The following is a 57671-nucleotide window of genomic DNA, read 5'->3' on the forward strand; positions in this document are numbered from 1 at the left end:
AAGATTCGGACCGTAGTTCGATCCGAAGGAGCTTCAGGGTATTGTATGTGGTTTGTGAGGCTGAAGCAATCCTGCCACCCCGACTGAAAAAGCGCTAACGAAAGTTAGGGCTTTTTTTATGCGCCAGTGTAAGATTCGGACCGTAGTTCGATCCGAAGGAGCTTCAGGGTATTGTATGTGGTTTGTGAGGCTGAAGCAATCCTGCCAGCCCGACTGAAAAAGCGCTAACGAAAGTTAGGGCTTTTTTGCTTGTTCACTTTTGCGTCCTAAAGTTCAGATTGATTTTGTTAAGAACCTTGCCTTAGGACCCTTTAAACGGCATTGAAAGGCTGGTCTTTTTCCGGCCAGCCCAACAAAAAAACAGGTTATTCTATTGAACTATTAATTAACGATTTAGGTTGATAAGCTTTTACTAATTGAACATTCAATTCCAATACAGATATCCATTCAGGTTCCTGAATTACTTCATATATTATTTATTAGCTCATTGAATTTGATGAGCCTTAGGTAACATCTTAAAAATCATCAAATCATTATTAATATATTGATTTGCGATTCCTTTAACCTTATCTATTGTCAGTTGGTCTAACAATTTTTCAAAGCCAATAATATCTACCAAGGGTTCTTCATTTTGCAGTTTACTAGCCAATGCCTGAATCCAAAACATATTTTGTTTCATGCTTTGTTCCCTAGCTAATTTTTGCGATACCACAAACTTATGCAACTCTTCAGCTGTAGGTCCTAAAATTTTCAACCTTTCCACCTCTTCTTCCGCAGCTTTAATTAACTCTTCAGTCCGATTACTAGCAGAGCCAAACACTATTTTTAAATTAAATTGGGAAGGATATTTTGATAGAGTTGCTTTAACATTAGGGGAATACACCCCACTTTCAATGAACCTAAGCCTTGCTGTAATTCGCATTTGAAGGACCTCAGCCAAAGCACTCATCGCTATAGCATCCAGTCTATTATAATCGAAGGATCCAGTATATGCCATTAATACCGAAGCTTTATCTTCTGTGCCTTCAAAAATGGTTTTATTAATTCTTCCTTTTGCTGGGCGAATTCCACGATCCACAAAATTTTCTAACATTCCATTAGAAGGAAGGGAGCCTAAGTATTTTTCTATTAAAACCTTCAAATTAGGTTCATCAAAATTGCCTACAAATATAAAAGTGAAATCAGCAGCATTTGCAAAACGCTCCTTATAGATGGCTAATATACGATCTACATCCAGCTCGTTCAGCAATTTTAGATCAGGAACACTGAATCGAGGGTTGTAGTTTGAAAGTACCCTATTTATGGTATCGCTAAATACGGTATTCGGATTGTTATATCTTGATTCTATAGTAGGACGACTTTGAGCCAATAGGTTGTCAAATAAAGACTTTTCCTTTCTGGGGTCGGTGAAATACAGGTGTGCCAATTGCAATGCAGATTCCAAATCCACTTGACGCGTTATTCCACTTAAGGTCTCAAAATTATTTGTAATAGCAACATTTACTTGTACAGATTTCCCACTTAGCAACGTGTTTAAAGCTGTAGGACTATGTTTTCCTAGTCCCATTGCTTTTATGAAATTTACGGCATTTTCCGCTTGTCGAACAGCTTGATTATCGTATAAAGAGCTTCCGCCACGACTAAATCCTGTAAATAGTATTTCGTCATTTTTGAAATCCGATTGCTTAATTAGCACCCTAAGACCATTGTTTAATGTCAATTCGGTTAATCCCAAATCTTCCACTTTCTTTTCCGATTGTATCCATCCAGGGGAAGGTAATTGATCTAATAATCCGGTGGACTCGAGGATATCTTGATAAGGAGGTAGGGGAGAAGATTCCGCATTACGCATCCATGAAAGCACATCAGATTCCTGAGGTAAATTTGCTTTTTCGGAGCTAGGGGCAGTTACGATGATATCCCTATTTTTATTAGATATCAAGTCATTAAGTGCGTTTTTTACTTCAGTCTGTGTAATCGAAGGCAAAAATTCCTGCAGCATTTGGTACTCCAAAGTGATGCCAGGTACAGCCATTCCATTTAAGAAATGCGAGCTGTATTCTTTCACTAAATTGATTGAGTTATTCTTATCCCTTTCTTTATAAGCATTTTCTACACCCATTAAAATTCGTTTTTTTGAACGATTGAATTCTACTTCCGTAAATCCAAAGCGCTTTACTCGATCCAATTCTCGCCATACTTCTTGAAATGCATTTTCCAATTTGCCCGGATGAGGAATAACAGTTACCGAAAACCCTGAAATAGATGCTATAAATGTTGTAATTTCTGCAGACCCTTGTAAAAAGGAAATACCAGTTCCTTGTGCAGCCTCATTATACCGATTCAGCAGCAAATTTTCCAGTATACGTTTAACAATAGCTTTTCTATAGTCAGCACCTGTTCTTATAGGAGACTCTTTAAATTTCATCGTCACTTGCATTTGTGTCTGTTCAAGTTCTGGATCAGTAAACGTGAAAAATTGATTCTTACCATTAAGTACAATAGGGTATTCTATTCGTTTTGGAGCTTTATCAGGATTTTTTAAATCACTAAACAATAATTTTATTTGATTTTCAACTTGTTCAACATTAATGTCTCCAACAACAATCAAGGCTTGTAGATTAGGTCTATACCAATCCCTATGAAATTTTCTTAAAACTTCTGGCTCAAATCCACTGATGATTTCTTCAGTTCCTATTGGCAATCGTTTTGAATACCGACTATGATTTGTCAATATGTTAAACACTTCATTATTCACTCGATTCCTCACGCCCGCTATCGCTCTTTTTTCTTCTAATATTACCCATCGTTCTTTGTCCATTTCACTGCTTTCAAGTAGTGCATCCTGGGCCCAATCACGCATAATTTGCATAGCATTTGCAAACACTTCGGAATCCGAGGTAGAAATTGGTAATTGATAAACGGTTTCATTTAAAGAAGTATAGGCATTCAAATCGGCGCCAAATTTAACCCCTTGCTTTTCTAAGTAATCCACTAGTTTATACCTGGGAAAGTTTTTGGTTCCTTTGAAATTCATATGTTCCATAAAGTGGGCTAATCCCAATTGATTCTCTTCTTCCAAAATAGATCCCACTTTATTTACCAGGTACAGATCAGCTTTTTTTTGAGGGCTTGTATTTTTTTGAATATAATAGGTAAATCCATTAGCTAGTTTTCCAAATGTAACTTCAGGATTTAAAGGAAGTACATCTTGAACTTGCTGCGCGCTGAGCAAAAAAGGAAATAAGCAAGCAATAATAAAAATGATTTTTTGAAACATACGATTATTTGATTTACAGGTGATAAGCAGATGCTTTAGAAGCAATAGTTTGGCTAATACGATGGCCTACCATGCTTTTGCAACTGATTAATTGTAATTAAACTGAAGTAAGGAAAGGACAAATGAAAGCTGTATCAATAATTTTCTATCGCTGTTTAATTAAGCCAGCCTCAGTTGCCCTGAAAGTTTATTGAATTAAAATTTCGCTGATTTTCTTTTCTAGCTCTGCCCCTCTAAGATTGATAGCAATTATTTTACCCTGAGGATCAATCAAGAAACATGAAGGTATGCTGCTTACCCCGTAAAGTTTTGCCACTTCATTGTTTTGGCCTGATAAATCAGAAACATTGGTCCAAATTAATCCATCCTTTTCAATGGCGTTCAACCAAGCTTCTTTAGCTTTTTCATTATCAATAGATAAACTTAAAATGGTGAAATTTTTGTCTTTATAGGTGTCATATACCTTTCGTAAGGTTGGATTTTCCATTCGACAAGGAGCACACCAGGAAGCCCAGAAATCGAGTAATACATATTTACCTTTAAAGTCTGATAATTTTATTGGTTTTCCATACACATCATTTTGAGTGAATTCGGGCGCCATCATGCCTGAACGAATCATTCCAGATTTAGTAATATCGTTTAACATTTTTTGCCCTAAAGCAGTCGATAACACTTCTTTGGAGAATTTTTTAAGTTCATTTTCAGAAAAAGTAAAGTTATTTCTAACATCAAAAAGTTTGGATTGCTGAAAAACCCACAAACCAATGTAAGAGTCGTAGTGTTTCAAGTAAAAATTTTTATTTATGGAGTCTATCTCATACCTAATTTTTACTTCCCAGTCCTTCATTTTTTGTATTTGAGCCGGATTGTTTCTATCCGCTTCAGAAAGACTAGTACTTGCAGCATTGAGCGTAGAAAAATCTTTCAGTTGAGGTGCAAGTGCTAATAAATAGGCTGCTAAATGTTCATTGAGTTTTGAATTTTCAACTTTGGCATCTGCTAAGCTTCCAGTTTCAGAACGGAGGTTTACTATCCCAGGTTCTAAAAACAAGGGGTATATAACTTGTTGACTTTTATTTTTTTCTTTTGCATAGAGGCTTGCATCCGAGGGTCCATCAATAGTTCCAGAGAACGTGAATTTCCCATCTTTTACAAGGGCTGTCTCCCGTTTCATTCCAGTGGTAGATGTATATACCAATGTGACGGTATCTCCAGAAATACGATGATTCAAATCAGCAATTAGTTTAAAAGTATCGGTTTGATTTTGAAGCTTAAGCAAAATTGACTGAACATCTAGCCCTAGCTTCGTCTTATTTTGAATTACATTTAGTTGTTCTGTTTTTTTGTTTCCAACACATGAGCTCAAACGAGTTTGGGAATCATAATTATCACTAGCTATGGCATTGTTTAGGAAAAAGCAAATCGCTATGGAAATCTGACTGCTAATTATTTTTTTAATTTTTACGTCCATATTATTGATGTATTGACTGTTTTTTGCGTTTTTAAAAGGATGTTTAAGGATTTATGGAAATTCCACCGATGATAATCATCTCATATAGATTCAGATACTTTACAGATTGTAGTACGGTGAACCGTAGCATTCTTGCCGTAGATTCCCCAATTTCCAAAGTCTGCATAGGTTGTTGAATATTGCTGTCAAATGTTCCTTTGTCGGTCCAAGATTGTCCATCTGAACTAACCTCTATTTTTACTTTTGTTGGGTATCCACCATCCGTAGGGAAATTGATTAGCTTGGGTAAGTAATAGGTCAATGATGAGAATCGTAGCTCTTTATTAAAGTTGATAAGGACCCATTGGGGCATTTTCTCACTAATATTCGTAGACCACATGGTCGTTTCATTATTCGCATCTAGTAAATTTGTTGGACTTAAACCGGGATTATACGAGGAATATTGTTCAATCGTCCAAGCCGATTTGTTTATAGTCAAAGGTTTTCCAGTTTTAAATACATAGTAGATAACCCTTTCATTTTCTAACTCTAGAGCTTTGCCATCAATTGATTTGATAACAATGGGTAAGACATAGGTGCTATATTCTAGCAATTTAGTTTGCTGGAATAGATTTAATTGAGCGGCTTCAGAAGTTTTATTGCCAGTTGCTAATTTCACCACATCCTTAAAAAAATAATAATTACTATTCGGCAACAACATAGCAGTTGGTAAAGCATATTTCGTTTTAAAATCGGCTAACTTATTTGGGTCTACAGCAAAGCTGATATAATGATCATTTATGCCTGCATTTCCAATGATTGAAGCCTTTAATTCCACCGTTTTTAATTCGTCTTTCCAATTCGTAATTCCGAATTCTATGGAATCTGTTTTTGAATTATGATCGAAAGAAACAGAAACAGGTGCTAAGTCTATACGCTTATTATCTTTTTCACAAGCGACTGCCATTAGTAAGCAACTGCTGTATAGGAAAACTTGTTTTAGTATATTCATGAATTCTAAATGGGGTTTTGCTGGATTTTCGGATTTAAACTGATGACTTGGAAAGGAATCTGTAGCGTATAAGTATTACTGCCTGGAGCCAATGTCGCAATCACTTTTCCGGCAACATCATACCTATGCACAGGATTCATTTTGTTTTCCATACTTAACCGACGCATATCAAACCAACGCAATCCATTAAATGGAAGTTCATGTATTCGTTCCTTGAGTATTTCTTCTAAAACAAGTTGTTGATCTGTTGATTCAAATTTTATATAACTGTCTGCGGAGAACCGATTCTTTCGAATTTCATCTAATTGCATTAAGGCTATGCCGAGGTCATTATTGCGTGCGGCACACTCTGCTACGATTAATTTCATTTCTTGAACAGATGTACCGGTGTTTGTATAAGTTAGGGATGGAGTTATTGCTCCGGGGGAGAAAAAATTACTGTTTCTTTTTTCAAATTGGTATCCATCCATAGAGTAGTATAATGCTCGGACCCTTTTATCATTACTGGCAAAAGATCTTAAAAAATCAAGGGTAGGATAAGTGGCTGTTAGCAATTGCCTGGCATAGATAACATCTGGATGGATGTATAAGAAATTGCTATTTGGAAATGGTCCATTGAAGTTTATCAATGAGGCATTTGAACTTTCTAAAGCTAATTCTGCATTTTTTCGAGCTTCATCGTAATTTCTAGCGTAAAAATGAAGTCTAGACAATACGCTATATCCAGCTGCAATTGATCCTCGGAATCGATTCAGACTATTGTTCTTGGGGAGGTCTGCTATGGCCATCTTCAAGTCCCGAATTAATTGTTGGTATAATTCTTCCAGCGTACCTCGAAGGGGGACTTCTTGGTTTACATCATTGGAGGTAACATATGGGATGCCTGGTACTTGGGAAGATGTTTTTGAATCATAAGGTTGACAATACTCATTCATCAAATAAAAATATTCTAATGAGCGTCCTAATAAAGCTTCTGCTTTGATATTTCTTTTCTGCAGATTGGTTCCACCAGTCGCTTTGTCAATGCCGATCAATACCGTATTAAATAAGTTTATTTTCGCATAATGATTTCCCCAAAAAATAGGTTCTTCTTCCAGTTTTACTGAATATTGATTACTCCATAAATAGATTAAATCTTGAGGTTGAATAGCGGGAATCGTAATGTCTGCTAAATCAATATTATCACCTAAGTAATTCCAATATTGGATGCCATAATAAAGTTTTTCATCATCATTAAGCCATTGATCATAATCTGTGACTGTGGTTAATAGGGTTTTACCTTTAGGGCTTATGTCTAGGTACTTATCACAACCAGAAAATAACAGACTAATTAGTGGTAGTACCCGACACAGGGTTTTTATATTTTTCATTTTCATTCCTGCTAAAGAGTTAGAAATAAGGCAAGGGTATAAGTGGGCGATAAATAAGGTTTTGCAAAATCTCCTGTGGCCATACTAAAATTGTATCGATTAAAACCAATGGTATAAATATTTGAAGCCTGTGCTTTAATCTCCAGTTGCCGAAAACCAGCAGATTTTAGCACCTGTTGCTTGTTTACACGGTAGGATACCGTCAGATCACCTAAGCTTAGGTAATCGCCATGAACAATGTATTTGGAAGCATAGTTGTAAGCTCGGTTTGCCTGGATATGGTTAAAGGCTGGGAGAGCCATCATATCAGAATTCAGTTCATCACCTGGGTTTTGCCAATAATTTCCTATCCCTACTAATGGCCTGGTTGTCGCAAAGTTTGGTCTTGGAACCCTGACTTTAAATCCGGCATAATAATTGATCATAGCGAAGAAATAAAATGATCCTACATCTATTCTATTACTAAAACCGGCATTGATAGTCGGTAATCCAGTACCTACATAATGGCTGAGTCCAAACTCTTCGGAGGTCATCGCTTTTTCCAAGGCAGCATATTCATTTTGACCAGAGGTATTGGTTTTTATGATTTCACCGTTTGGTCCAGCCAGGTTTGGATATCCAGCATCGTTTATTCCAACCGTATGATAGGCAAACATTGCCCCAACCGGAAAACCAGCGATATATCCCAAAGCATTCAACGTTTGTGGGTCATAATTTCCTCTACGATGTACTTTCAATACTTTGCTGGTATTATGGGCTAAGACAATTCCAGAGTTCCAATTAAAGTCTTGTCTTGCGATCCAATCCGCTCGTAGGCCAAATTCAATACCATTGTTTAGAATGGTCCCTTGGTTGATTAGGGTGGGGCTTGTTCCAATAGTAGGGTCGATTAATGCATTACTTAATAAATCTGTACTTTTCTTCGAATAGTAGTCCAAGTTTCCTTGGATATTTTTGAAGATCCTAAAATCTAACCCTCCATTGATACTTCTCGTTTGTTCCCATCGCAAACTCGAGTTGGCATAGGAGAGCAACCGCAATGCAGGTAATTTTGGATTCGTTAACGCAGATAATTTTTTGGTAGCGATTACTTCTGGCAGAGAAAGTTTCGCAACATTCCCATTGAAACCATAAGAAAAACGAAACTTCATTTGATCCACCCAAGTCAAATTTTTGATGAATGACTCATGGTGGGCATTCCAAGCCATTCCAAAAGACCAAAGGGGCTTATATTTATATTTGGGATTTGTTCCAAACAAATTAGATTGATCCACGCGTACACTCCCTGTCATGGAGTAATTATTCTTATAACTATATACGATATTAGAATATCCAGAAAAAAATCTATCCTCTGTGTTTTCTTGTAGAAAAAATGATTCATAAGGAATAGGTGCATTCGATATGCGCACATTGCCTCTTGTTGCTATGGCATTGGAGGTAATGGAGTTAAAATCTACGGGTTGTTGAATTAAAGAATTGTCATTATACCCAAAAGAAGTACTGAGACTTCCCTGCTGAACCATATTTCTTATTTCGGTTCCAAGAATGGCATTTACAGCATGGTCGCCAATAGTTCTATCATAATTTAGCTGTGCTCTTGCTGTATAATTATTGAAATTTATATTTTGCTGTTTAAGCTTACCCCCTTTTGGGATGTTGAAACTTAATTGCCCATCGGGTTGAATGAACGTAAAATCATTAATAAATTTTCTCATTTCTGAGGAGCGTTCAGAAGCAATGTACTTAATCGCTGAATTGGAAGTCTCATAGATTCCACCGAATATTAACCGAAAGCCTTTACCAATCTGATAATTGAAGTTTGCGGTGATTTTATTGCTGATTGTACGGGTAGTTTCTTTTACCTCCTTCATTTCTATCAATGGATATAAGGCATCATCTTCTAAACCTTTGGATATAAGTTGCGCTGTGTATGTAGGAGAATAACTTCTCCACAGCACAGATGCAGGATTTCCTGATTCATCACGAAATCGCTCAAAGGGCATATAAGTAGTGGCGTTTGGCGTAGGGGCAAAATTTATTCTTTGCTCACTAAAGTCTGTACTCAGTTCTAAATTAAATTTTTTGGAAAGATTTATTGACGTTCGACCTGATAGCAATAGCCGATCATTGTCGTTGAAAACTTTTGATAATCTATTTTTACTATAGTTTCCAGTTAAATAGTATAAGGCGTGCTCGTTGCCTCCAGATACGTTTAAATGATGTTGTTGCGTTAAGCTGTTGCGTTCAAAAAGCTCACTATAGTCCGCTAGATTATCGTAGCTTCCTAAAGCCGCATAAGCATTTTCTGCCTGCTCGGGACTGATAACACCTGCAGCCAATTGTGCTCCAATATAAAAGGTTGGATGCCTATTCACGGCACCACCTGGAATGGAAGAAATTCGATTCCAGGTCGCTGAGTTAATGCTAGGCTCTTGAATTTCACGTAAATAGTTCACCAGTAATGCAGCTGCATTTGGATCCCATCGATAGCGCTCATAATTTTCCTTTGGCCTTAGACTGAAGGATGGTCTATAGTTAACAATTGCTTTTCCAGCTTTCGCTTGTTTACGTTCGATAACGATGACCCCATTTGAGGCGCTAACCCCATATACCGTTGCTGCAGCAGCATCTTTCAGAATATTTACGGAATGAATCTCATTGGGATCTATCATGTCGAGACTTAATGTAGTCGGATAACCATCCAGCACAATTAAGGGATTTTGATTGGCAGACATCGTCGAAATACCTCGAACATTAAATAGTGGACGAGCACTCGAACCGCTAGTTCCTGGGACTAAACTGGTGAAATTAATATCATTATTAATCATTAGACCTGGAAGCCTATTGGTTAGCCCATCTAGAAAATTAGAGCTTATGCTAGATTCATACTCTTTTGAACTTATCTGTGCCACGGCTCCCGTACTTTGTTCGGGACTGATTTTTTGGTATCCTGTATTCAAAACCATCACAACCTCTTCTACTTCTTTAATTTGGTTTACCAGGCGAATTTCCATTGGCATACTAAATTTATCAATGGCAATTTCAATCGTTTTGTACCCTATATGCGATACGATAAGAACTGTGAATTTTGGGAGTTCTCCCAAATAGAATTCACCATTCTTGCCTGTTTTTACCTGATAAAAGGTTCCTTTTACGTATACTGTAGCACCCTCAAGGCCTATACCTTTGTCATTCAAAACGTTTCCTGAAACGATGATGGAATTATCCTTTTCATCAGTACGATTAATCGGAATAGGCGATTCTTTTTTTGTGATCGTAATAAGCTTGTCCATAATGGCATAGGACAAGTTTTTGTCCGCTAATAATTTTCGCAATGCATCCTGCACTGTTGCGTTTTTGACCTGAATACTTGCCTTTAAATTCAAATCAATTATTTGCGCATCAAAGTAAAAATTGTAACCAGATTGCTTCCTGATTTCTCGAAAGATGGACTCTAGTGGAGCGTTTTTTTTGCTTATAGTAATTTGTTGACCAAATAATGGGGTACTGACCTGAAAAAGAATTACTAGGAATAAGATCGTGGTAAATCGCAGGTTAGGCCATACTGTAGTCTGCAAGCAAGTTTTTACAGCTTGCTTTATGGAAAAATTTAAATACATTTACGTTTAGTTTGGTTAAATCCAGAGCGCCTTTGCCCGTCGAAAAGTAATGGCGTCCTGTGGTAAATAGCAACCATTTATTGTTTGTTGCCAAACATGGACCAAAGGTTTATGCCTTTGGTTTTTTAGGCTCCTCTAGTTTAGTAATTAGTTTCGCCTATTGAACTCTTGTTTTTATACCCCGTTTACTTTAGAGTTAATGGCAATATTCTTAATAGTTTAACACATAGAGTTTCCTCCCTTCTAATTTAAATTTGACTTGTTTTGTTTGTTCAATACCTTCCAAGATTGTCTTTAAACTGGCATCCCTAGAAATCCATCCGCCTGATATTAATTTTTCAGCGTTAGTTGTTTGGTAAATAACTTCCACATCATACCATCTAGCGAGTTTGCTCATTGCGGCTTTAAACGGGATTCTATGGAGATTGAACTCCCCGTTTTTCCAGTCTACAACTTGATCTAGGTCTGCTTTTCTTACGTTAATTTTATTCCCATCAGTACTTGATTGCTCTCCGGGCCGTAATATTTGAAGTTGATTCGCTGTTTTAACTTTTACACTGCCTTCTAGCAGCGTAGTCGTTACGTTTGGTTCATCTTCATAACTATTGATATTGAACGCTGTTCCGAGCACTTCTACTTCTTGGTTTAAAGTTTCCACGATAAATGGATGGCTTTTGTCCTTACTTACTTGAAAATAGGCTTCACCTTGCAATTTTACCCTGCGCTTTCCGTTTTGTTTTAACCCTGTAGTATAGGTCAAACTAGATGCTGCATTTAACCATACCTTAGATTGGTCAGGTAAAATCAACCTATACGTTTCCCCTTTTTGCGTACTTAACGTATTCATACTATTGGCGCCTAGGCTAGGATCACTGATGCGGTAAACTAATTCTCCATCTGCAGTCTGTACAACGGAAATTCCAGCTTCATTCGCTATTTCTCCTTTATGAGCTTCAGTGAGGTAAATTTTTCGGCCATCGGCCAAGGTCAACGTGGCGTTCATTTTACCCGGTGCCACATTGACCGAAAGGTCCGATTCAGCTTGTTTAGAATTGCTTAGTCTAGAGGATTTATAATAGTACAGTATAGTTCCAACAAATAGGAGGGCAACAGCTGCTGCGACCAATCTTGGCCAATAAGTCATGCGAACAGATTTTTTGCCATATTGTAAGGGTAGGTAAGTGCGTATGCGGTTTGAAATATCATTTACTTCCGCTTCCGTCAATTTTGGCTTCTCTTCCCTAGCTTCTTTAAGATACCAGCTTTCGAGCATAGAAATTTTAGGCTCCCTAAGTTTGCCCTTGGTATATTGATCTAATAGCTTAGCCAGTTGTTCCTTATTCATTTCTTAAATGGAGTTTTTAAACCCTTATCTAATTACATGACAGGTTCAGTTATCAAACGTTATAGCTAGCATGAAAAAAAAATAGTTATTTTGACTACAGTAGCCAAAGGACATGGAGATAGGACTTGATTTTTATTTTGAGAATTTTCAAGGCATTATGCATTTGAAGTTTTGCCGTTTGCTTAGTAATGTTTAGTTGCTCTCCAATTTGTTGGTAACTGAGTTCCTCTTGGCTACGCAATAGAAATACTTCACGCATTTTAGTTGGAAGTGCGTCAATTTCTTTTTCAATAATACGGGCAAGCTCTTTTTCTCGTAAGGTAACATCGGTCATACTATGGCCTTCTTCCATAAAATTGGCAATAGATTCTGCATAGCGGGATGCAACTTTTTGATGCGAAAGGAGATTAAATACTTTATTGCGAGTAGCTGTGTACAGATAGGATGAAAGGGAATTCGTCACAGAAATCGTCTCCCGTTTCTGCCAAAGGGTCAAAAAAACATCTTGCACCAAATCTCCTGCAGCTTCTTTTTCCTGTAAAAGTTGAAACGCATGCTTAATTAACAACTTATGATATCGTTCAAAAATTTCGGTATATGCCCGCTGATCGCCCTGTAATAATAAAGTAGCCAAATGACGATCTGTAGAGTTTTGATATGTAGTCATTTTAAAGAAAAAAGCATCATAACTTTTAAATGGTTTAGAAATAATTTATCCAAACAATTAACAAGTTTAATGTAAAATGAGCAAAATCACAAATTCAACCGCGCTATTTTCTTGATGTTTATTTATTTTTAAAATTTGAACAGGAATGTAAGATGCTGTTAAATATGTTTCAGTGCTTTAGTTTTAACAGGGATTAACCTGATGTGCATCTTTAGCATTTCAAGGTTTGCTTCGAATTTATTTTGATTGGGATATCAAAAAAATAAGCCTGATTCGTATCAGGCTTATTTTCATATGTTATGGATAAGATTTTCAAAATAGGTAGGAAAACTATCGAGCTTAGTGCGCTCCATATGGAAGATAAATAAATATTAAAGCGGAAATAGCCTACTTTCTATATGTTCCTCATCCATGATCTTTATTAATCTACGTTGAATTTTGTTGTTTTGGATTGGATTTTTTTCCTGAGGATCTTTTTCGATATTATATAATTCATAATACGTTTTTTGAGCATCCTTTACATTAAAGCGGAGCAGTTTGTATTGATTTTGCTGGACGGCTTGTCTACCTCCATCCTCATGAAACTCCCAATACAAATGTTTGTGTTTTTGCTGTTTTCCTTTATTAAGTAAGGTAGGAACTAATGATACTCCATCGGTGGATTCATTTTTCTTGTCCCCAATTAATTCTTGTACGGTCGGTAAGATATCCCAAAATGCGCCTACCTGATTGTTGGTTTTGTTTGGAGCGATATGCTTGTCCCAGCGAACGATCAGTGGTGTTCTAATTCCACCTTCATACAAATCTCTTTTGAAACCCCTTAATCCGGCAGTGCTATTGAAAAAAATTGGATCAGCTCCACCTTCCCGATGAGCACCATTATCACTACTAAATAAGATGATGGTATTTTCCGTGAGACCCAATTCATCCAGCTTAGCGATAATCTCTCCTACATAGTGATCTAAGCGACTTACCATAGCTGCAAAAGTAGCTCTAGGTTTGCTTACAGAGGCGTATCCAGCAATTGTACCTTGAGGTCCATAATCATTGCCTTTGTGCGGTTTTTCTTCAAAAGCATTTTCATATTTCTTATAAAATTGATCCTCAGGACCCGTCAATTCAGCATGGGGTAAAACAGATGGTACGAATAGAAAAAAGGGTTGGTTTTTATTGTTTTCTATAAAAGCCAGCGTTTGCTCTTGGATTAATGTCGGGGCATAAGTCACCATGTTCCTTAGATCATTGCCTGCTAATGATATTTTTTGATCATTATGCCATAAGTGGGTCGGAAAATACCGATGCGATTGCCTTTGACAGTTATAGCCAAAAAATTCGTCAAAACCTTTTTTATTCGGATCCCCAGATGTTCCGACCATGCCTAATCCCCATTTACCAAAGGCACCTGTGCGGTATCCCTGTTCTTGAAGAATCATCGCAAAAGTACGGATAGAGTCCGCTAAAGGTTCTTGGCCTTCAGGTTCTATTTCTTTATTCCCTCGAATGTAGGTATGCCCTGTATGACGGCCTGTCATTAAGGAAGAGCGTGAAGGTGCACAGACTGATGTTCCTGCATAAAAATTGGTAAATCTCATGCCTTGCTCTGCTAGTTTATCAAGATTAGGCGTACTTATTTTCTGCTGGCCATAACTTCCTAAATCTCCAAGCCCTAGATCATCTGCTAAAATAAATACAATATTAGGACGTTGCTGTTGTGCATGGAGTTGAAGTCCCGCAGATAGAATTAAATATAAGAGTAGTTTTTTCATTTCATTTAGTAGCGTATAGCGTAATTGTTTTTTTCAAAATCAGTACCCTAAATAGCTTTTCCTGTTAAATAAATAAAGAATAAGTTTTGTTTAGGAAAAGCTGAGCATTAAGCATGCGAATTAATGGTAAAATAAAAAAATAGGTTTACTTCTTTTCAAAAAAAAGATAATTACCAGCGAAAAATTACTTTTCGCTGGTAAGTTTATTTTAATCATTCCAACCTGGATTTTGATTAATCTTAGGATTTAAAACAATCTCTGCTGAAGGAATAGGGTATAGGTAATAGTAATCTGGGAAAGCAGGTGGGCTACTTTCGTAGGCAATATAACCTGCTGTAGCTCCATTTAAAACTGGTATAGGAGCCGTGGCTGGCACATCAACCCCTTTTACAATATATCTACCCAATTTTCTACTGGCAGCATAATTCATTTTTTTCCATCTTCTTAAATCATCAAAACGAAACCCTTCACCCATTAACTCCACCGCTCGTTCTCTGCGAATTTCCCATAATACAGCAGAAACAGCACTGTCTCTTGTTGGATCAGTAGGTATGGAAGCTAAATTTAAATTTGCGACCTGTCCACGTTGTCTTAATTTATTGATAGTTTGATTAATGATATCTTGGGTAAGTTCTCCTAATTCATAGCTGGCCTCAGCATGATTCAATAATACTTCGCCCATTCTGAATATTGGGGCATCATTGATGTCTTCATTCTGCAACATCTTTATTTTATTACTGAATTTATAAAAACGATAGCCTGTAAAAGTCACATTAAAAGGTTGTCCATTGGTAAAGTCTGCATAATGAGGCTCTTGTCTAAGAACTAATCCTTGCCAATTTAAAGTAGGTAAGGTTTTACGACTTGATACAGACAAGGTATTCATTAAATTAATATACTCCCGGTCACCTTCATTAGCTGTAAAAGCAAAGGTATAACTTGGGTGATTGACCTCTACTTTAAAGGGTGGGGGTACCGTATAATATAACCTAATGTCCCGATTTCTAAATTCTTTGTAGGGGTCTTGATCTCCAGCGAATTGGGTACTAGTCCATCGGGTTTGGCCATCCTTCATCAGGTAAAGATCTACAGCAGATTTCGTTAAATCCCATCTTCCGGCAGAATTTCTAGCTAAGGAAGCAAGAGAATGCGTAATCTGATTAACCTCATATTGTTTATACAACAAGACTTCCGTATTGTTGGCTAAGGATTCACTATTAAATAGTTCATCATAATCCGGATGTATGTTTGGGAAATTGCTTATTAATTTACTCGATGCAGCGACGGAGGCGCGTAAATATTTTTCACCATTGCCTAAACCATGATACTTACGCCAAGTACCTTCTCTAAGACCGAATCGCGAAAGTAATGCACGCACGGTATGGACATTAATGGTATTCTTTCCATCACCAGAAGCTTTAATATTTGCCTCGGCATAAGTAAGCATTTCCACTATTTTATCAGCGATTTCATCTCTTGTACCTGGTGTACCGTATAAAAATTCCTGATCACCATCATTTATTGCCTTTTCAATCCAAATGGTTCCACCAAATTTATTTAGTAAATCCATATAATTATAAGCTTTAAAGAAATAGCCTAAACTACGCACATGTTTCTTATCCACTTCACTTAGTTGACTAGCACCATCTATGCGGTCTAAGAGTATATTTATTGCGCGGATTTGCACATAAGGATTACTATAATCTGCGGATGAACCAGGAATAACTATTCTATTCCAAAGCCAATCGGAGGTAGCATTGTTGTTGGCTAAAGCAAATAAATCACCATTTACTTCTGAATTAGGTACGGAATTCGAATATCCAGGAAATACCCCGTAGAATTGCCAAGCATAAGTGATGAAATTATCGTAAGAAGTAAACGTAGTACCTTCTGTCAAGGTTCCTTCTGGAGAAAGATCTAAAAGTTTGGTACAGCTTGTATTGCTGGTGCTTAAGCCAGCTGCAATAGCGATATATAAAAAATATTTTAAAATTTTCATGATTTCAGAAACTGGTTAGAAATTAATGTTGACACCAAAACTGTATTTTTTCAAATACGGGTAAATTCCCCCTGAACCAAGGTCTGCAGCATCGGCTTCAAATCCTGTAGGCAACTTGTCAAATAAGAAAAGGTTCTCCCCAGTCACGTAAAGTCGTATACTTTCTAAGAATTTAGATTTCAAGACTTCCTTCCCGAAATTATAACTCAAGCTGATGTTTCTCACTCGAAGGTATGAACCATCTTGTAGGTATTTCGTTTGAACTCTGCGGTTGGCTCCTGTATTTAAACCTGCGTTGGAATACACTCTACCGTAGTATGCATCTTGATTTTCGGGAGTCCAATAATCTAAACTGTGTTTAAAGAATGTGCCAAATTCATTTGAATATGGCCAAAACAAATGGTTACTCATCCATAAATCTCTTTTAGCAACACCCTGAATGAAAATAGATAAATCAAAATTTTTGTATCCAAAATTTCCGGTGATTCCGTATTGGTAACGACGTCTATTATTTCCTATGCGTTGCATGTCCCCTGGATCAGCCAATGTTCCGTTCCCGGAAAATATTTTCCCATCTTGATTTAAATCTTGAAATAAAATATCTCCGGGATTTTGAGCAACACCTGTGAAGGCTGGAATTCCATCTTTTAATGTCCCATTTTGAAGTTTATCATTCAAAGTTCCATCCACAAAATCATTTGCTGTATAATATCGATCGGTCACATAACCCCAAATTTCTCCCAATTCTTTACCTTCATAATAACCGTTGATTAGACCAGCACTGTTATCTATTTTGGTAATATAACCTCGATTGTCTGAAAGGTTAAAGCCTATAGCGTAATTAAAATCTTTTACTTTATCTTTCCAAGTTAATTCCCATTCCCAACCTTTCGATTCTAAATTGGTCGTATTTTGAAAAGGTGGTGTAGATCCTAATACAGCTGGAAGATCAGCTCCTTGATAGAGCATGCCTATGGTTTGTCTACGGAACCAATCAAAACTTGTGTTCAATTTACTGTTGAACAAAGCCAAATCAACACCTAGATTTAAGGTTCTAACTTTTTCCCAAGTAAAGGATGAAGAAACCAAACTCGGTGGTGTAATGGTTAAATAGCGAATGCCTGTTGTAGGATTGATCCATGAAGAGTTCGTGGCAGACATAGCCGGTGTTACTGGAAAATAGACCTGTCCTCCCGAAGAGTTTAAAACTACTTGATTCCCAATCTCTCCAAATGAGCCTCTAAATTTAAGTAATGGAATATGATTTCTAAGGGAACTCATAAATCCTTCCTCTGTCACATTCCATCCAGCAGATACCGATGGGAAGAACCCAAACTTGGAGCCTTCTTGAAATCTAGAAGAACCATCTATACGTCCATTCAATTCTAATAAATACTTATTTTTATAGTCATAATTTATACGACCGAAATAGCCTAATACAGCATACTGTCCAAAATTATCATCCACAAATTGATTTCCACTACTCGTACCTAGGGAAGGAGACTCTGGACTTAAGATATCGTAGCGCGTTGCGGAGTAAAACTCATAATGACTCTTTTCGTAGTTCGTTCCTAATAGGTATTTGAAATGATGTTCATCCAATTGATGGCTATAACTAGCATAAAAATTTAATGCGTTATAATTGGTAATACTGCTTCCACGCTGGTAGTACTGGTTATTGAATAAATACTCTTCACTAAAATTGTTAGGGTTCATGTATTTATTGCGTATTTGGTAATACCTACTATTTGTATTGGACTTATCAAAGGTATATTCAGCTATCACATTTAATCCTTTAAGGATATTATAATCTAATTTTCCGAATAACCTTAGATTATCATTATAGTTGGTGCTTGGATCCTCATACTTTAAGTAATTATTTGGTGTACCGTATGGAATTTCCGTACCATCCATTGCGATATCATATCCTGTATTGATATAGGAACTGTGTGTAATAGCTCGGTAAAACATCTCACCCATATTCATAGGTGTTTTACGCTTATCGTTTTTGTAAAGGATATTTGCACTTGCGTTTAAATTTTTTGCAATTTCAGCTGTTAAAAACGCATTCACATTGTACCGATTATAGCTGTCTTTATCGGTAGCCATAATGCCATCTTCATCAGCATACATTCCCGATAGGCGGTAAGCTATTTTTTCTGCCCCTCCAGAAAAAGATAGGTTATGCAATTGTTCAAGGCCAGTCGAAAAGACCTCCTTATACATGTCATATTCTTTTAGTGGGTAGATGTTATTGTTGACTTCTGCATTACCCTCAGGATATTTATTCGGGTCAGCCTGATACTCTTTTAATAATTCTAACCAAGTTTCGACATTCTGGCCTGTCCAATTTGTTGCTTGACCGAAATCTTTTAAACCTTGAACAAATTCTATTGGACTTGCTTTTTCAGGTAAACTTGTCGCATTAGACCAGGTAAAGTTGGAGGAATAATTAATTTTATTGGGTTGATTTTTACCTGCTTTTTTGGTGGTCACCAATATCACGCCAAATGCCGCCCTTGCACCATAAATGGACGATGCCGCAGCATCTTTCAAAACGGTGATGTTTTGAATATCTTTAGGGTTAACATCATCCAAATTCATGGGTACGTTATCGACCAACACTAATGGAGAACCTCCATTGATGGAAGTAATGCCTCGAATATTTAAATCTGAACCTTGCCCTGGTCTACCGCCACCAAAAGTGACTTGCATACCCGGAATAGCACCTTGCAAGGCTTGAGAAGAACTACTTACTGGTCGATCGCCCAAGACTTTATCCATATCCACAGACGATACAGCGCCGGTTAAATTGGCCTTTTTCTGCGTGCCAAATCCAACCACTACCACTTCGTCCAATGAGGTCAAATCTTCCAGTAGGGTGATCAGTATCTCCGAAGAACTGACCGGTACTTCTTGGCTTGAATAGCCTATATAACTAACTTGTAGGCTTGCTTGATCATCGGTTACGACCAATTCAAATCGGCCGTTCTCATCCGTGCTTGTTGCTTTATCTGCATTCTTTTCCGTTATGCTGACACCGATGAGTGGATTTCCTGATTTGTCTTTTACCACACCTTTTATTGGGAAACCATTTTGTTTGGCCGAATTTGGGCCTATAATTATACGATTACCATCCAAGGATTTCATACTAAGCCCCGCTTCATTTAACAAGGGAAGCAAAACTTGAGTCCATGGAAGGTCATTAACCTGAATTTTACCTAATGAGGCATTATTTATTAAATTATCTGAATAAATAAAAGTGACCTTAGTTTGCTTTTCGATGGATTTAATAACCGTTTTTAAATCACTGTCGAATAAGTGAAGGGATACTTTTTCTTGAGCAGAACTGGGGTTAGCAGTGACTCGAATGGAAAATATGCATATCAGGCAAACAATAATTTTAAGCATCAAAAACACTTTAAATAGATAGGGAATTTTCACATGATCCCAAATGGCATGTAAATTAATTTTCATAAATTAGTTGAATTGATTAAAGCGCCTTACTTTCTCAGGGCTAGGTGCTTAGTTAATAAATAAAATTCGAAGGATACATCATGGATGTGTCCTTTTTTTTCGTTTAAAATAAAGGGTTATAGCATAGTTTTTTTAGGTTTAATAAATGTCTATTTGGTTATTTACTCGTTTATAGTTAAAGTCTATTCCTGTCAATTTAATCACCTCTAAGGCCTCTTCGATTTGGGATTCTTTGAATTTTCCAGATATCTCCATCTTTTTTAAATCCTCATTTGTAATCGTAATTTGCACGTCGTACCATTTCTCTAATTTGGAAGCAACCACTTCAAAGGGCTCGGAATCAAATGCCATAATATTTTCTTTCCAAGCTATTTCTGTAGCAGACGTCTTTAAAGGATTCAGCACAATCATACTTCTACTAACAGTTAATGCTTTATTACTTGCCGTATTGTTGCTAGGCTGCAGGGCATCTAAGGGTTTAACGTGCTGGTCTATTTTTATTTTTTCTCCCGGTTTTAACTGTAAAAATTGCGCATGAGGCTGGTCTTTTTGAATATACAATTGAATGTTACCTTCGACCAAGTAGGTTTCTGCAATTTCTTCATCAGGGTACGATCGAACATTGAAACTTGTACCAACTACTTTGATTAGAAGTTCATTGGCTGTAATCAGCATGGGCAGTTCTTTGTTGGAAGCAACATCAAAATAAGCTTCCCCAACCAACATAAGATCCCTGTTTTCCTTTCCAAATCCGTTGTTATAGGTTATCGAACTCGCATTGTTTAACCAAATACTACTCCCATCCGGAAGCGTTATGTTTTTACGTTCCCCTTTTTTTGTTTCTACGCAATGTACCAAGGCTTCGTTTAATTCTACGTTGGACATTTTCTTCCAGATCACTGGAAGCATAAACAAGCCCAATAAGAGTACCGCTGCATAAGGGAGGATTCGTTTGATGAAATCTGATTTTTTAGAACGAACAGGTAGAATTGCGGTGTCTACTGCTTTTTTTGAGAATACAGCATCTATTTGAGCGTCTATCCTAGCATTTACAATTTCTTGCTGCTTAGGTTGCGCAATTTCCTCAAATATTTTACGGTATTTCGGGTTTACTTTCGTCATTGTTTCCAGCTCTTTCTGATCTTCGATAGATAGGTTCTTCGATAGAAATTGATGGAGCAATTCAAAAAATCGTTCTTCGTGCATGGTTTATAATTTTCTGCTAATTACGTAAAGGACAATTGAAAAGATAATTCTCCCCAATAAAAATGTAATTATTTTTAATAATGATGGTAAACTGTTGATTTACAGCAGGTAATTTTTGATGCTATCCCTTAATTTCTTAAGTGCAATCTGCAAATGACGATCAACTGTTTTTGGGCTTATCGAAAGAATTTCTGCGACTTCTGCATAGCTGCAGTCGTTATCTCGCAAAAGTATATAAACCATTTTTGTTTTTGGACTGAGTTGCTGAATGGCATGTTGAATATTGTGGGATAATTCTTTGACCTGATATTCATCTTCTGGTGAAATGGAATTTAAGGGGTAGGTTTGGAGGTTATTGAGGTAATTCGTATGACGCTTATTTCGCTCAAGCTCATTGAGACATCTGTTTTTTACACTGACGTAAAGGAATGTTTTTAGATTTTGAACATTTTTTAAATTCTCCGGTTGTATCCATACCTTCAGCATTAAATCTGATACTAAGTCTTCTGACAATTCGTTATTGGCAGTCACCGAAGTTGCAAAGGATACGAGTGCCCCGTAAAAATGCTTAAATATCAATCTAAAAGATGATTCATCTTGAAATTGAATAATTTTACTTATTTCATCCGACCAATCTTTTTCAGCACTCAACATTTTCATTCCTTACACTAAATCAGGAGATATTAATTTTTAATAAATATAATAATACCATATCAATTTTATTCCTAAATGGATATTTATTTAATAATGGATAACTATTTAAATTAGCTTTTATGGTCTATCGGGTTTATATTCAATCAGCTATGGGTAGGTCAAGGCAACTGTCCCCATCACCTGTTGTTTGGATCTCCTTCAGCTATTCCTTGCTTCTTCTTCGCAGTTGTTCAACGAAGATCCTTTGAATATGCGATGATGATCCAAAGAAGATCCGAAGGAGATCAATTGAAAATCCAAGGGAATGAAAATTTTTTTTACTATTTGGAAGTTCCTTTCCTTTTGGAGCTTCCATTAATAATATTGCTTTTTTTAGAGCTAAGACAATCTTTTATTCTTTTTTATTGTCTGCGTACTGCTCCAAATGAGTATACAATTGTTCGTGTTTTGGATTTGTTCGCTAGCTTGTATTCTCGTATAGCTTGATCTACAACGGAATTGAAAAAGCTGTTTTTCTGAATGTTTAGCATTTATAAATGCCTTTAGATCATCTTCTTTGTTGTTGATCGCGTTTATTATTAATGCTTTGTCTATGCTTTCGCCATTTTGTCCCTCTTTGACAGCCTTTCACACGTATTTAGTCAGTACTAAAGGAAATTCTAGAAATTCCGTTTTTATTTTCTGTTAGACGAACATCAATAGCCTATTTTGAGCGTGAAACGTAAAGTGTGTGAATAGAGAAAATAATAAAATTAGGTGATTCTCTAGTAAAATAGCTAGTAATTAGTAAGATTTCTGAGTAATTTTAGGAAAAATGACCATTTACAAGAATTGATCCATGAAGCACTTTAGGGACAAATTCTAACATATTTTATTCAATTTACATATACATGAAAAAGAACACCATTCTCAGCGCTCAGGTATTCAGTTGTCTAATGCTTGTATCCTTTATATCTTTTGCTCAACCGCAAGGTTGGCATTTGAAAGATTACCAGGAAGACAGTTATTATGGCATAAGTTTAAATAAGGCATACACGTTTTTAAAACAAGCTGGAAGAAGCCCTAAAAAAGTAGTCGTTGCAGTGATTGATTCAGGTATCGATACGGCACATGTCGATTTGAAAAATAATTTATGGCGAAATCCTAAAGAATGGTGGGGTAATGGTAAAGATGATGATAAGAATGGATACGTAGACGATGTTTTCGGCTGGAACTTTATAGGAGCATCGGAGAAGGATAAAAATGTGGAAAAAGATTCGTATGAGTCTGAGCGTGTTTATTGGAAATTTAAAGACCGCTATGAGGGAGTTCCATTAGCAAAAATTAAAAAAAGAGATCGATATCAGTATCAGAGTTGGCTAAGAGCTGAGCTAGATATGCATATGAAAAGTTTGGGTTTGCAAAAAAGTATAGAAGGGGCACAAACAGGTTTAAATGATGCACTATATGCCGATTCAATTTTGATGGGAAATTTGAATAAAGCAGCGTATACTTTTCAGGATGTCAAAGAGTATAATACCCAAGATCCAAAGGTTTTAAATTTTATGGCTAGCTTAAAAAGAAGGTCTACGGATACGCTAAATAAGGCCATAAAAAATACCGACGAGATTGCATTCAGAAAGAATAATTTAGTTTCCAAAAAGGAGCTAAAAATTAATCCCCCAACTGATTACCGATCAATTGTTGGGGATAATTATGCCAATATAAAGGACCGGTATTATGGAAATAATAATATTACAGTGAGTAATGGTTCTGCTTTTCACGGAACTCACGTTGCAGGTATCATTGCTGCAGAACGAAGCAATGAACTAGGGATGGATGGTATTGTAGATGCTGAAATTATGTCGCTTCGAGTGGTTCCGAATGGCGATGAGCATGATAAAGACATAGCGCTTGCGATACGATATGCAGCAGACAATGGGGCTAAAGTAATCAATATGAGCTTTGGTAAAGGCTATTCGCCTGAGAAAAAATGGGTGGATGATGCCGTGAAATATGCTCAAAAGAAAGGGGTGCTATTGGTTCATGCCGCTGGTAATGATATGAAGAATGTGGATACGACGTTTACCTATCCGACGCATACGTTTTTAAATGGCAAACCTGCTGAAAACTGGATTACCGTTGGCGCGAGTGGAGACCCAAAAATCGGAGGATTGGTAGCTTCTTTTTCTAATTATGGAAAAGAAGGGGTAGATGTTTTTGCACCTGGTGTTCAGATTTATTCGACGATTCCTGGGGCTAATAAGTATGGACTTGCGAGTGGTACGAGTATGGCTGCTCCGGTGGTAGCTGGTGTGGCGGCTTTGTTATTTACCTATTTTCCGGAATTAAACTACAGGCAAGTTAAATACATTATTGAAGCTAGTGCGGTGAAACCTCCTCTAGAGGTGATCACGCCGAAGACGAGAGTAAAAGTTAAATTGTCGGATATCTCCAAAACAGGTGGAATCGTGAATGCTTATGAAGCCGTAAAATTAGCTGATCAATTAACTTCTCGAAAATAACCTGATTAGGGCAATTAGGAAATAATTACTTCATGAGGTTTTTATGCACATTAAATATTTATTAAATGTGCATTTCCTGTTTGATGCTATTCGAGTTAAAAGGCTATCTTTATTCTGAATCTAATACCTAATCTATTACCTATGAAAATTTTCAAATCTCGGTTAATACAGTCCATTAAATTTTTTAGCATCGCCTCTTGTGCTCTACTGTCTCTGATGAACAGCCAAAGTGCTTATGCGCAACAGGCAGAAGTGAAGTTGTTTGCGCATCGCGCTGGAGCACATGAATATGATGAAAACACCATGCCCGCATTTAAAGCTTGCTATGATCAAGGAATGCGAGGCTTTGAAACAGATGTGCGAATTTCTAAGGATGGACAGTTGGTTATTTTTCATGATGATAATTTAGAACGTATTGTTGGAACGAATGGGGCAATCGAGGAAATGACCCTAGCAGATATCCGAAAATTAAAAACGAAAAAAGGAAATCAAATACCTACGCTGGACGAGGTGGTCGCATTTTTTAAAGATAAACCAGGAGTTTACATCGAGTTTGAAATGAAGACCAGCAAAACGACTGTTTATCCCGATGAATCGCTTAAGAATTACTGTGATCTGCTCTATAAAAAAACCTATAGCAATAGGCCTGCAAATTCAGATTACCTCTTAACTTCCTTTGATAAACGGCCATTGAAATATTTGAAATCCACCTATCCTGAAGTGGATATGCTCTTTATAAAATCGGAGGGCTTGACTCAACAAGTGTTGGATGAAGCTAAGGAACTGGGGATTAAACGCATTGGAGCCAGAGTGGAAATGACCACTAGAAATATGGTTTTGGAAGCAAAAAAACAGGGTATGACTGTGAGTTTATGGCCAGGAAGGTCGGTTTCGGATTTTTTATTGGGTGTTTCTTTAGGTAGTGATTACCTATGTACTGATGTTCCTATGGAAGTGACTAAATGGGTGAAAGCAAACGCACCTGAAATAAAATTAAAATAAGGATGAATTTAGTAGGAGGTCTAACCTAATATTAAATTAAAAATGATAGGCTGTTTCGCTTTTGGTTTCTGACAATACAAAGTAAGTTTGTACGGTATTCACCTGAGGCAAAACAGCTAATTTATGCCTTAAAAACATATGGTATGCCTCCATATCTTTGGTGGCAATGCGTAGCATAAAATCATAGGACCCCGCCATTTGGTAACATTCCATTACTTCTGGAAATTTGGCTACTTCTTGTTCAAATTCATTTAATACCTCGAAGGTATGTGCTTTTAAAAATACTTGGGAAAATGATATGAGACCAATACCTATTTTCTGACGATCTAATAGTGCGACAGTTTTCCGAATATAGCCTGCCTGTTTGAGTTTTTTTACACGCTCGTGTATGGCAGCAATTGATTTGTGCAATTTACTAGATAATTCTTTATTGCTTAAAGTTGCATCCTCTTGAAGTAGTTTTAATAACTTCACATCGGTCTGATCTAGTTCCATAGATAAATATTTTTCTGTCTGCCTGTGTTTATTCTGTAAATTTCCGAATATTTTTTTAAATAGTTTATTGATTTCAGTAAAATTTATTGAATATATACTATATCATTGAATATTATCTTGTTTGTGTTCAATTTTGTAACCATAGTTAGCTGTATTATGAACCAATTGAATTACAGCTTTTAAAGAATATAAAGAAGTATGGAAGCAGTAGCAACATGGAGTAAATGTTTATCCCCAGAGTTAGATAGTAGATTTCAGCATTTATGGTGCCTTATCGGAAACACACCTATGTTGGAGCTGCAATACACTTACCAAGGAAGGCCTGGGAAAATTTACGTAAAATGTGAAAACTACAATTTGACAGGTAGTATTAAAGATCGGATGGCCTTGTATATTTTATATAAAGCCTATGCGAATTGTCAGATTCGCCCAGATGATGTGATTGTAGAAGCTACTAGCGGAAATACTGGAATTGCTTTTTCAGCTATTGGAAAAGCCTTAGGCCATCAAGTAAAAATTATAATGCCGAATTGGTTGAGTAAAGAACGTATCGATATTATAAAAAGTATGGGTGCTGATATTCAATTGATCAGTAAAGAAGAAGGTGGTTTTTTAGGGAGTATTCAATTAAGTGAAACATTAGCCGCAAAGGGAGGTGTTTTCTTGCCACGTCAATTTGAAAATTTATTCAATGCAGAAGCGCATGAGTTGACTACTGGAAAGGAAATCGCGTTACAATTGGCGGCCAAGGGTTTAACTCCGGATGCTTTTGTCGCTGGCGTAGGTACAGGAGGAACAGTAATGGGGGTAGGAAAGGCCTTGAAAAGCTTCAATCCTGAAGTAAAAATTCATCCTTTAGAACCTCAGGAAAGTCCGACCTTAACCACGGGTTATAAAGTAGGTGCTCACCGTATTCAAGGTATTTCAGATGAATTTATTCCAGCAATTGTTAAGTTGGATGAATTGGATCGGGTTATTTGTGCTTCTGATGCTGATTCGATCATCATGGCGCAGAAACTAGCGCAACAATTGGGTTTGGCTGTTGGCATATCTTCGGGGGCAAATGTCATTGGGGCTATAAAAATTAAAGAAGAACTAGGTGAAGATGCGGTAGTGGTTACTTTGTTATGCGATGATAATAAAAAATACTTAACTACAGACCTAGTGAAAGAACAACCCGTGAAAGAGGGATATATTTCCACTGAATTAGAATTTACAGGTTTTCATCCCATGGCAAGGCTAGAGAAATCCTTAATTGGGAATTATAAATCCTAAGTGTTTTTTTGTCGAGTTAGTTAGTTGTTTAGTTTATATATAGTCGACCGGACTCCCCAAGTTCGGTTGGCTAAACTTAAAAGGTTTAAAATATTGATAACCAAATTATGAAAAGAATTCTGTTATTACTTTGTTTTCTGCTGACTTTCTTTGCCGTTCAAGTAAATGGGCAAGCAGGAGACAGTCTAATCAATTTTGATGATGTTGAATTTGTAGATGGCTCTGATGCGGTTGCTGAAGTGTCTGCTGATTCCCTGCAACCGAAGGATATTGCGAGTTCAAGCAATAGGGATTCGGTTTCTGCGGATACAACAGCGAATGATTTGGCAAAAGTTGAAAACACATCCGAATCCAGTAGTGATTCGATAACCCTTTGGGCGGTGTTTTTAAAAGGTTTGATAGGTGGTTTTTTGGCTTTTTTAATGCCTTGTATTTTTCCTATGGTACCGCTAACGGTTAGTTTTTTTACTAAAAAAGCTGGAAGTGCTACGGAAGGGGTGAAACATGCGTTATTGTATGGTCTGTTTATTATTGTGATTTACGTGGCACTGGGTATGTTGATTACAATCTTATTTGGTGCTGATGCCTTGAATGCCTTATCTACAAATGGGATATTCAATTTCTTATTTTTCTTGCTATTGCTGGTATTTGCAGCTTCCTTTTTCGGGGCTTTTGAAATTACTTTGCCTAGTTCTTTTGTCAATAAGATAGATGCCAAATCGGATAAAGGCGGATTATTAGGATTATTTTTTATGTCTGCGAGTTTAGCAGTGGTGTCTTTTTCTTGTACAGGTCCGATTATCGGAACCTTATTGGTGGATGCGGCTACAAAGGGCGATCGATTAGCGCCCGCTATAGGCATGTTTGGATTCTCCTTTGCATTGGCCATTCCTTTTGTCATATTTGCCATGTTTCCTTCTTTATTAAAATCTTTACCGAAGTCAGGAGGCTGGTTAAATAGTGTGAAGGTGGTATTGGGCTTCTTGGAATTAGCTTTAGCATTGAAATTTTTATCGAATGTAGATTTAGCATACAATTGGCAGTTTTTAGATCGAGAGGTGTTTTTAGCCTTATGGATAGTAATTTTCGGATTGCTTGGTCTGTATTTGATTGGTAAGATTAAATTTTCGCACGATAGTGAGTTGAAGTTTATGTCTGTGCCGAGAACCATGTTTGCGATTCTGGTCTTCTCGTTTGTAATGTATATGATTCCTGGAATGTGGGGTGCTCCATTGAAATCTATTGCGGCATTTTTACCGCCTATAGGTACGCAAGATTTTGATATTTCGTCTGGGGTATCGGTGCATAGCAGTTCTGGCGCAGAGGTCAATAATAGAAAATATTATAAGCATTTTCACGATCGTGCAACTCTTAAAGGTGTAGAGCCATACTATGATTATGCAGAAGCTTTAGAGGCTTCAGAACGCGCTAAAAAACCCTTATTGGTGGATTTTACAGGTTGGAATTGTGTAAACTGCCGCCTGATGGAAGCTGATGTCTTATCGGATCCTGGCATTCATAAGATGATTAATGAGGATTTTATCTTAGTGGAGCTTTATGTGGATGATAGTGTTTTGAAATTACCAGAGGACGAGCAATACAAATCTTCTGTTTCAGGGAAAATCATTAAGACGGTGGGTAAAATGAATTCTGATCTTCAGATCAGTAAATTTAATAGCAATTCCCAACCATTGTATGCATTGATGGACGAAAAACAAAATTTATTAGTTCCTACCAGTGGGGCTAATTATAATATACCAGCATTTAAAGCTTATTTGCAAAAAGCTTTAGATGCATATCATAAAAGATAGTTTCTAGTTTGAGTTTGTAATAAGTCCATCAGAGTCCCAGCTCTTGATGGGCTTTTTTTATAGGAATAGTTTTGCTATTGAGTGAGATAATACCTATAAGAGATGAAATCTTGCCACTTTTTGATAATGGCGCACATTTCATAATGTTCTTGTTCAATGAATTGGTGAATAAGGCAATTTAACGTGTCGAATACCTCATGTAAATGGATGAAATTGCCTTGCTCATCGCGATAGTCAGTTAAAATTTCTAATAGGAAACAATGGGTTTCGAATTCTTTGAACTTTACTTGATAATTTTGATCTGCTTTTAACCATAGATTTTCAAATTGAAATCCTGATTTAATATGCTTGTTACAGGCTTCTTCATAGTTTGTTCGATGGGTGCATAGCTCTTCTTTGAGTTTCTTGACGTTGATTTCTAGTTTATCGTACATCGATGATAAATGCATCTGTACTTCTTTGTCGGTGGAAATAAGGGGCATAATGATCGTATTTTGTTTTTTGCTAAAAGAAATAACAATTAAAATTAGCGAATTGTTTTAATAAGTGTTTGATTTCTTGTTCTTTATATTTAAGGCATTAACGAGATGTTCAAAAATCATATCTTTGAAGTAATGAGCGAGAAAGTTATTAATGGTTATAAATTAGAGATTTGTGCTAATTCTTTGTATTCGGCTAAAGAAGCAGAGAAAGGTGGCGCAAGCCGTGTGGAATTGTGCCAGAATCTAGAGAATGGAGGCACAACGCCTTCCTATGGTTTGATTAAATTAACTCGACAACACTTATCTATTGGTATCCATGTTTTAATTAGACCAAGAGGGGGTGATTTCCTGTATTCTAACGAAGAATTTGAAGAGATGATGGAAGATGTCAGGTTCTGTAAAGAAATCGGTTGTGATGGCGTAGTAATCGGTGTGTTGGATAAAGATGGCAATATTGATGAGCCCCGCATGTCTAAACTAATCGAAATCGCAAGACCTTTGACTGTTGTTTTTCACCGAGCTTTCGATTTGTGCCCTAATCCTTTGAAAAGTTTAGATACCTTGATCGCACTAGGTTGTGATCGAGTTTTGACTTCAGGTCAAGAACATGATGCATTTAAAGGTAAAGAAAAGCTTAAAGAATGGATAACTAAGGCTGCAGGACAAATCGAGGTAATGCCAGGCTCTGGTGTGAATGCTGAAAATATCACTGCTATTTTATCGTATACTGGAGCAAGCGCTATACATAGTTCAGCAAAAGTGATTATTCCATCAGGAATATCAAATCCAGAGCAGGAAGATTTTGGAATGGGAGGGGAGCTAATGTATAGTTCTTCTGAACGAGTAGAAGAAATGGTAAACAAAATAAAAAGCCTCTAGGAATCCTAAAGGCTTTTATATATACTTTTTTACGTATTATTTTGCTTCTGTAGCAAGACTATTTAAGATATTGTCATTTTTAGTAATTTGACTATCTTTTGCCATTTTGCTTCTTGAACCTGGTTCAATATTGCGGCCAAGTTTTAAAAACTGTACTTCAACACGTGCAACAGTTTTGTTTCTTCTATCTTTTCTTTTTAAACGTGTAACTCCCATTATTGTCAATATTTTTAATGTTCAAACGAGGTCGGAAGCGGATTCGAACCGCTGTAGGAGGTTTTGCAGACCTCAGCCTAGCCACTCGGCCATCCGACCCTTTACCTTTACAGGCATGCAAAAATAGGATTTACTTTTGATATTTTAAAACCTTTTTTAATAAATCTATTTATTCTTATAAAAGATTTTAACGTAATAGTGCTATAAAATTCATTTATTCGATAAATAGGCTGTTTGATTAATTATCATTAGTTGTTTTATTGTTTTTAATTGACTGTATTTTAGCGTTTTATGTTGTTGTTTTTGTCCTGTTATTAATTTTGGTCTAAACTTTGTATGAACTGTACTATCGAATAATCGTGTAATTAATTTGAAAATTAAATATTATGAAAAAACTATTACTATCATTAGGCGCTGCATTTTTATTAGCAGCAGGAGCACAAGCTCAAACAAGCTATGGATTAAAGGCTGGTGTTAACTTAGGTAAATTTAGTAACCAAAGTGAAGCGGCTAAGGATTATCAAAAAAACAATGTTTCATTTTATGTAACTGGTTTTGCGGATATTCCTGTAGCACCTCAATTCTCAATTCAACCAGGAGTCTCCTTACAAGGTAAAGGTAATAAGGCGGAATATACAGGTGATGGATTGGATGGAAGCTCATCTATTAATACCATGTCGATTGAAATCCCTGTGAATGCTGTATATTATATTCCTGCAGGTTCTGGTAATGTATTTTTAGGTGCTGGACCTTATGTAGGTTTTAATATTTCTGGAAAATCTAAGTTAGAAGGTAATTTAGGAGAGATTGGTGCAGCAGGTGAATCAGATTTAAAATTCTCGGGTGATGATAAGAACATGAACCTGATTGATGCAGGTGTGAACTTCTTAGGTGGATATAAATTTGGTAATGGATTTCTTATTAATGCGGGATATGGATTAGGTTTATCGAACTTAAACCCAAGTGATAATGCGGATAATAAATTCTCTAACCGTGTGCTATCTTTTGGCCTAGGTTTTCAATTCTAAGCGTATCGTTAGAAGCATTAAATTTTAAAATATTTAGGGAAAGGGTGCAAATCGTATTGCACCCTTTTTTGTGTTTTGAATGGGATTAATTCCTAGGTCAAAATAGGCCTATTGCTTGCTTTTAAAGCTTTTTCTTTTGCCTGGTTAAGCTAATGTAGTTCTTTGTCTGTGTAAAGCAAGGACTGTCCTGAAAGTATTGTAAAGGGTTTATGCCTTCGTCGAGTAGGAGTGGTTTAGCAGTGCTTTCGCTATTACTGGTTTAGTTATGCTTGTTTTAGCTACGCAATGTCTTCTACCGAATTGCGCAATGTAATTACTAGCTGTATGATTCTTCGGCTGTGCATGTCAATTTGAAATATAGATGGTTCCATTACAGAAAATGCTGCCTCATAGAGCAGCATTTATAGCATATCGGATTATACTCCTTAAGGATTTGTAGACCATAAAGATGCTGTTTTTAAGAGTGCTCTTCTTGGTAATTTAAGGTTAGCAACAATCAATTCTGCAAAATCTTCGGGTTGTAAAACTTTGTCAGGATCGCCGTCGGTTAAATTCAATTCCTTTGACATATCTGAGGCAATGGTACTTGGCATCAAAGTGCATACCCGAATATTGTGTTTTCTGACTTCTCGCATTAAAGAATCTGCAAAGCCTACGACGCCAAATTTGCTTGCACTGTAAGCGGAAGTAGTGGCTGCACCATTTAGACCAGCTGTAGAAGCAACCATAATGATGTCTCCAGCATTTTTTTCAATCAATTGAGGTAAGACTGCTTTTGTCACATTGTATGTGCCAAATAAATTGATGTCTACAATATTTTTCCAAGCTTCTGGATCCATGTCCAAGACTGATCCGAAAGCGGCTACACCGGCATTATTCACCAGGATATCGAATGTTCCAAAAGATTGGCTTAGCTGCTTTACAGCTGAATTTACCGACGCTAAATCACTGACATCAAAAACCGTGTAGGTTGATTGAACACCTAGTGCTTGAATTTCTTCACAAGTAGCTTTTAAAAGTTCTTCATTTCTACCTGTAATAGCTACATGTATTCCTTCTTTTGCAAAAGCTAGAGCTGTAGCTTTTCCTAATCCTCTTCCTGCTCCTGTAATGAGCGCATATTTTCCAGCTAAATTTTCCATAATCAAAGGTAACTATTTAACCGCAATGGCTGTGAACGTAAATCCCTAAATAGTGCATGGATGATCATGGGAGGTAAGCTGAGTTCTCAAGACTATTTAAAACAACAAAAGCCAGTTCTAATGAACTGGCTTTGTTTTCAATTTGAAATCGGTTCTATCACACTTTGATTTCAACTTCAACACCTGAAGGTAATTCTAATTTCATTAACGCATCAACTGTTTTCGAGTTTGATGAATAAATGTCTAACAATCTCTTGTAAGAACACAATTGGAATTGCTCACGTGCTTTTTTGTTAACGTGTGGTGAACGTAAAACCGTATAGATTTTTTTCTCAGTAGGTAATGGAATAGGACCACTAACAACTGCACCTGTAGGTTTTACTGTTTTTACGATTTTCTCAGCTGATTTATCAACTAAATTGTAATCGTAAGATTTCAATTTGATTCTGATTCTTTGGCTCATCTTTATTTGATTTTAATTTTGACCGCTAATTAGAGCTATTTACAACTAGCGGTCGGTTTATTTTAATGAGGTTTGTAGATTATTCTACAGAACCTTTAACTCTACCTTTAGATTTAGCGATTACATCTTCAGACACGTTACGAGGTGCTTCAGAATAGTGATCGAATTCCATAGTGGATGTTGCACGACCTGAAGTAATAGTACGTAATTGTGTTACATAACCAAACATTTCAGAAAGTGGAACTAATGCTTTAATAACTTGAGCACCATTACGTGAATCTAATCCTTGCATTTGACCACGACGACGGTTTAAGTCACCCATTACATCACCCATGTTTTCTTCTGGAGTTAATACTTCTACCTTCATGATAGGCTCCATAAGAACGGGTTGACATTTAGGAAGTGCTTCACGGTATGCCATCTTAGCTGCCAATTCGAAAGATAATGAATCTGAATCGACTGCGTGGAATGAACCATCAATCAAACGAACTTTCATTCCTGATAGAGGGTAACCCGCTAATATACCATTGTTCAATGATGCTTCAAATCCTTTTTGAACGGAAGGAATATATTCTTTTGGAATAGATCCACCAACGATTTCATTTACAAATTGAAGTGCTGATTTTGAAGTATCGTAATCTTCGTCGATAGGAGAGATAACCACTTTAATATCTGCGAATTTACCGCGACCACCTGATTGTTTCTTGTAAACTTCACGGTGTTCAGTAGTTCCATTGATAGACTCTTTATAAGCTACTTGTGGAGCACCTTGGTTTACTTCAACTTTAAATTCACGTCTCAAACGGTCAATCAAGATCTCTAAGTGAAGCTCACCCATTCCTGAAATAACTGTTTGTCCTGTTTCTTCATCAGATTTTACTACGAAAGTAGGATCCTCTTCAGCAAGTTTACTTAATCCCATACCTAATCTATCTACATCAGCCTGAGTTTTAGGCTCAATAGCTAATCCGATAACTGGCTCAGGGAAAGTCATAGATTCCAAAACGATTGGGTGTTTCTCATCACATAGTGTGTCACCCGTTTTGATGTCTTTGAAACCTACTACAGCACCGATATCACCTGCTTCAATTCTAGGGATTGGGTTTTGTTTGTTAGCGTGCATTTGGAAGATACGAGAAATACGCTCTTTGTTACCAGAACGAGTATTTAACACGTAAGATCCCGCTTCTAAAACTCCTGAATAAGCACGAACAAAACATAAACGACCAACAAATGGGTCAGTTGCAATTTTGAATCCTAATGCAGCGAAAGGCTCAGTAACCGAAGGTTTACGAGAGATCTCTTCACCTGTGTTCGGGTTAGTACCAGATACTGCTTCTTGATCTAATGGAGAAGGTAATAATTCCATCACTAGGTCAAGCATAGTTTGTACACCTTTGTTTTTGAAAGATGAACCACAAACCATAGGAACGATTGCGTTATCTAAAACCGCTTTACGTAAAGCGTCTAAGATTTCACGTTCTGTTAATGAATTAGGATCATCAAAGAATTTCTCCATTAATGACTCATCATATCCAGCAACAGCTTCTAATAATTTTTCACGGTATTCAGCAACTTCTTCAACCATATCCTCTGGAATAGGAACTTCGGTAAAAGTCATCCCTTTATCTTGTTCATTCCATACGATACCACGGTTGTTGATTAAGTCAACTACACCTTTGAAAGTATCTTCAGCTCCGATAGGCAATTGCAAAGCAACAGCATCAGAACCTAACATATCTTTTACTTGTTTAACAACTTTTAAGAAGTCAGCTCCGGAACGGTCCATTTTATTAACGAAACCTATACGAGGCACTTTATAGTTGTCAGCTAAACGCCAGTTCGTTTCAGATTGAGGCTCAACACCATCAACAGCTGAAAACAAAAATACTAAACCATCAAGTACACGCAAAGAACGGTTTACCTCTACGGTAAAATCCACGTGTCCAGGAGTATCAATAACGTTTACTTGGTATTTATTATCACGGTAGTTCCAATAAACCGTAGTTGCAGCAGAAGTAATCGTGATACCACGCTCAGCCTCTTGCTCCATCCAGTCCATGGTAGAAGCACCTTCGTGAACTTCTCCAAGTTTATGGTTTACCCCTGAGTAGTATAAAATACGCTCAGTTGTGGTAGTTTTACCAGCATCGATGTGGGCAGCGATACCAATATTTCTAACTAATCTTAAATCTCTTGCCATATTAATTTTATGCAGTTTGCTTGAAAAGCTTTGTTTGTTCCTGTTAAATAAAATACACCGACTTTCTTCTTGAATATTCAATCAGTAAAGTCGGTGTAATCATATTTAATTCGTTAAAGTCAAAATTAGAATCTGAAGTGTGAGAACGCTTTGTTAGCCTCAGCCATTTTGTGCGTATCTTCTTTCTTCTTCACTGCAGCACCTTCACCTTTCGACGCGGAAATGATTTCTCCTGCTAGTTTCTCAAACATAGTTTTTTCACCACGTTTGCGAGCATAAGAAATTAACCATTTCATACCTAAAGCGATTTTACGCTCAGGACGTACTTCCATAGGAACTTGGAAGTTGGCACCACCCACACGACGAGATTTAACCTCTACAGCTGGCATTACGTTGTTCAACGCTTTTTTCCAAGTCTCTAGACCGTTCTCTTGTGTTTTTTGCTCTACTAATTCTACTGCATTGTAGAAAATTGAATATGCAATAGATTTTTTTCCGTCAAACATCATGTTGTTTACGAAACGTGTTACCTGAACATCATTAAACTTTGGGTCAGGTAAAATGATCCTCTTTTTTGGTTTTGATTTTCTCATTTTCTTTTCCTCCGTTTAATTATTTCTTACCTTTTCCTTTTGTAGGCGCAGCCGCAACTTGACCTGGTTTAGGACGTTTTGTTCCGTATTTTGAACGACGTTGATTACGACCAGCAACACCTGAAGTATCTAATGCACCACGGATGATGTGGTAACGTACTCCTGGTAAGTCTTTCACACGACCGCCACGGATTAATACGATGGAGTGCTCTTGTAAGTTGTGTCCTTCTCCTGGAATGTAAGCATTTACTTCTTTTCCATTTGTTAAACGAACACGAGCTACTTTACGCATTGCTGAGTTTGGTTTTTTAGGGGTAGTAGTGTATACACGTGTACACACACCTCTTCGCTGTGGACATGAATCCAACGCTGGTGATTTACTCTTGTCAACCAGAGCTACTCTACCTTTTCTAACTAATTGTTGAATAGTAGGCATTTACCTGTTTCTAAATTATTTGTTTAAAATTAATTTTTAAGTCCGCAAAGATATAAATTATTCTTTGAACTGTAAAGACTTGGTTGATAAGTTTTTTAAAATAGTTTCTGAATATCAAAATCAGTGCTATTCTACCTATCTTCCTGTCAGTTGTGTTTCCTTCAAAAAGCCCTTAGATCCCGCAGCTAAGGGCTTTTAATTTCTATTTGGATTAGCTGTTGCCAATATCGAATGATAATCGCCTTAGCTTATCAGTGAAAAGTCTATTTGTCGTTTATCTAAATCAACTTTTTTGACTATAATTTGCACTTCATCACCCAATTGATATGTTTTCTTCTTGCGTTGTCCAATGATGGCAAAGTTTTTCTCGTCCAAGGTATAGAAATCATCTGTAATATCTCGTAATCGAACCATACCTTCGCACTTGTTTTCCTCAATCTCTACATACATTCCCCATTCCGTAACACCAGAAATGATACCCAAATATTCTCTACCGATTTGATCTTGCAAAAATTCAGCTTGTTTATATTTCACAGAGGCGCGTTCTGCTTCAGCCGCTTTTTTCTCTTTTTGCGAGGAATGCTCCGCCATTTTTTCATAATGCTCCGCATTGACATGTTTACCACCGTCTAGATAATATTGAAGCAAGCGATGAACCATTACATCCGGATATCGACGAATAGGAGAGGTGAAGTGTGTATAATAATCAAACGCTAATCCGTAATGTGATGCCTTTTTGGTCGTGTATATGGCTTTTGCCATAGATCGTATTGCCAAAGAGGTTAAAAGATTTTGTTCCTTTGAACCTTCTATCTTGCTCATCATGCTGTTTAGCGATTTTGCAGTTTCTTTATCCGATTTCAAGCTCAGACGATGTCCAAAGCGAGAGGCAAACTGTGAAAAGCTAGTTAACGTTTCTGTATTAGGGACATCGTGAAAACGATAAACAAAAGGAAGTTTGTTTTTACCCTTTCCTTGCTTTCCAATAAATTCCGCTACCTTTTTATTCGCCAGTAGCATAAAATCTTCGATTAATTTATGCGCATCTTTCCTGATTTTGGTAAAAACACCTAAGGGTTTACCATTTTCATCCAGCTGAAACTTAACCTCCTCGGTTTCGAAACTAATCGCGCCAGATTTAAAGCGACGTTCCCGAAGAATATACGCGAGTTCATTTAATTTGAGTATTTCATTGGAAAATTGATCTTCCTTACCTTCGATAATTTCTTGTGCTTCTTCGTAGGTAAATCGCCTATCCGAATGGATGATTGTTCTTCCAAACCATTCATTTATGACGTTTGCTTTTTCATCGATTTCAAAAACGGAAGAGAAACAAAGTTTATCCTCATTTGGACGAAGCGAACATAAATTATTAGAAAGGCGCTCTGGAAGCATGGGGATAACGCGATCCACTAAATAAACAGAGGTGCCACGTTCAAACGCTTCTTTATCTAAAGCAGTATCAGGAATCACGTAATGAGAAACATCGGCAATATGAACGGCGATTTCGTAATTGCCATTCTCTAAAGTTTTAAAAGAAATCGCATCATCAAAATCTTTAGCATCTAAAGGGTCGATGGTGAACGTAGTTGTCGCACGGAAATCAGCGCGTTTCGCTATTTCTTCAGGACTTATGGTTTCCGGGATTTCATTTGCTTCCTCTTCTACCGCTTTTGGAAATTCCAAAGGAAATCCATAATCAGCTAAGATGGCATTCATTTCGGTATTATTCTCACCCTTCTTACCGAGCACAGATTTAACTTTTCCAATCGGATTTTTTGCTTTAGCTGGCCAGTCGATAATGGAAACCACGACTTTCTCTCCGTTCTTCGCTCCGTTCAAATTGTCGAGTGGAATAAAGATGTCGTGTAGCATTTTTCTGTCGTCAGCTAAGAAGAACGCATAGCTTGTAGATACGTCCATCGTTCCAGTGAAATCGGTCTTTGCACGTTGCACAATTTCCACAACTTCACCCTCGCGTTTTTTACCTTTCTTACGGTCGTAAATATGGACTTTAACGATGTCTCCATGTAAGGCTTGGCGTAGCTTTCTAGGGGCGACAAATATATCAGTTTCGAGCTCGTCTTCAGGGACAATATAAGCTGATCCATCAGCCGTCATATCGACCTTTCCTGTGAGGTATACTTGCAGTTGTTTAAGCTTAAATTTTCCACGCTCAGGTTGTTGGAATAAGCCATGTTTTGAAGCGTCTGATAAAATGTCTGCAACCGCGATTTTAGAATCGGTGTCTGTCAAATTTAATTTAGATGCGACTTGTTTATAATTCAATAATGGGTTGCCGGATTTTTCGAAAACATCAACGATAAGTTGAGTTAGCACTTCTTTGTAAGGGTTGTCTTTTTTTGACTTCATAAACTTTTATTCTTACCAAAACCTCCAAGGGTAAAATCCGAAAAGCGGATAGGGGAGGTCTTCGCTATTTTATTTTTGTTCGCATTATTTCGAATGCTATACTTCAATAAAGATACACAAAAATGATGGTTTTAGTTTTTTTGATTTCGAACTTGATCATGCTACTTTTTAAATAGATAGACTTGAAAAGTGATTATTTATTTTAGCTGTACTATCTAATTGAAAACTATATTATTAAATAGTCAATTGCTAAACATATTTAAAAGTATAATTAGATAACACGTTGATATTCAGCGCTTGTTATCATTTGTTTGGTAAATCTTGTTATTTGCTAAAATAATTTTATTAATGTAATCAGTCTTATAATTGACATTAAAGTACTGTAAATTAATACAGTATATTTTCAAATGCTAAAGATTAGCAATCGAATAATTTTATATATTAGCCATTAAAATTGAAAAATTGAGTTGTCAGCCTCCTACATAAAATTTTATTAAAATTAAATTTTATGAGAGAAATAGGACCTGAAATGGAGGCTAAGATTTACAATGATCGCACAAACCTACGGCATTAATTGCGATGGAGTGCAGGGTAAAATCTTTTGGCAAATTGATCTGAGGAATGGAAATTTCATCTAAACAAAATACACTGTTACACACGGAGCAGATGAAATGAACATGTTGATCATGGTGATGATCGGCAGAACATTTGTGGGAACAAAAGGCATAAGTTGCCGTACCTTGAAGATCAAAAACTTTATGTAAAATTCCCTTTTCTTCGAAGCTTGAAAGAATCCGATATAGGGTTACACGGTCTATATCATTCCCTAAAATACGTTCTAATTCTGGTTGAGATATCGCCGTGCTCTTGGTTGAAATTACCTCCAAAACTCGTAGTCTTGGTTGGGTAACTTTGAGCTGATTGGCCTTTAAAATTTGATTGAATTCTTCGGTTTTTATAAGATGATCTTCCATACCCTTATCACATTGAAAGATGTAAAAATACGCATTTTTTACTACATAAAAAACCTCCTTAACTGAAGCTAAGGAGGTCCCTATTTTGCATGATTTTTTTCAATTATTTTCCTGAAGCTTTCGCGTGATCAGCAAGAAATTGTGCCAAACCACTATCCGTTAGTGGGTGCTTTAATAAAGCTGTAATAGCAGATAAAGGACCCGTCATTACGTCTGCTCCAATCTTAGCACAACCTAAAATGTGCGCACTGTGGCGTACAGATGCCGCTAAGATTTGTGTTTGAAATCCATAGTTGTCATAGATTTCACGAATTTCTTCGATCAAGCCCAAACCGTCTACAGAAATATCATCCAAACGACCGATGAATGGTGATACATAGGTTGCTCCTGCTTTTGCAGCTAACAAAGCTTGGCCAGCTGAAAATACCAAAGTACAATTGGTTTTGATACCTTTTTTACTGAAATATTTAATTGCTTTTACACCATCTTTAATCATAGGAACTTTAACCACAATCTTACTGTCTAATGCAGCTAAAATTTCACCTTCTTTGATCATGCCTTCATAATCTGTAGAAATAACTTCTGCACTTACATCACCTTCTACGATAGCGCATATAGCTTTGTAATGATTGATTACGTTTTCTTCTCCAGATATGCCTTCTTTGGCCATTAAACTAGGATTAGTAGTTACTCCATCTAAAACACCTAAGTCTTGTGCTTCTTTAATTTGCGCTAGATTGGCCGTGTCAATAAAAAACTTCATGGTATAAAATGTTGATTTAAAATATAAGCCCTTTTATATTATTTTGGGGATTTGTTATGCAAAGGTAAGATATTGTTTCAAGAATGAAAACAATGTTGAATAACAAGCTTTTAATTCCAGTATTTTAGAACTTTATCCCGCAGATTTTGTTGTAGCATTGACAGCCTAATCCGAATTAACAATTTCATTACTTGTTGAAGCTGAGGGAAAACTGTACATTTAGCAATAGCAGATGGATTGTAAACGTAGATTCTAAAATCGCTTCCGATACATGCAAATATTTAGATCATTAGCATATCCCAATTATCGATTACATGCCATAGGTCAATCCATATCTATCTTGGGGACATGGATGCAGCGTATAGCCATTAGTTGGTTAGTTTATCAGTTAACTGATTCTGTATTTTGGCTAGGTTTTGTTTCCTTCATTTCTTTATTGCCTTCCTTAGTATTATCTCCATTTATAGGTGCATTTGTTGATAGACATCCCAAATATAAATTGGTGTTTATCACGCAAATTGGCTTAATGATTCAAGCAGGTTTATTAGCATTATTACTGTATTTAGAATTAGAATCGGTTCTTTATTTATCGGTATTGGGTTTTGTACAAGGGCTTATCAATGCTTTTGACGTGCTTGGGAGGCAAGCTTTATTGGTATCATTGGTAGATGATCGAAAAGATTTGTCCAATGCAATCGCCTTAAATTCTTCTATTTTTAATGCAGCCCGAATGGTTGGGCCTGCGATAGGAGGAATATTGCTCACGATGTATGGTGAGTTTGTGTGTTTTACAATCAATTTCTTGAGTTTTATTCCAGTCATTATCTGTCTATTACTCATGAATGTCAAGGAAAAGGTCATCATTGTTCCCAATGAAAATGCTTTTCAGGGTTTAGTTCAAGGTTTTAAATATTTAAAAAGATCTCCCCATATTATCTCATTGATTATTGTACTCACATTTTCAAGCCTGTTGGTTATGCCGTATACCTTCTTACTTCCGGCAGTTGCAAAGGAGTTATTCCAGGGAAATGAACAGACCTTTTCCTGGTTCGAGAGTGCTGCCGGTTTTGGGGCTATGCTTGGTGCAATCCGAATGGCGACCCTTCGCTCAGGAGAAAATCTTCGATACCGAGTACTATTTGCGGCATTGGCTATGGCAATTTCCTTGGTATTATTGGCCTTTGCAAAGTTCTTGCCTGCTGCATTATGCTTTACCTGCGCGGTGTCATTTGCTATGATGATGCAAACTTCTTCGATCAATACCTATATACAAACCCATGCTATGCCAGCTTATCGGGCTCGCGTGATGTCTTATTATGTGATGGCTTTTCAAGGAATATTACCTATTGGAAGTTTACTAACTGGAGCATTTGCGGAATGGTTTGGTCTTAAAACCGCTTTGTATATCATGGGCGGATGCGGCATATTTATATCCGTAGGTTTCTATATTTACTTGAGATTGCATATTCAACGACGATTATTCAAAGTGAATTTCCGTTGATTGAGTTGAATAATGTTCCGTTTATAATCGATAATGGCTCCATATTTCTTCAAAATATCACCCCCTAAAACCCCAATTACAGGACTCAGTCCTATCTGTTGATAGGCATAATTTATCGAACTTAGATCGAGTACCGCTACATGAATATTTTTGCCATGCCATGCCGCGAGTTTTAAATCTGGGATGGTTAAAAAGAAACTTTCCATCGTATTGGTTCCGAGTCCTGTACTCAAAACATCGGTTATTTCAAGAGTTTCTTCTGAAATCCCTGCCTGCAATAAGGTTTCTTTATCTAAAACTGTTTTGGAGGCACCCGTGTCAATCACCATTTTAAATTTCTTTCCGAGTAGTTCGGCTTCTGTTATAATATGAAAGCCATCAGCTTGTAGGCTGATGACTTCAAATGGTATTTTTTGCATGTTTATTTAATCGTAATTTTATTCATTTTATTTGCTGAGCACGCCCTCATCGTACAATACTTGATTCATCTTTCTAACCGAATCAGCACTTGCGCTAAATAGCGCTTTTTCTTCCTCAGAAAGCGTTATAGGAACGATTTTATCCCAGCCTTTTTTATTGATGATCACAGGTACGCCTATCGCTATATCATCTTGGTCTAATTCGCCTTCCAAAAATACGGAGGCTGTAAATAGCCTATTTTGGTCTCTAACTATACTTTCTACCATTGCTGCAGCTGCGGCACCTGGTGCATACCAAGCCGAAGTACCTATTAATGCAGTTAACGTAGCGCCACCAACCATGGTTTTTTTGACAATTTCTGCTTCTTCTTCCGCTGTTAAGAACTGTGAAATAGCAACAGAATTCCAGGTTGCATGTTTAATTAAAGGGATCATGGTGGTATCTCCATGTCCTCCAATTACTATCGCATTTAAATCATTGGCTGAGGCATTTAGTTTATCGGAAAGTTGATATTTAAATCGCGCAGAATCCAATGCTCCACCCATTCCAATAATTCTATTTTTTGGTAATCCGCTAGCTTTCAGTGCTAAATAGGTCATCGTATCCATTGGATTAGATACAATTAATATAATGATATCAGGAGAATGTTTAATTAGGTTATCGACCACATTTTTTACAATGTTCGCATTCGTTCCAATCAACTCTTCGCGAGTCATTCCCGGCTTTCTAGGGATTCCGGAAGTAATTACAGCGACTGTGGAACCAGCAGTAGATACATAATCGTTCGTTACGCCTTTTATTTTTGAATCGAAGCCTAATAGAGCGGAAGTTTGCATCATATCTTGTGCTTTGCCTTCGGCAAATCCTTCCTTTATGTCTAACAAAACAATCTCTTCTGCAATATTACGTCTTACTAGATTATCTGCAGTGGTTGCTCCAACTGCTCCTGCACCTACAACGGTTATTTTCATAGCATTTTGGTTTAAATGTTTGCTTTTTAAATGTACCAATTTATATTCGCATTTACTAGTATTTGGCACATGATTTTTAGCTCATATTACCTTTTTTAGCCCCATAAATTAAGTATTTGAATAACTTAAGGCTACACCTTTAAGCATGGCTGGTTTAAAAAAGAAGATCAATAAGCCAATCACTAGGATACAAAATAAATAAGATAAGGAGAGCGTATATTGGTCTCGTATATGTAGCATATTTGCAATACCGAAACTTAAAATAGAGAATAAGATATAACAAACGCCACTCGCTATGCCGCTGGATGTCCCTGCATATGCTGGGAATTTAGTAATGCAATAGGTGAAATAAACATTATAAGTCAATCCCTGAAATAAATGAATACCAAATACAAAAGGTAATAAGCCCGGCAAGCCTAAATTTAACGGAGCTGTAAGCAACATTAAAAGGGCAAAAATAAGTTGTAAGAGATTAGCAAAGAATAGTTTTTGGTAAAAAGGTTTATTCATTAGTAGTTTGCCCAATAGGCCACCCATAAAAATAGCGACACCCGAAATTAATGCACAATAACCTGAGGTAACCGGAGTTAGGTGGTACTGATGTTCTACAATGAATGGGATAGTCATTCCAAATACCATGACCATGGTATAGCTGAATCCTAAAAGGACGATCCCTACACTGAAATCTACATGAGACAAAAGCATTTTATAAACGTGAAGGATACTTTTTAGGCTGAATTCTTGCTTTTTTTGAATGGTTTCGCCGCTGAACACATATTCTAATAGGAATAATAATAAGCCATAAGCTGCTAGAAAATAAAAATTGGCTCTCCAACCATAATATTCTTGCAAATAGCCTCCCAAAAAAGGTGCAAGAATGGGAGCTGTGGCCCATACAACCGTTAATAAGCTCGTGTAATGTTTTCTCTTTTCGCCGGTATAAACATCAATAAAAAACGCTCTTTTACTCACAACAATTATGGAAATTGCGATCCCTTGAATAAATCGATAAGCTATGATCCAATAGACATTTGGGGCAAAAATAATTCCTATGGAAGTGATGCTAAATACAAGTATGGCTATTAAATTAATTTTGAATCGGCCGAAACTATCGACTAGACTTCCTACAAATAATTGTGAAATACCATACGATATTAAATAGATACTGAGGGTTAGTTTAATATTAGCTTCCGAAGTGTTCAAATTAATTGCCATTTCAGGAAAGGAGGGTAAATACACATCCATTGCAAGTCCAGAAATGGGAATTAAAGCAAATGCTAATAGGCTAGCGAAAGATTCATGTTGTTTTTTTAATGCGCTCATAGTTATTAGAAAGTAGCTGCACAAAATTAAGTTCCTTGCTGGAAAATTTTGTTATACACTTCAAACAACTTTTTATATAAATCAAATATTAATCCTAAGATGATTTTTTGAAATATTTAGGACTGAATCCCGTGTGTTTTTTTATGAATTGACTAAAATGGGCAGGATATTCAAAACCCAAACTCTGTCCTACTTCTGAAATACTCCAATCACTATATTGTATTAGAGCTAAGGATTCGGTCAATACCCGTTCTTGAATAAGTTGACTCGTGGATTTTCCTGTATTTGCTTTCAAGGCATGGTTTAAATGATTCACATGAACGTTGAGGTTATCAGCAAAATCAGCAGGAGTTTTAAGTTCCAATATGGAATTGGGAGAATCAACAGGAAATTGTCGATCCAATAGTTTGATAAAACCTGTAACTAAACGATCCTTTTGTTCTGTAAAATGAATTTCTGGATAATGGTTCATCTGCGTCTTTATGGCAAGGTATATCACGACTCGTAATAAGTTGGTAATGATTTCTTTGCGAAATTCAAAATTACCTCGATATTCATCATACAGGTTTTTGAAGTATAGGCTAAATAACTCATACTCCTCATTTGTCAACATGATATAAGGGAAAATATCTCGCGCATATAGGGCGTTTAGTTTAATTAATGCCGCTTTTATTTCTCCAGTTAGGTAACCTTCGTTAAATAAGCAAATATATCCTTTACGTTTATTGCAAAGGTATTTTCGTTCCATTCCGTATGGAATATTCGGATTGGAAAACACGATACATGGTCCCTCAATTTCAATTTTTTGACCATCATATTGATAGGTCAATGCGTTATCTACTAAACAAATTTTATAGTAATCTCGCCGCATAAAGGGAAACGTATTTAGGCAACTTTCCGATTCTAAAATGTTAAAATGACTCGTATTAGCCTTATGTAAATCGAATCCCGTTGGTGTTTCTTTCCGCGTATTAAGATAATACTGTCTAATAGTTTCTACTGCCTCCATAAAAATCACTTTTTATATAAATCAAATATAAGGATGAATTTATGGATTATTATAGAATGGTTTTAGCGTATTAGGTTGTAGTACCTTCCTATAAGCCATAGGCTTATGGTCAATAACCTAGAAAATATCCTATTTATCGACAATAAAATATATGAATGTGCTGATGCTTGAGTTTGAACGATGGTTAAATGGGCTCTGCGAATAAAGGCGTTAATCAAACTGTATGAAGAATATTATACATATAACCTAGATATCCTGTTCCAAGCAGCTAAAAGCTTGCCGAATACATACATGGAATCCTTGACTAAACAACGTGATTTGCTATTTAACTTCGGTAAACACGTTTTTTGGAGGGTCATAGGAAATGGAGCCGGGCATGTAATGCGGTACGCCTAAAAGAATGCTTATTATTCCAGAACCTTCCACAAAGGTCCCTTTTTGATTTAACAATACGATAGGTCTTCTTTTTTGGTATTTCCATTTATATGGTGTGTACAAATAGTCTCCAATTAGAGTGTCTTGCTGTATTTTACCATTTATTTCGCCTTTAATTATTACATCACCAGGTTGTTTAATGGTTAAGTGTCCATAAAAATTATTTTTATAAAGGGTCAAGTGCAGGAGTGAAGTATCTCGATCGACTATAGAGATGTAATCTTTCTCACTAAGAATGACAGATTCAGGATTTGTACAGGAAAAAATAAATAAAGAGCTTATGAATATTAAAATGCGCATAGTTAAGTATAAGATGCTAAAACTAACAAATTTCCATAATATAACTTACGGAATCCGGAGAATGATAAATAAATCAGGGCTCATACCTTAATGGGCTGTTTTTAAGTTGGATCTCCTTTGGATTTTCTTCGCATTTTTCCGCAACTGTTCCATTGAATATCCGACTAAGATCCGAAGGAGATCCGTCTAAGAGTAAAGAAATACAATGCCTAAACAAATAAAACGGTTCGCTAAGTCTGACTTTTGATAACGAAAAAAGGCATACCTGTAATCGTATGCCTTTTCGCCGTATTAAAATGAATTTTTTAGGAATTAGAATGGATAACCTATGGCCAAATTAAAGACTAAATTATCTCTACGCCAATCTCTATCCCTGATGTCGATGTATTTAAATACCCATCGGTCACCAGGTTGGCGGTAAGGTACACGAAAAGGAATGGCGAAATCTGTACGGACTATTAAAAAGTCTAAATCCACGCGTAAACCTAGACCACCACCAGCAGCAAGCTCAGAAATGAATTTGTTGGAAAGTTTTCCGCCTGGTTTATTGATATCCTCCCGTTGTAACCATATATTTCCGGCATCTATAAAAGCTGCCCAATGAAACATGCCAGCTATTTTAGCGCGATATTCTGTATTCAGTTCGAGTTTAAAATCTCCCGTTTGATCGGCAAAGAAGTTTTCGTCACCTAAGTTTTCCGGTAGGGATGAGCCCGGTCCAATGGCTCTCGCTCGAAATGCGCGCAATCCGTTGGGACCCCCTGTATAGTATTGTTTTAAGTAAGGTAGTGATCGGGAGTTTCCATAAGAATAGGAGGTACCTATCATTACGCGAGAAGCTAGCGTAGAATTAGCTGTGATCTTCATATAATGTCTTAAATCAGCCTCCGCTTTAATGAATTGAGAATACGCTGTTCCAAACAAATTTTTGATGTTTCCGGCATTATAATCAGCACCTTGTATTAATCCCAAGATATTCCCGGAAGTATTTAGGCCAGCTTTTGCATAAAACGTGTGCTGCTTATCTTCCATGGTATTGGTAAACGTGTAAATATAATTAGGACCAAAAGAAAATTGAGGATCTACAATATGCCTTAATGTAGGAACGGTGTCCATTTGCGCTTTATAGGCATCAGATATGCCACGAGGTTGCACATAGATGATTTCTGCTAAGGTTAAATTATGATCTTTTTGTTCATTTTCCTTCCAAGCATAACCATAGTTTAAGGTTAGGGAATTTAAGGTGTAAGCAGTACGGCGGTTTAAGAATTCATATCCAGCTTTTAAGAATGTTTTTGGGATGTATTTTCTGGCGGGTGCCCATTTGTAAGGCGAGAGCAATCTTGGCCAAGTAATTCCTATTTCCGTACCATAGCGAATGTAACTTGAATTTAAATTGACACTACCACCCGTTTGTGTTTCATATCCACCAAATACTGATAGGGTAAGGGTTTCAAAACCTTTAAAAGCATTCCTTAACGTCCAATTGGCTGTAAGTTCTGTTCCATTGTAAACAGCAGCTGTTTTACCCACTAATTCTAAGCGGATGGATTTACGATCCATTGGAGTCAAATAATAATAAACGTCTAAATGATTAGCAGAATCAGGACTGTCGACAAATTCATTTTTTACGAATTTGAAATTATTTAAATTAACCAAGTGGTTGATGGTTTGATTATGCCAATAGCGATTATAGAGTTGTTCAGGTTCTAGAAATATATGATTTGCCAATACTTTTTTACGGTATTTATTTTCACGATCTATGATATAGATGTCTTTTTTATACTCCTCATGTTCTCTTGGCGTTCTTCTTCTCGTACCGCTACTGGTTTCCTGATAATCTGGATAGATGTAAATTTTTCCTAAATGTTGTTCCGTTTTTGCCTTTAAAGGTGTTTCTGGTTTTAAAGTCACGAACATATCCACTTTGTGATCTCCAATGGTACTATCCACTTCGACCAATAAATTATCTGGGCTGAAATAATAAAAGCCCTTATGTTTTAAATAATCATCTATCCGGTCTCGTTCATTTAAAATTACATCCAAATTGTAATTATTACCTGTTTTAAGTAGACTGGTACTTTTAATTTCAGCAATTTTTTCTCCTAAGTAAGTGTTACTGTCAATTTCAAATTTCACATTATTGATTCGAAATATTTTGCCCGGAAAAGCATCATAGCGAACAGATGCGAATTTTCCATCTATTAACGTGTCGGAAGTAACTTGAGCATGAAAAAAACCAAAATTCTCTAATTTATTGCGGAGTAGGTTTTCGTTATATTCTCGATTTACGTCACTCAATTTTACAGGTTCTTGTCCATTTCTTTTTAACCAATTTCGAACAAAATTGCTACTGGAATCTGGCCCTCCCCCCATGTTCCATAGGCCTAATTTAAAGTACATGCCGAGCAATTTACTATTGGGTTTCGGTGTCAAAGATTCTTCAAGTACCGATTCAAATGCTTCCTTGCGCTCGGCTGCTAGGGTGTCATTTTTAATATCCACCTGGCCAGCGGTATACAATTTTTCCCCATCAGCTAAATACTTCGTGGGGTTGCAAGATCCTAAGAAGATAAGACCGATCAAGCTTATAAACATGAATTTAGTTCTCATCATTCCCTCCATCTTCTTCTTCATTTTTGTAGGCTGTTGTATTACTATCTTTAATTCGTTGATTACTGTCTATAGGAACTTGAGTACTATCTTGTTGTTGTTTCAGTAAATCTTGTTGTTGTTGTTCAATCCGTTTTCTATATTCTGGACTGTGTTTCATCAAGCTATCTCGAATGATGGTTCGAACGCTGTCTCTATAAATGGAATCAATTTCCATACGATCTACATCAAAACGCTTTCTAAAAGAACTACTTTCGGTATTATAATATTCTTGCAGTGCTTTGGAATTCATAAATAGTTCTTTGAATCTATTATAACTCATATTGATTATAAATCCAATCCCAGTTTCTACAAATTGTCCTTGGAGTGTAGCTTGGTACTGGTTTTTACGATATACCCTAGCAAAATAGCGACCATCTTTAGATAATTGATAATCGAGCGAAATATCTCCAGCAATGTTGGAAGCTTTTTCTCCAGGCCGGCTATTTCCTTCTACCTCAAAATTAGAACCAATAGTAATTTTCAAACGATCATCAAATAATAGTTTGGATACACCCACATTTAAATCTGTACGCGTTTGGGCATTACCTGTAAGGTAGTCTTCCTCCGAGTTTAAATTAAAATCTAATTCTACCCCTTTAATTAGGTCTGAAGCAAGATTGTTTAATTGTCCAGTCAAGAAAGAACTTACGGTACTTCTGGCCATAGACTCTGCACCTCCACCCGATAAACTTTCGAAAGGATTGGAAGACATAAAGCGTCCTAAAGCAATGAGTGAAAAGACCTGTTTATTTAGTTCTGCTGGATCGTCTCGAATATTTGATAATGCAATATTAACTTTACTCACAACATCTTGCGAAACAATAGCATTGCTTTCATCCAAATCGATATCAAAATTGATTTCTGGTTTGAATAATTCGCCTGTCAATTTTAACAATACATTAAACGGAACGCGCTGTTTATATAAGTTTTGACTTTCTGAGCCTATTTGATTTTGCACCAATTCTAAACTCGCAAATCTACCTGTGTATACAGCCGTGATGTTCAGTCGAGCATCTAATGGATCTCCATTCCAAGTTATTGTACTTCCTTTCTGAAACCTAAAATCTTTCGAAATTGGCCCGAGTGAAAAAGTGTAATCTCCATCTTCTACTGTAAAGGTACCCGACATGGTAATCTTATCGTTGGCATCAATACTGGTATTTATTTCTGCAATACCCCGGATATTCAATGCATCCTTAGTCCCCTCATCTAAAATGATTTTAAATTTCGCTTCCCGATCGGTGCTTAAGTTCAAAGCGATATCATAGCCAGATAAGGTATTGGAAACTTTAGTCATGGAATCCAACTGGGCAAATACATTAGATCTGACGGTATCACTTCTATCCACAAATTTAACGACACCATCTCGTTGAGCCACACCTGGATTATCATTTGGAACGATAAAATTGAAGTCTGTGCGTTCATTGGCTTTTACATTACCATCAATTTTAGGTTTATCGAGATTTCCTGTGATTCGAATATTGGAGGTAAGGTACATTTTTCCAAAAAAGAGGTCATTATCTACCCGTGTGGAATTCATCACTTCAAAATCGTCCGTTGTTAGATTCAGGTTGAAATCGAAATCTGTATAAGTCTGAGTGCGGATAGTACCGTTTAATCGAGCTGTATTATTTTTAGAGTCGGTTAAATTGAAGTTCTTAAAACTTATCCCTTGGTTATTGAAGAATATTTTTTGCCCATCAATTTTCATGTTCGAATTAAGCATAGAGGCATTGATGATGGCATCAACAAACGTTAATTCACCAAGAATACGAGGGGCAGAAGTTGTTCCTGTGATTTGTAATCCACCCGTAAGATCGCCTGAAGCACCTTTTAAATTACCCATACTAAATGCCTCAATGGTTTTCATTTTCATGGGTTTTAATGCTAAGGTAGCATCGATTTGCATGTCTCCTTGTGGTGGAGAAATAATATCACCAATCAATTGTACATCGTTACCATTTTCTGTGATTCGAATATCTGCAGAATAGGTGTTTTCCTTCACGTTGTTTACTTTGACCATCACATTACCAATGGTATCCTTTCCAAAGAAAAATTTGTTGATGGTTAAATCGGAAATAAATACTGGGCTAGATTCTAATCTAGAAACGGTTGCAGTACCATTGATGCCACCGCCCAAATTTAGATTTTCAGACTCCAACATTTTGGTAAATGTTTCAATTCTAAAATTATTGAACCTTAAGTCTATAGGTGCATTTAGAGTAGAATCTTGAGATTGAATTATTAACTCCTGACCTTGATTGGAGAGGTGAAATGCAGATGCTCGGATTCCATCTTTTCCAAAGCTAATAAGATTATTAGGGTTGATAGACCATTTTTCATAATTCAACATGAGGCCATCTTCTTTTAAAGAAACACCATAATTATTTTCGGCAACATTCATGATCGCGCCTAAGTGGTATTGTTCTTTGTCCAATTTATCTTTAATCCAAAGACCGAGGTCCACTTGGTTTTCTTTGATGTTTCCACTTAAAATGGTATTGCTCAATTCGATATTGCTTACTAAAATTCGGCCTACTAATGCATTGTAATAGAGGGTGCTATCTACGGAAATGATGTCTAAACCTACATTTTCAATTTCTGTTCCTGCATAAACAATTTTAGGCGCTAGCAATTTAGCCATTATTGATTTTTCATCACTATTGAAGGTTCCATCGAGTGTGATGTCTTCTAATTCTTCCAAATCAGGCAAGAAGTCACGGATAATACGGGATTTATTCAAGCGAGCAGAAAATTCAAATTGCTGCGAAGCATACTGGAATTCCTGTTGAGTATTTGATGGGTTGTAATACCGATGAATAATATCGGTAATGGAAGAACTTAGTTCTGTTAACTTATATTTTCCAGTTAAGTGCGCATTGAGGAACTCAGACTGTAGCACTAAGGTGTTTCTACTGCTATCTGCTTGAGCTTTCAACGATACACTATCCAAAACAAAACGATCGTTATTATAGGCCAAAGACGAGTTAACAATAGCAAGAGATCCATTTAAGAAGTCTAGATCGAGTGTCTCAAAGTCTGCGATGATTTTTCCATGATAACGTAAGTCTTGATCCATCAATTTCAATTTTTTAAAATTGATGCTATCAATCTCCATTTCAGCAAATAATTTAGGGTATTTCCCCTTCATATTGGCTTCAATTTTTGTTCTAAGTTGGATGTTTGGGTCTGGACTACTTATATTACCGGCAATATCTCCAGATACAGCAGATAAGTCGAAATCTATATCGCGGTAACTATAGCCCATCGCGTCAAATCGTTTTACAGTCCCTAATATATCGGCATTCATGGTCTTTGGATTTAATCCAGTACCGGTTACTTGGGCTTGTGCAGCAACATAACCTAAAACAGAATCTTGCTTTAGGAATTCGCCTAAATTGAAATTGTCTACGGAAACAAATGCATTATAGCTGGTGTCTCTTCCCATTTTTAGGTACCCATTGATGGATGCGTTTCCTTGTTCAGTAAGGAGTTTCAAGTCCGTATCAAAGCCTGACATTCCTCCTTTGAAGGTTCCAGCTACACTAATGTTCCTCGGAAGTTGTATGCTATCTGGTAGTAGGGATGCTGCGATCAATTGTTTCAAATCATCTCGGCCAGTGACCATCTTCTTGATTTGTAGATCCAGAACCATTTTATCGATGTCAGGTAATCCTTTTATTCTACCAGAAGCAATGATATGGGTATTTTTTAAGGTCTTAAATTCAAATTTAGGAATCAATAAATCGTCTAATTTTCCACTCACTTTTCCATCAATGAAAAAACGTTTATTCATTAAGGGTTTCATGACCTCTTGCGATGATAAATCTGGGACTAAATAGGCCACATCCTTCATATCCAAATAGGATTTGGATAAATTGGCTTGCACATTCATCAGGGAAGGATTCGTAGAAATCGCTTCTAGGGAAGGATAGGTAATTTCAAATTGATCTTGAATTTTACTGAAAGGGGTTTCAATTAACAAGTTGTTTACCGATGCACCCTGGTTGGTATATTTCAAGTCTCCTTGAAGTTGTTTAAGGTAGAATCCTGAATGATCTTTCGCTGTCAGGTTTGTCAAATTGCCCGATATAGAATCTGCTGAATAATAGATGTTTTCCATTACACCAGCCAATTCTGTTAGTTTAAGATTAAAATAATCAATACCCTTCGTACGCGCTTGATTATCGTCTTTATACCAAACATTGGTTTTATCTATAACGAGTTTATCGGCGGATACAATCCAATTGATTGAAGAAGAATCTGAACCTGTATTGACGTTTACTTTTGGTGCGACTTTACCAAATAATACTTCCGAATCTGATTGATTCAATGTAACCTCTTTGAGTCGTACAATTTCTTTGTTTAAATCAATTTCATGAACATTGGCAATGAGCTCTTCTATATTAAATTTAGTATCCATGGCACCGGCCTCATCGGAATACCTAATTAAAATATTTTTAAGATTCAAGGTCTTTGTTGCCAAATTAGGAAGTAAGGAACTGGCTTCTACTGTAGGGTCATGAATTCCAAAGTCGGCAGCCGTAGGTGCTTCAGTCGCTTGAGCCACGGCCCATTGTTTTACTTCAGCAGTAAGACCATCGATATTGATCACAGGCAAATCAAAAGACATGTTTTTGGTTAAATCAAATTTTTTGATTCTTGTGTCAAATTGGTTTAGAAAAATCGAAGCTGATGTACCAATGACATCGTCCTTATATTTGAAATTTATTCGTTCAAAATTGACTTTATCAATGTCGAAGACAAGTGCAGAAGAACTATCTGCTGTGGGACTGCTTTCTTTTTGCGTCGCAAATGCGTTTACAATATAGTCAAAGTTAAAACTACTGTCTGGAAGCGTCCGGTTGATTTTTGCGGTAATTCCTTTCAGTTCAAATTCTTCAATTTCAATGGTGTTTTTTAATAATTTGAACATATTAATGTCCACCAATAATTCTTCACCAGCTAGTAAAGTGTCTTTAGTCTGATCTTCAAAATAAACATTTTGAAGCACAAGTTTTTTTGGGAAGGTGATGTTTATATGGCCTATATCTACTGGAGTACCTATTTTTGTTTCTAAGTAATTCGTCACCTTGCCCACGATGTAGTTTTGTACAGCAGGTAGTCGAATTAGAAAAATAAGTAATAAAAGTAAAAAGATAATGGATCCCAAAATCCATAAAAATGTTTTTAATGCAATACGACTAAATTTATTCAAAGCGATAGAATAACTTTTTGTTAATTATATTAATCTATTAACAGGGTAAAACCTATTTTGTTTAGAATTTAAGCCCTAAGCAATAGTAATTTATTCATACAAATATAACTTTTGCATTGTAAATAATACAAGTTTGTTCCGTTAAGCATTGATATTTTTATCAATAAATGAGTCTGTTATCGTAGTTATTTCAATAAATAATTGATTTCACTAAATTTTTATACAAATCTGGATAATAAATGTGCGTTATTCTCAGGAAGTTTGAGAACTAAAGTTTAATAAATTATCAAAATTCAGGCTTGTTTTTCTTATGGAATTGTAAAAATTTTATGGTCTAATTTTAATTTGCTAGCTGGAGGTACTAATCTATTTTTAAGGAGGTTATGTGAGCTTTTATAAAAGGAATATTATGAAGGTATACGCTGTTTTTTGTGAAAAAAAATTAGTAATTTTAATGCAAATCTATTTGAAAAATACAGCTTACTATGAAAAGAAAAAATTTTATCGCCAGTATCCTTGTTGGCACAGCTTCGGGCAGTTTATTGGCCTCATGTGCAGATGGAAAAAAGGAAGAAGAAAAAACGTCTTCTGAATCAAAAACTGGATTTATAGTTCATAATGTTTATTTCTGGTTAAAGGAAGGGATTACTGCTGAGGAAGAGCAAGAATTTTTGAAGTTCATTGAAATTCTAAAGAAAATCCCTGGAATTTACGAATATGAAATCGGAAAACCTTCGCCCACCACACCTAGGCCAGTCGTAGATAATTCATTTTCATATTATTGCATGGCTACATTCAAAAATATGGAAGATATTGAAACGTATGAGAAGCATCCCGATCATATTGCTGCAGCAGAGGCATACAGTAAATATTGGACTAAAGTAGAAGTAAAAGACGCTACTTTGTTATAAGTATAACCTGATATAACATAAGAATGGCCAATCTAAAATAAGACTGGCCTTTTCTATTTTTATTTACTAAACAACAAAATTTTACTTAATGTACTTCTATCGTACTATTTTCTGATTTATCTTCGGAGGTAGGAATGTCTGAGTCTTGTTGCTCTTCCGGTTTTTCTGCTCGTTCTACTGTAATTTTACATTCGGTCAATAAAGCAGCAATAGCACCTACAGCGGCAAAGATGGGTGCAAATACAACTCCAATAACTCCAATAGTAACTGGGAAATTTAATATTTCCTTTCCGTTTTTATCAGAAAGACTAATTTTAGTTACATTTCCCTCAGCAATTAATTCCTTTATTCTCTTTAATAAGTTCTCTCCCGTTACGGTGAATGTTTCTTTTATTGACATAATCTTTAAATTAAATGTTCTACTTTGCTTTCGCGTTTAATTGATAATCAAAGATATAGTAAGATTGTTTTAGTTGTATCAATTACTAGGCTAAGTGAACTTATTTTTCGGTAATTAACCATAATTAATCGGTAAATGCGTATTAATCAACTTTTAATAACCATACCAATGTAACGTCTAATATTAAAAGTTTATTGTTTTGTTGGCTTTGATTAACAAAAAGCTAATGATTTTTTATATGTAACTTGTGTTACCAAACATTTGATTTCAGTAAATTAGTTTTGCATTAAAATATAAGATATGGATTTAGTTTTAGGGCCTTGGCCATGGTATGTAGGGGGAGCCTTAGTTGCTTTAGTCATGGTTGCATTGGTGTTTTTAGGGAAGAGCTTTGGTTTTTCTTCCAATTTTCGGAATATATGTTCCATGCTAGGAGCCGGGAAGAATTGTAGCTTTTTTGATTTTGATTGGAAAAGTCAACGATGGAATCTGTTGTTTTTAGTCGGAGCTGTAGTGGGAGGTTATCTAGCGGCAAACTATTTGTCAGTAGATCAAGTACCAGTATTAAATCCAGAAACAATTGATGATTTGAAAGTATTGGGATTTGCGAGTGCTGGAACAACTTATGTACCTGTAGAAATATTTGAAATTTGGTCTATAAAAAATGTGTTGCTTCTCGCAATTGCAGGATTATTGATTGGATTTGGAACTCGCTATGCTGGTGGCTGTACCTCGGGACACGCTATATCAGGGTTAAGTAATTTACAGTGGCCTTCATTGCTGGCTGTGATTGGTTTTTTTATTGGTGGATTAATCATGGTTCATCTGTTTTTTCCTCTAATTTTTTAAGCACATGAGAAGTATTATATATTTAGGATTGGGTGTCATTTTCGGATTAGCCATGTATAAGGCAGAGGCGGCCTCTTGGTTTAGAATTTTTGAAATGTTTCAGTTTCAATCGTTCCATATGTATGGATTCATAGGTACGGCTTTAGTTATTGGCGTTATTTCCTTCCAATGGATCAAAACGTTAAAAAAGAAAGATGTCGATGGGCAAGCTATTGTACTGCCGGTAAAAAATAGCTCTGTGGTACGCTATTTAGTAGGGGGTATTCTTTTTGGCTTAGGTTGGGCATTGGCAGGAGCATGTCCAGGACCTATATTTGTGCTTATTGGGGCTGGCGTATTTCCCATGCTGATTGTGGCTTTATTTGCCATATTGGGGACATACTTGTATGGTTTGGTAAAGGATAAATTACCCCATTAACAGAGGGTATTCGCTTTAGTATTTCGAATTGTTTTGCGGAAAGTGAATTGTTTATTGTGCAAAGCAATTCCAATTGAATTAAAATAAATAAATAGAATTTGCATATGTTTTTTCAACAAGTTTATGATCAGACACTAGCTCAAGCTAGTTATATTATAGGTTGTCAAGTAACAAAAGAGTCGATAGTTATTGATCCGAAGCGGGATGTTGATACCTATTTAGCTATTGCTAAGCAACAAAATTTACAGATCACACATATCGCAGAAACACATATTCATGCTGATTTTCTATCAGGTTCTCGTGAATTACAAGCTTTGACTGGTGCTAGATTGTTTTTGTCTGATGAAGGGCCTGAAGCATGGCAATATGAGTTTCCGCATGAAGGCTTGAAAGATGGGAATGTTATAAAAGTAGGAAATTTGAGTTTGACCGTCATGCATACGCCGGGTCATACCCCTGAAAGTATCAGCTTTATCCTTCGGGATCATCCTGCATCTGATGAACCGGTAATGATTTTCACTGGGGATTTTGTATTTGTAGGAGACATTGGTAGACCAGATTTATTGGAAGAGGCTGCAGGAATGATCGGTACAAAAGAAATTGGTGCCGCACAAATGTTTGACTCTTTAAAGAAATTCGTAGAACTACCCGATTTTGTTCAAGTTTGGCCTGGACATGGTGCTGGATCTGCTTGTGGAAAATCCTTAGGTGCAGTGGCTAGTAGTACGGTGGGGTATGAGAAAATTCGGAATTGGGCATTTCAATATACGGATGAT

At 36.5% G+C, this 57671-nt stretch carries 42 protein-coding genes and 1 tRNA gene (1 of these 43 running past the window's edge); 11 read left to right on the forward strand and 32 right to left on the reverse strand.

Features of this window, described 5'->3' with window-relative positions; translation table 11 throughout:
* Positions 1-484 precede the first annotated feature (484 nt).
* From ACFRAE_RS07835 to ACFRAE_RS07890, 12 genes are all read right to left on the reverse strand, one after another.
* Positions 485-3280 (reverse strand): M16 family metallopeptidase, encoded by a 2796-nt coding sequence (locus ACFRAE_RS07835; protein ID WP_422796584.1) that lies wholly within the window; start codon positions 3278-3280, stop codon positions 485-487.
* 187 nt (positions 3281-3467) lie between these two features.
* Complete coding sequence (locus tag ACFRAE_RS07840) at positions 3468-4751, reverse strand: redoxin domain-containing protein (protein ID WP_422796585.1); 1284 nt, start codon at positions 4749-4751, stop codon at positions 3468-3470.
* 43 nt (positions 4752-4794) lie between these two features.
* On the reverse strand, positions 4795-5742 hold the full coding sequence (locus ACFRAE_RS07845; RefSeq protein ID WP_422796586.1) for a discoidin domain-containing protein: 948 nt from the start codon (positions 5740-5742) through the stop codon (positions 4795-4797).
* 5 nt (positions 5743-5747) lie between these two features.
* Positions 5748-7112: a RagB/SusD family nutrient uptake outer membrane protein gene (locus ACFRAE_RS07850; protein WP_422796587.1), complete on the reverse strand. Its 1365-nt coding sequence runs from the start codon at positions 7110-7112 to the stop codon at positions 5748-5750.
* Between the two features lie 11 nt (positions 7113-7123).
* On the reverse strand, positions 7124-10732 hold the full coding sequence (locus ACFRAE_RS07855) for a SusC/RagA family TonB-linked outer membrane protein (protein WP_422796588.1): 3609 nt from the start codon (positions 10730-10732) through the stop codon (positions 7124-7126).
* A gap of 211 nt (positions 10733-10943) precedes the next feature.
* Complete coding sequence (locus ACFRAE_RS07860; RefSeq protein ID WP_422796589.1) at positions 10944-12077, reverse strand: FecR family protein; 1134 nt, start codon at positions 12075-12077, stop codon at positions 10944-10946.
* Positions 12078-12171: 94 nt separating this feature from the next.
* The gene (locus tag ACFRAE_RS07865) at positions 12172-12744 is read right to left on the reverse strand and encodes an RNA polymerase sigma factor (RefSeq protein ID WP_422796590.1); all 573 of its coding nucleotides are present in this window, start codon (positions 12742-12744) and stop codon (positions 12172-12174) included.
* Between the two features lie 371 nt (positions 12745-13115).
* Positions 13116-14510 carry an arylsulfatase gene (locus ACFRAE_RS07870; protein WP_422796591.1) on the reverse strand — a complete coding sequence of 465 codons (1395 nt, stop codon included), beginning with the start codon at positions 14508-14510 and terminating at the stop codon, positions 13116-13118.
* 208 nt (positions 14511-14718) lie between these two features.
* Complete coding sequence (locus ACFRAE_RS07875) at positions 14719-16509, reverse strand: RagB/SusD family nutrient uptake outer membrane protein (protein WP_422796592.1); 1791 nt, start codon at positions 16507-16509, stop codon at positions 14719-14721.
* A 15-nt stretch (positions 16510-16524) separates the two neighbouring features.
* The gene (locus ACFRAE_RS07880; protein ID WP_422796593.1) at positions 16525-19986 is read right to left on the reverse strand and encodes a SusC/RagA family TonB-linked outer membrane protein; all 3462 of its coding nucleotides are present in this window, start codon (positions 19984-19986) and stop codon (positions 16525-16527) included.
* A gap of 138 nt (positions 19987-20124) precedes the next feature.
* A complete protein-coding gene (locus tag ACFRAE_RS07885) occupies positions 20125-21192 on the reverse strand; it encodes a FecR family protein (RefSeq protein ID WP_422796594.1) in 1068 nt (355 codons plus the stop codon).
* A 99-nt stretch (positions 21193-21291) separates the two neighbouring features.
* Positions 21292-21852 carry an RNA polymerase sigma-70 factor gene (locus ACFRAE_RS07890; protein ID WP_422796595.1) on the reverse strand — a complete coding sequence of 187 codons (561 nt, stop codon included), beginning with the start codon at positions 21850-21852 and terminating at the stop codon, positions 21292-21294.
* Between the two features lie 884 nt (positions 21853-22736).
* Here ACFRAE_RS07890 and ACFRAE_RS07895 point away from each other — a divergent pair.
* Positions 22737-24350 (forward strand): S8 family serine peptidase, encoded by a 1614-nt coding sequence (locus ACFRAE_RS07895; protein WP_422796596.1) that lies wholly within the window; start codon positions 22737-22739, stop codon positions 24348-24350.
* Positions 24351-24491: 141 nt separating this feature from the next.
* The gene (locus tag ACFRAE_RS07900) at positions 24492-25352 is read left to right on the forward strand and encodes a glycerophosphodiester phosphodiesterase (RefSeq protein WP_422796597.1); all 861 of its coding nucleotides are present in this window, start codon (positions 24492-24494) and stop codon (positions 25350-25352) included.
* 36 nt (positions 25353-25388) lie between these two features.
* Here the strand turns inward: ACFRAE_RS07900 and ACFRAE_RS07905 are convergent, their stop codons facing one another.
* A complete protein-coding gene (locus tag ACFRAE_RS07905) occupies positions 25389-25847 on the reverse strand; it encodes an Lrp/AsnC family transcriptional regulator (protein ID WP_422796598.1) in 459 nt (152 codons plus the stop codon).
* A 198-nt stretch (positions 25848-26045) separates the two neighbouring features.
* Here ACFRAE_RS07905 and ACFRAE_RS07910 point away from each other — a divergent pair, with 198 nt between their 5' ends.
* Together ACFRAE_RS07910 and ACFRAE_RS07915 are read left to right on the forward strand one after the other, a co-directional pair.
* The gene (locus ACFRAE_RS07910; RefSeq protein ID WP_422796599.1) at positions 26046-27122 is read left to right on the forward strand and encodes a PLP-dependent cysteine synthase family protein; all 1077 of its coding nucleotides are present in this window, start codon (positions 26046-26048) and stop codon (positions 27120-27122) included.
* A 107-nt stretch (positions 27123-27229) separates the two neighbouring features.
* On the forward strand, positions 27230-28933 hold the full coding sequence (locus tag ACFRAE_RS07915) for a protein-disulfide reductase DsbD family protein (RefSeq protein ID WP_422796600.1): 1704 nt from the start codon (positions 27230-27232) through the stop codon (positions 28931-28933).
* 74 nt (positions 28934-29007) lie between these two features.
* On the opposite strand, the gene ACFRAE_RS07920 is transcribed toward ACFRAE_RS07915, so the two are convergent.
* Positions 29008-29415, reverse strand: coding sequence for a hypothetical protein (locus tag ACFRAE_RS07920; protein ID WP_422796601.1), 408 nt, complete (start codon positions 29413-29415; stop codon positions 29008-29010).
* 132 nt (positions 29416-29547) lie between these two features.
* Between ACFRAE_RS07920 and ACFRAE_RS07925 the strand changes: the two genes are divergently transcribed.
* Positions 29548-30294, forward strand: a complete 747-nt coding sequence (locus ACFRAE_RS07925) for a copper homeostasis protein CutC (RefSeq protein ID WP_422796602.1) — start codon at positions 29548-29550, stop codon at positions 30292-30294.
* Positions 30295-30330: 36 nt separating this feature from the next.
* Here ACFRAE_RS07925 and ACFRAE_RS07930 read toward each other — a convergent pair whose 3' ends face one another.
* Positions 30331-30510: a spore protein gene (locus tag ACFRAE_RS07930; RefSeq protein ID WP_422796603.1), complete on the reverse strand. Its 180-nt coding sequence runs from the start codon at positions 30508-30510 to the stop codon at positions 30331-30333.
* A gap of 28 nt (positions 30511-30538) precedes the next feature.
* Positions 30539-30609, reverse strand: a tRNA-Cys gene (locus ACFRAE_RS07935).
* A gap of 287 nt (positions 30610-30896) precedes the next feature.
* Between ACFRAE_RS07935 and ACFRAE_RS07940 the strand changes: the two genes are divergently transcribed.
* Positions 30897-31538 carry a porin family protein gene (locus tag ACFRAE_RS07940; protein ID WP_422796604.1) on the forward strand — a complete coding sequence of 214 codons (642 nt, stop codon included), beginning with the start codon at positions 30897-30899 and terminating at the stop codon, positions 31536-31538.
* A 425-nt stretch (positions 31539-31963) separates the two neighbouring features.
* Here ACFRAE_RS07940 and ACFRAE_RS07945 read toward each other — a convergent pair whose 3' ends face one another.
* From ACFRAE_RS07945 to fsa, 8 genes are all read right to left on the reverse strand, one after another.
* Positions 31964-32680, reverse strand: coding sequence for a 3-ketoacyl-ACP reductase (locus tag ACFRAE_RS07945; RefSeq protein WP_422796605.1), 717 nt, complete (start codon positions 32678-32680; stop codon positions 31964-31966).
* 157 nt (positions 32681-32837) lie between these two features.
* A complete protein-coding gene (gene rpsJ / locus ACFRAE_RS07950; RefSeq protein ID WP_013667229.1) occupies positions 32838-33143 on the reverse strand; it encodes a 30S ribosomal protein S10 in 306 nt (101 codons plus the stop codon).
* A 79-nt stretch (positions 33144-33222) separates the two neighbouring features.
* Positions 33223-35346, reverse strand: coding sequence for an elongation factor G (gene fusA, locus ACFRAE_RS07955; protein WP_422796606.1), 2124 nt, complete (start codon positions 35344-35346; stop codon positions 33223-33225).
* Between the two features lie 125 nt (positions 35347-35471).
* Positions 35472-35939, reverse strand: coding sequence for a 30S ribosomal protein S7 (gene rpsG, locus ACFRAE_RS07960; RefSeq protein WP_422796607.1), 468 nt, complete (start codon positions 35937-35939; stop codon positions 35472-35474).
* 19 nt (positions 35940-35958) lie between these two features.
* A complete protein-coding gene (gene rpsL, locus ACFRAE_RS07965; RefSeq protein ID WP_422796608.1) occupies positions 35959-36375 on the reverse strand; it encodes a 30S ribosomal protein S12 in 417 nt (138 codons plus the stop codon).
* Positions 36376-36618: 243 nt separating this feature from the next.
* Positions 36619-38748 carry a ribonuclease R gene (gene rnr / locus ACFRAE_RS07970; protein WP_422796609.1) on the reverse strand — a complete coding sequence of 710 codons (2130 nt, stop codon included), beginning with the start codon at positions 38746-38748 and terminating at the stop codon, positions 36619-36621.
* A gap of 536 nt (positions 38749-39284) precedes the next feature.
* Entirely contained in the window at positions 39285-39722 is a 438-nt protein-coding gene (locus ACFRAE_RS07975) for a Fur family transcriptional regulator (RefSeq protein ID WP_422796610.1), read from the reverse strand.
* Positions 39723-39825: 103 nt separating this feature from the next.
* Positions 39826-40485 (reverse strand): fructose-6-phosphate aldolase, encoded by a 660-nt coding sequence (gene fsa / locus ACFRAE_RS07980; protein ID WP_422796611.1) that lies wholly within the window; start codon positions 40483-40485, stop codon positions 39826-39828.
* 271 nt (positions 40486-40756) lie between these two features.
* Here fsa and ACFRAE_RS07985 point away from each other — a divergent pair, with 271 nt between their 5' ends.
* A complete protein-coding gene (locus ACFRAE_RS07985) occupies positions 40757-41986 on the forward strand; it encodes an MFS transporter (protein ID WP_422796612.1) in 1230 nt (409 codons plus the stop codon).
* On the opposite strand, the gene ACFRAE_RS07990 is transcribed toward ACFRAE_RS07985, so the two are convergent.
* The 7 genes from ACFRAE_RS07990 to ACFRAE_RS08020 all read right to left on the reverse strand — a co-directional run bounded on the left by ACFRAE_RS07990 (position 41953) and on the right by ACFRAE_RS08020 (position 54317).
* Positions 41953-42405, reverse strand: a complete 453-nt coding sequence (locus ACFRAE_RS07990) for an aspartyl protease family protein (RefSeq protein WP_422796613.1) — start codon at positions 42403-42405, stop codon at positions 41953-41955. The genes ACFRAE_RS07985 and ACFRAE_RS07990 overlap by 34 nt on opposite strands.
* 27 nt (positions 42406-42432) lie before the next feature.
* The gene (locus ACFRAE_RS07995; RefSeq protein ID WP_422796614.1) at positions 42433-43377 is read right to left on the reverse strand and encodes a malate dehydrogenase; all 945 of its coding nucleotides are present in this window, start codon (positions 43375-43377) and stop codon (positions 42433-42435) included.
* Between the two features lie 108 nt (positions 43378-43485).
* Positions 43486-44700 carry an MFS transporter gene (locus tag ACFRAE_RS08000; RefSeq protein WP_422796615.1) on the reverse strand — a complete coding sequence of 405 codons (1215 nt, stop codon included), beginning with the start codon at positions 44698-44700 and terminating at the stop codon, positions 43486-43488.
* Between the two features lie 94 nt (positions 44701-44794).
* Positions 44795-45709 (reverse strand): helix-turn-helix domain-containing protein, encoded by a 915-nt coding sequence (locus ACFRAE_RS08005; RefSeq protein WP_422796616.1) that lies wholly within the window; start codon positions 45707-45709, stop codon positions 44795-44797.
* 321 nt (positions 45710-46030) lie between these two features.
* Entirely contained in the window at positions 46031-46444 is a 414-nt protein-coding gene (locus ACFRAE_RS08010) for a hypothetical protein (RefSeq protein WP_422796617.1), read from the reverse strand.
* A 312-nt stretch (positions 46445-46756) separates the two neighbouring features.
* Complete coding sequence (locus tag ACFRAE_RS08015) at positions 46757-49081, reverse strand: BamA/TamA family outer membrane protein (protein WP_422796618.1); 2325 nt, start codon at positions 49079-49081, stop codon at positions 46757-46759.
* Entirely contained in the window at positions 49047-54317 is a 5271-nt protein-coding gene (locus tag ACFRAE_RS08020; protein ID WP_422796619.1) for a translocation/assembly module TamB domain-containing protein, read from the reverse strand. Before ACFRAE_RS08020 ends, ACFRAE_RS08015 begins: the two co-directional genes overlap by 35 nt.
* A gap of 485 nt (positions 54318-54802) precedes the next feature.
* Between ACFRAE_RS08020 and ACFRAE_RS08025 the strand changes: the two genes are divergently transcribed.
* On the forward strand, positions 54803-55228 hold the full coding sequence (locus tag ACFRAE_RS08025) for a Dabb family protein (protein ID WP_422796620.1): 426 nt from the start codon (positions 54803-54805) through the stop codon (positions 55226-55228).
* 85 nt (positions 55229-55313) lie between these two features.
* Here the strand turns inward: ACFRAE_RS08025 and ACFRAE_RS08030 are convergent, their stop codons facing one another.
* Positions 55314-55628, reverse strand: coding sequence for a DUF4342 domain-containing protein (locus ACFRAE_RS08030; protein ID WP_422796621.1), 315 nt, complete (start codon positions 55626-55628; stop codon positions 55314-55316).
* A gap of 300 nt (positions 55629-55928) precedes the next feature.
* Here ACFRAE_RS08030 and ACFRAE_RS08035 point away from each other — a divergent pair, with 300 nt between their 5' ends.
* The 3 genes from ACFRAE_RS08035 to ACFRAE_RS08045 form a co-directional block, all read left to right on the forward strand.
* Positions 55929-56477, forward strand: coding sequence for a YeeE/YedE family protein (locus ACFRAE_RS08035; RefSeq protein WP_422796622.1), 549 nt, complete (start codon positions 55929-55931; stop codon positions 56475-56477).
* 4 nt (positions 56478-56481) lie between these two features.
* Positions 56482-56895 carry a DUF6691 family protein gene (locus tag ACFRAE_RS08040; protein WP_422796623.1) on the forward strand — a complete coding sequence of 138 codons (414 nt, stop codon included), beginning with the start codon at positions 56482-56484 and terminating at the stop codon, positions 56893-56895.
* A gap of 104 nt (positions 56896-56999) precedes the next feature.
* A protein-coding gene (locus ACFRAE_RS08045) for an MBL fold metallo-hydrolase (protein ID WP_422796624.1) crosses the window boundary here: on the forward strand, positions 57000-57671 show its start. It continues 711 nt past the right edge of the window; the window shows 672 of its 1383 coding nt (coding positions 1-672); it begins with the start codon at positions 57000-57002; the stop codon falls past the right edge of the window.

The sequence above is a fragment of the Sphingobacterium sp. HJSM2_6 genome (assembly GCF_049316305.1).
Taxonomy (GTDB): Bacteria; Bacteroidota; Bacteroidia; order Sphingobacteriales; family Sphingobacteriaceae; genus Sphingobacterium.

Excerpts from the sequence above, each read along its gene's own strand:
- ACFRAE_RS08010 (WP_422796617.1), bottom strand. The coding sequence starts at position 46,444 with ATGCGCATTTTAATATTCATAAGCTCTTTATTTATTTTTTCCTGTACA.
- ACFRAE_RS08005 (WP_422796616.1), bottom strand. The coding sequence starts at position 45,709 with ATGGAGGCAGTAGAAACTATTAGACAGTATTATCTTAATACGCGGAAA.
- ACFRAE_RS07905 (WP_422796598.1), bottom strand. The coding sequence starts at position 25,847 with ATGGAACTAGATCAGACCGATGTGAAGTTATTAAAACTACTTCAAGAG.
- ACFRAE_RS07930 (WP_422796603.1), bottom strand. The coding sequence starts at position 30,510 with ATGGGAGTTACACGTTTAAAAAGAAAAGATAGAAGAAACAAAACTGTT.
- ACFRAE_RS07850 (WP_422796587.1), bottom strand. The coding sequence starts at position 7,112 with ATGAAAAATATAAAAACCCTGTGTCGGGTACTACCACTAATTAGTCTG.
- ACFRAE_RS07890 (WP_422796595.1), bottom strand. The coding sequence starts at position 21,852 with ATGAAAATGTTGAGTGCTGAAAAAGATTGGTCGGATGAAATAAGTAAA.
- fsa (WP_422796611.1), bottom strand. The coding sequence starts at position 40,485 with ATGAAGTTTTTTATTGACACGGCCAATCTAGCGCAAATTAAAGAAGCA.
- ACFRAE_RS07880 (WP_422796593.1), bottom strand. The coding sequence starts at position 19,986 with ATGAAAATTAATTTACATGCCATTTGGGATCATGTGAAAATTCCCTAT.
- ACFRAE_RS08025 (WP_422796620.1), top strand. The coding sequence starts at position 54,803 with ATGAAAAGAAAAAATTTTATCGCCAGTATCCTTGTTGGCACAGCTTCG.
- ACFRAE_RS08035 (WP_422796622.1), top strand. The coding sequence starts at position 55,929 with ATGGATTTAGTTTTAGGGCCTTGGCCATGGTATGTAGGGGGAGCCTTA.
- ACFRAE_RS07945 (WP_422796605.1), bottom strand. The coding sequence starts at position 32,680 with ATGGAAAATTTAGCTGGAAAATATGCGCTCATTACAGGAGCAGGAAGA.
- ACFRAE_RS07895 (WP_422796596.1), top strand. The coding sequence starts at position 22,737 with ATGAAAAAGAACACCATTCTCAGCGCTCAGGTATTCAGTTGTCTAATG.
- rpsJ (WP_013667229.1), bottom strand. The coding sequence starts at position 33,143 with ATGAGCCAAAGAATCAGAATCAAATTGAAATCTTACGATTACAATTTA.
- ACFRAE_RS07845 (WP_422796586.1), bottom strand. The coding sequence starts at position 5,742 with ATGAATATACTAAAACAAGTTTTCCTATACAGCAGTTGCTTACTAATG.
- ACFRAE_RS07990 (WP_422796613.1), bottom strand. The coding sequence starts at position 42,405 with ATGCAAAAAATACCATTTGAAGTCATCAGCCTACAAGCTGATGGCTTT.
- ACFRAE_RS07875 (WP_422796592.1), bottom strand. The coding sequence starts at position 16,509 with ATGAAAATTTTAAAATATTTTTTATATATCGCTATTGCAGCTGGCTTA.
- ACFRAE_RS07900 (WP_422796597.1), top strand. The coding sequence starts at position 24,492 with ATGAAAATTTTCAAATCTCGGTTAATACAGTCCATTAAATTTTTTAGC.
- ACFRAE_RS07985 (WP_422796612.1), top strand. The coding sequence starts at position 40,757 with ATGCAAATATTTAGATCATTAGCATATCCCAATTATCGATTACATGCC.
- ACFRAE_RS07885 (WP_422796594.1), bottom strand. The coding sequence starts at position 21,192 with ATGCACGAAGAACGATTTTTTGAATTGCTCCATCAATTTCTATCGAAG.
- ACFRAE_RS07855 (WP_422796588.1), bottom strand. The coding sequence starts at position 10,732 with ATGTATTTAAATTTTTCCATAAAGCAAGCTGTAAAAACTTGCTTGCAG.
- ACFRAE_RS08040 (WP_422796623.1), top strand. The coding sequence starts at position 56,482 with ATGAGAAGTATTATATATTTAGGATTGGGTGTCATTTTCGGATTAGCC.
- rpsG (WP_422796607.1), bottom strand. The coding sequence starts at position 35,939 with ATGAGAAAATCAAAACCAAAAAAGAGGATCATTTTACCTGACCCAAAG.
- ACFRAE_RS07975 (WP_422796610.1), bottom strand. The coding sequence starts at position 39,722 with ATGGAAGATCATCTTATAAAAACCGAAGAATTCAATCAAATTTTAAAG.
- ACFRAE_RS08030 (WP_422796621.1), bottom strand. The coding sequence starts at position 55,628 with ATGTCAATAAAAGAAACATTCACCGTAACGGGAGAGAACTTATTAAAG.
- ACFRAE_RS07870 (WP_422796591.1), bottom strand. The coding sequence starts at position 14,510 with ATGAAAAAACTACTCTTATATTTAATTCTATCTGCGGGACTTCAACTC.
- ACFRAE_RS07860 (WP_422796589.1), bottom strand. The coding sequence starts at position 12,077 with ATGAATAAGGAACAACTGGCTAAGCTATTAGATCAATATACCAAGGGC.
- fusA (WP_422796606.1), bottom strand. The coding sequence starts at position 35,346 with ATGGCAAGAGATTTAAGATTAGTTAGAAATATTGGTATCGCTGCCCAC.
- ACFRAE_RS08015 (WP_422796618.1), bottom strand. The coding sequence starts at position 49,081 with ATGAAGAAGAAGATGGAGGGAATGATGAGAACTAAATTCATGTTTATA.
- ACFRAE_RS07940 (WP_422796604.1), top strand. The coding sequence starts at position 30,897 with ATGAAAAAACTATTACTATCATTAGGCGCTGCATTTTTATTAGCAGCA.
- ACFRAE_RS07835 (WP_422796584.1), bottom strand. The coding sequence starts at position 3,280 with ATGTTTCAAAAAATCATTTTTATTATTGCTTGCTTATTTCCTTTTTTG.
- rnr (WP_422796609.1), bottom strand. The coding sequence starts at position 38,748 with ATGAAGTCAAAAAAAGACAACCCTTACAAAGAAGTGCTAACTCAACTT.
- ACFRAE_RS07910 (WP_422796599.1), top strand. The coding sequence starts at position 26,046 with ATGGAAGCAGTAGCAACATGGAGTAAATGTTTATCCCCAGAGTTAGAT.
- ACFRAE_RS07915 (WP_422796600.1), top strand. The coding sequence starts at position 27,230 with ATGAAAAGAATTCTGTTATTACTTTGTTTTCTGCTGACTTTCTTTGCC.
- ACFRAE_RS07995 (WP_422796614.1), bottom strand. The coding sequence starts at position 43,377 with ATGAAAATAACCGTTGTAGGTGCAGGAGCAGTTGGAGCAACCACTGCA.
- ACFRAE_RS07840 (WP_422796585.1), bottom strand. The coding sequence starts at position 4,751 with ATGGACGTAAAAATTAAAAAAATAATTAGCAGTCAGATTTCCATAGCG.
- rpsL (WP_422796608.1), bottom strand. The coding sequence starts at position 36,375 with ATGCCTACTATTCAACAATTAGTTAGAAAAGGTAGAGTAGCTCTGGTT.
- ACFRAE_RS07920 (WP_422796601.1), bottom strand. The coding sequence starts at position 29,415 with ATGCCCCTTATTTCCACCGACAAAGAAGTACAGATGCATTTATCATCG.
- ACFRAE_RS07925 (WP_422796602.1), top strand. The coding sequence starts at position 29,548 with ATGAGCGAGAAAGTTATTAATGGTTATAAATTAGAGATTTGTGCTAAT.
- ACFRAE_RS08000 (WP_422796615.1), bottom strand. The coding sequence starts at position 44,700 with ATGAGCGCATTAAAAAAACAACATGAATCTTTCGCTAGCCTATTAGCA.
- ACFRAE_RS07865 (WP_422796590.1), bottom strand. The coding sequence starts at position 12,744 with ATGACTACATATCAAAACTCTACAGATCGTCATTTGGCTACTTTATTA.